This window comes from Methylobacterium sp. Leaf85, from assembly GCF_001422125.1.
In the GTDB taxonomy this organism is placed as follows: domain Bacteria; phylum Pseudomonadota; class Alphaproteobacteria; order Rhizobiales; family Beijerinckiaceae; genus Methylobacterium; species Methylobacterium bullatum.
Genome location: NZ_LMME01000003.1, coordinates 115344 through 173014, shown reverse-complemented (window position 1 = coordinate 173014; position 57671 = coordinate 115344). Strand labels below are relative to the sequence as shown.

Genomic DNA, 57671 nt, shown 5'->3' with positions numbered 1-57671 from the left:
ATCGGTCAAGTCGCCGTGGCGCGGTGCAATCGTGCGGATCGGATCGACGCCGCTTGTGCAGACATTGTTTTCAAACTGTATTATTAAAGATATCCTGTAGCCAGTCAGATTGCCTGCATTAGATCTATAGTCGTTGCAGGACTGAAAGTCATATAGCTGGTTTTCGTTTGCCAGGCTCATGCCAATATCGATGAGTTTTGCTGTCGATACGGCAGATGTCCCCATGATCTGTTGAATGGTGGACGATTCTAGGACGCTCGAGTGCATAAGGGCATGAACAAAGGCCTGTTGGTTTTTCGCGCTGTTCCTTGTCCCATCGGATTTCCGAGCAAGCGGAAAATGGCTGATGACATTACCGGGTAGATCAACATAGGGACCCCCTGTTGCTCCCGTATGGCCGGCAATGCCAACCTGGTGATGATAGAATGTGTCCACCCGGCCAATTTGTAGGATGAATTCGGCGACTTTGTTGGTCTGGGCGATCCAGGTGTAGGAAAGTGTCGCAAGCGCCTCGCCCATCACCGGCTCGTCGGTTGCCGCAGCTCCCGGAGCATTGCGGTTCTTCGTGAGCGCCTCGTGATGGTAGGCGACCATGTTGCTGCTGACCGGCCCCCAACCTGATGCGATCACGTAAGAGTCGCCACTTATCAGGGTCTGAATGAACTGTTGGTTCGCACCAGAGTTCACCCACGTGCTTCCATTCTCGCAGGTGGTACTGACGTAAGGGTGACAGATGGTGAGTGTAATAGTCCCCGTCGTGCCGATTGGAATCGCCGTACCGGCACCGCCAACCGCCGTGCCGTCGAGCCTCAGCTGAGGCGTTCCGGAGCCGTCAAAGAAGAGTGTCAGCCGCTTGCCGTAGATCACATCCGCCGACAGGATTTGATCGATGCCCGAGAACTGCACGCGGAGTGTCGGTCTATAGGTATTGTCGAGCACGAACGGAGTTGCCGTCGTGACTGGATATGGCAAACTGGACGGCAGCGCGGTTGCTGTTGTCGGCGGCAACGTCGCTCCGCCAATAACATCGGCCATATCGTAGATGTTATTTGCCTTCAGGTGGGCGAGCATCGCCTTGGCATATTTGGGGAGACTTGGCCCGGTTGCAGGGTTCTCAGCGAGGATCTGTGCACGATTGAGCGATGTAGTGATCTTCGCGGCACAGCTAACCCCGGTGCCAGTGCAGGCTGCATCAATGTATTCGGATCGATCGTAACCGAGGATCGCGCCGAGATTGGCAAGACCGCTTTTTATTGTATGCGTTTTGAAGCTCGGATCGATCTGGTAAGTCGTTCCGCCAGCGGTAAATCGAACCCAGACATGAGAGATCTGGATGGTGCTCCCACCGGTGCACACTGTGCCCCCAGCGCCCCCCGTGGCATCGGTACTGGTCGGTATTCCTCCGCCTACGAACCGGTCCGCCAGGGCACACGTCGATGTTGTATCAAGCCCGAGCCATGCACGGGCCTGTGCCGTCGTGATCTGGATTGTGCCTCGAACCAGCGTCGGAGCGTAACTTGGATTGGCTGCGGCGAGTAGCTCGACGGTAAGCTGAGCAATATCGATTGCGCTACCTTGGCCATCGATCAACGCGCCGGTCGAACCTTTCAGGACTCCCCAGATCGGAAGATAATCAATGTTATTAAGGACATGCTCGTATATGAGGAACGGGTCGTTTTTGAGACCTCGCGCCAGTTCAACCACGGAGACAGGTATCTGTGGTCCAGCCAGAGGCGATGGTGCGAGGGCTTGTTCTGCACCGGACTGCGGAACATTCGATGGAGATGGCCTGAGCGACGCCGGGAGACCGGAGTTGAGACTTGGATCTGGCCGCCGAGACTGAAGGACACGCTCGGCATCATCTGGCGAGATCGCCGGCAGCTCGATCTGCCTCCACCCAGGTGCGGGTGGCATATCCTGCGCCATTGCTGGAGTCAGCCAGGCGGTGGCGTGTAACGCCACCGCTGCCACTACCCCGATGAAACCACCCGTAGTCCGCTGCCTTGGACGCATGATCGCTCCCCGCTCGATGTCGGCAGTGTATGAGCTTGCCGCAGAATACCCTGTGGCAGGATCGAGGTCGTCTAAACTATTGATTAATCGGGATAACTTTGAAGCCGCCAATGGGTACGACAACCACGATTCGCTCGGGTGCACCCTTGTTCTCAGAGCCTGAAACTACGTAAGAGACTCGGTTGCCAACGGGATCGTAGCTGTAGGCTAGGACAAGGCCGCTATTCACCGACCCGCTGGACGATGACGCGGTGACACGGCCTAGGGCGTCATAAGCGTAGATCGTCGTTTCTGCAGCTGAAACGACACCCGTCATGCTGAGAAACATAACCAAGACAGCGAGCAATCTTCTCATTGCAAAGTCTTTCATGCCCTAAGGAAACGCCATCGAACTTATTTGCGCTTTTGTATAAATCCAAATTCGCTAATTATCAAAAGTATATATGCGAGCAACGTCTTCCGCTGTTCCAGCGACGGTACAGCTATTCGTGCCAAAGACGCGAACTTGAGTTCCCCGAGCCTGAGCTGTCAACAATCCCGCGTAAAACGTTTGCGCCCAACTCGTGGAAAGGTCGATCACACCCGCATATGACCCAGTTGCGCAAGCCGGCCGCGAGCCAGCGGGAGGAACACTAAGAGTAATCAGGACACGTCCCTGGTCAATGAAGAGCTGTGCCACCGTGCCGGTGGTATCGCCGGCGGCAAAACTCGGGGATGTCAACGCGATCACGAGAGCTGTGCCGGCCATCAAGCCACAGCGACCGATGTGCTTCATGAGCTGTCCCCTTCCGATAGAAGGCTGTGCGCCACTTGGGCGCAGCGCATAGTGCGCCACCTAAAGATGCGAATCACCTGCTTTATTCTTACAGTGATTCGTTTGATTTATCTACGCGTCAATTTTTATTTGTAAATCCGACCTGCATGGCGACCTTTGTATCGCATCGATTAAGATGACAAAGTCAGGTTTGAGGTAAGTCGTAAGAAATCGGACTGCGAGAGGTGCCTGAAATGCGTTTTCCCTAACTTGAGCTTGCAGGTATTGAAGAATATTTGCGGAGGCCTCCTACTGTGTAGCTTGATGATGTGCGCTGCTCTGGCCTGCATGATTGCGTGTGTGGCAGTGGGGTGATGCGATCTTCCCCGGTTTCACGGTTCTCCCGCAGTTTGCGTGGAAAGGTCACGGCGACGCGGTGTCGATGGGCTGATTCACGGCAGGGATGATCCTGTCTTCATCCCTGCCGGGCTGCGTCGTCGACCAAGTCATCGGCCGCTCCGGTCATCTCACCATCGTCGCCCATGTTCGCTGGGATCGTGGGCGCTGTCCCGACTGCGGCGCGCCAAGCTCTGCCGTTCATAGCCGATACGTCCGGCATCCCGCCGATCTTCCAAGCTTCGGCGAGGCGGTGATGCTGCGGCTTCAGGTTCGCCGCTTCTACTGCCATCATCCTGCCCCTGCCGACGGCGGACATTCGTCGAACCGCTGCCGTGGCTTCTCCCGCCACGCGCACGACGCACCTGTCGTCTCGCCCATGCACAGGCTCAAGTGGGCCTCGCGCTCGGTGGCGAGGCCGGCGCTCGCCTCGCCGGGCATCTGGCGATGGCCACAAGCCCTGATACCGTGATGCATCTCGTGCGAGGTCCCATAGACCTGTTGCCGGACCGATCCAGCACGACTGTTGCGGCGTGGCTACGTCGCCATCCTGGTATCGCGGTCATCACGCGTGACCGCTCGTCCGAATACGCGCGCAGCCACCATGGGCGCTCCCGTAGCACTCAAGGTGGCCGACCGCTGGCATCTTCTCCTCAATCTCCGCCAAGCTGTGGAGCGCTGGCTCGCTCACGTCCATGGACGCCTGAGATGTCTGCCGGACATCGCCATCGGAGACGGGCGGCAGCCCGGACAACGTCTGTGAGACTACCGCCGGAGCGAGTCCGAGAACGGCGTGAACCGTGACAGCCGCGCACGCCGTCTGGCCACCTACGAGGACGTGCGTCGGCGCTTTCAGCTCGTTGAGCCCCTGTTGGCGATCGTACGGGCGACGGGCCTCACACGCGGGATGGTGCGCAAGTATGCCCATGCCGAGACGTTTCCTGAGCGCGCAGTGCATAGCCACGGCTCCAGTCGCCTCGATCCCGATCTTGCGCATCTGGAGCAGCGTATGACTGAGGGGCGCGAGAACGCGATGGAGCTTTGGCGCGAACTCTGCGAGCGGGGCTTTGCCGGCTCGCACCGGCAGGTTCACTGCTTCGTCGCCAAGCGTCGCACGGAGCCGGCGCGGCGCACCGCCCACAAATGGCTGGCACGAAATGCAGCGCCGATCACTGACGCGATCTCTCTTCCATCTCCCAAGCAACTCGCCTGGTTCCTGACCCAGCCCATTGAGGACCTCGCGCCTCATGCAACCGCCGCCATCATTCGGATCGAGCAGGACCCGGAGGCGACCCGGCTCAGTGCACTGGCGCATCTCTTCGCCGCCCTGGTGCGACGTTGCTGTGTCGATGGCAGCCGACCCTCTGATCCCGCCGGCGAACTTGACCTCTGGCTCAACGCGGCGCGTCTCAGTGAAATTCCGGCCCTCAAGACGTTCGCATCCGGCCTGGTGCGCGCCACATTGACGACGTCGTGGAGCAATGGTCAGGTGGACCGTGTACGGACGCGCCGGCTTCCCCCTGCTCCGACGCCGCGTCCTCCTCGCTGCGTAATCCACGCAAACTGCGGGAGAACCGTGAAATCGGAGGAGGATCAGCATCGAGCGGTTCAGCGTCAGGTCGGCCACCAGTCGTTTGAGCTTGCTGTTCTCGTCCTCCAGCTGCTTGAGCCGTAGGATCTCAGGCACACCCATACCGACGAACAGCGTCTTCCAGCGGTAGAACGTCGGCTCAGAGACACCCATCTTGTGAAACGCTTGCGAGACATGGCATCCACCCTCCTTCAGGGTTCAGGATGCCCGAAAAACGTGCGCTCAGCGCGGACCAGTTTGCTGGGTCAGGGTCATACACTGTAATTGAATTTATTCCGTAGGTGAAGCGCACTATTCCGTATTCTATTGATTGATAAAATCCGATCCATGAAGATCTTTTGTCGCCAGCACTCCAATTTCTCGCGCAAAATTCCCGACCGCATCGTATGTTCTGGGGAGAGTAACCCCGTGCTTAAGTCTTAATCGACCCGATTCAAAATGTTCATAGACTATATACAATATCGGCAGCGGTCTGTTGTATCCATAATTTGTCAATCCAAATATACATGGCTGATAAAAACCAGGCATTTCCTCGGCTTGGCAGTCACCATCGCCATACCAAAGCCCCCAACTCGCATCCGGGTTATTGGATACGATGTAGTCGCCAACTAAGATTGCGACATCGTGGATAATGTTCAGCCCGTGATATTCCGCCTTCCAAACCGGCTCATATTCTGATAAAGCGTAAATAACGTCTCCACCATCTGGAAGAAGGTGCCCACCGTATCGGTGCACCCAACGATCAAGCTGAGTAAGTTCGCTTTGCTTAAGTCTTAAATGCACTGATCTATTAGACAAATATCGGATCAAAAGATCAACTCGAGCCGCCTTTACACTTTCGAAGTATTTGTAATTCGCATCGGCTTGTTTACGGCTGATAAAAATTTTGGAACTGCGAAATGGTGGCAAATATACAGGGTAATCGAGTAAGTTATCCCAGACCCGCCAGCGATCGATTGCTTTGAAAATAGTCCACATGACACACCCTGCCTTTTTAATGCACAACTTTGGCTTGAAGAATAATGTGCATATGTCATCTGAGACTTATCTGCTTATTGTGCTATCATAATAATAATTATTCCTGAATAACTGCATATTTATCCAATATATCATAGTAAGATACTCCACTACTCACATTTTCGTGATCCTGTTCGATTTGACTACCGCTTACGGCTCGTACAGGAGTCGTACCAATCAGGGTAGTTCACCCGCCAAAATTTAGTATGCGTAGGTGCTGGGATGGCTGTCCTCGCGACTAACGATGCAGGGCTTGCCAGTTTCATCACGGTTTTGCGGTTCCACGGCATTCCTGCGGATCCCAACCAGCTGTAGCATCGCGCGGGCGGCGTTCTTTTTGGGTGGGTGAGATTGTTCGTGGTGCACGCGAGCATGGCCTGAAGGCGAGGGTTCGCAAGACAGTCACTCGCCAACTGAACCGCGCCGGGTTTTCCGGAGGCTCCAACTCTTGCGAGGATGGAGCCATGACGAAGCGAACCCCGCCTTTTTCCCCTGAGGTCCGTGAACGCGCTGTGCGGATGGTGTTGGAGCACCAGGGCGAGCACGACTCTCAATACGGTGCGATCCGCTCGATCGCTGCGAAGATCGGCTGCTCGGGCGAGACGCTGCGGAATTGGGTACGCCAGGCCGAGCGCGACCAGGGCCAACGAGCGAGCCCGACGACGGACGAGCGCGAGCGGATCAAGGCGCTGGAGCGGGAGGTTCGCGAACTCCGGCAGGCCAACGAACCGAAGGACCGCGTAGCGAGATCCTGAGAAAAGCATCGGCGTATTTTGCCCAGGCGGAGCTCGACCGCCCGTTCAAGCGATGATCGCCTTCATCGACGATCACCGTGGGGCCTACGGGGTCGAGCCGATCTGCCGCCTGCTGCCGATCGCCCCGTCGACGTATCACGCCCATGCCGCGCGGCGGGTCGATCACGGAAGACTGCCGGCCCGAGCCTAGCGGGATGCGGTGCTGATGGCCGAGATCCGGCGCGTGTATGAGGCGAACTTCTGCGTCTACGGCGTGCGCAAGATCTGGCGGCAGCTCGCCCGTGAGGGGATCACGGCGGCTCGTTGCACCGTTGCACGGCTAATGCGAGCGATGGGTCTACAGGGCGTCGTGCGGGGCAAAACAGTCCGCACGACGATCCCTGATCCGGGGGCCCTCTGCCCGCTCGACCGGGTCAACCGGCAGTTCAAGGCCGCCCACCCGAACAGGCTGTGGGTCGCCGACTTCACCTACGTCGCGACTTGGAGCGGCTTCGTCTACGCGGCCTTCGTCGTCGACGTTTTTGCCCGTCGGATCGTGGGCTGGCGCGTATCGCGCTCGGCCCAGGCGGACTTCGTGCTCGATGCCCTGGAGCAGGCCCTGCACGAGCGCCGCCCCTTCGCCGGCGGCGGTCTCGTCTGCCATTCCGACCGCGGGTCGCAATACGTCAGCATCCGCTACACCGAGCGCCTCGCCGAGGCAGGTATCCCGCCAAAGTCCAACCGGCGCTGGAAGCCGTGCTTCTCGCCAGTCCTCTACAAGGGCCGCAATGCCATCGAGCGCATGTTCGGCCGCATCAAGGACTTCCGTCGCATCGCCACACGATACGACAGGCTTGCAACCCACTATCTCGCCGCCGTCTGCATCGCGGCAACCGTCAGCTATTGGTTATGAGTCCGGAGCCTACAGCGATTCATACCCCGCCCAATCTCGTTTGTTTTCGCGCTTACCGGGACGGAAGATGGTCTATTCGGATCTGCGCCACCCATCGGAGTTCACGCCGCTTGTCGCACCCCTGTGGCAGCGGGAGATTGCCGGCAAGCCGTTCCATCAGATCCATGCTGCCCGGTTCGAGTTGAGTGGCCAGACCTATCTGGTGAGTATCGCCTTTGCGGGCGAGATCTGCTCGATGGGAGCCAACACTCGCAATTCTGCCGCCGAGCTTTCGATCTGCCCGGCTCGCGTCGATTTCCTGCAGGATGGAAAGGTCATACGAACGACCCGCGAGTCGTAGTGTCAGTTTGAAATTTGACAGGATTAGCCCAGCCTTGGAACGGTTAGGGCCTCTTGGCATAGTGTCGCCATGCCAGACACAATCACATGCGACCGGTGCGGTGCTCTGTACGAAGTGACGTACACAAAAATCATCTTCCGCGACAAGGATACCGCTGAATGCGATGTTTGTGGGGATCAAATCGACTCATGGAATGGGTCACAGCTGCCACATCACAAGCTAGTGCATGGGGCTACCAAGCCTTGGCGTGAGGGCGAGGCAACTGAATGAACATCTAAGTCCATCCTTTGCTCGTCTCAGTGTATAGCTATGTAGTCCGCCGTAGATATTTGGCGGTCTCGATCAGACGTTGCTTTATCGCCCCAGTATCAAACAGAAACTCTTCCCCTCCAGGGCGGTACATTGCAAGCATCTCAACCGTTTGTTGCACATAATCGTCACTAGGAAAGCCATCGTCAAGGACTGTCTCGATGTAGTTTGCTGTTTCGATCGAGACGTCCATTCCCGAGACAAAGCGCTCAATCGCTTGTTCAATGGCATGATTCATAGTGACTTACTTCTCGGATTGATTGCAGCAATAAACCGCTGCCCAGTCGACTCGTCGACAATCACCCGTGGTCTTCCAGGCTTTGTTGCATTCTCGACTGTAAGGGTGTTTCCCTCAGGGTGGCAGCTCCTTTTGACCACTTTCGTGGCACCATCCAACACACTGTCGATCTTTCCTATATCACTATACTAATTCGGCCTGCGTCGCTGGTATCACAGAGAGCGAATCGCTCAACCCTTCTCTTTGGCGCGCGGGAACTAAGGATGTTCGATACGGTAATGGCCAGTATGTTTCTAATATCGCGCCTGGTACGAAGACACCAGCTCAGTTGTCGAGAGAGTTCCTCGGTCAGCCGTTCCAAGGCAGTCGCTTTACGCATTATGTCGAGATCGATGTGACAGGATTGGGCGCTGTGCAAGGGCGCTCGGGTGTCTATGTTATTCCTAACGAGAGGCCGCTTGATTTAACAGGCCGATTGCTAAGTAGCGGAATGGTTCCATTGAAATGAAATATGTCAAAACTAGATGGCTTCACTCTCTAAACGACACTCCAGTGTTACTTTACAGTGAGCTGAATCATGATCTATGGGAAGTTCGTAAAGTCGAAGTATATGCCGACGGTCGAATGGACTTCGCGCATCAAAGCGAGCGCTCTGGAAGCACGAGTCTCAGCATTGAACCGTTGCCGCCTTTGGAAGAAATAGCAGCTAATCCTGAATTCAAGCCTAGCACTATTTCTGCAGCGGAATTTGAGACTTTGTGGGAGCTGGCTAGAGCATAGCGGGTGCTTTGTGCGAGCCCCGGAGTGAGTGACCTGACTTGCGCCGGGGTATCGTCGAGATGAAGGCGGTCGGCTCTCTGGACATGGTCCTCGATCCAGGCAATAAGCGGTGACAGGTCGGTTGTGAAGGTCCCATCCCATTTTGCCAGTGTCGAGGCGTCGACCGGCACGCCTTCATGGTCAGAGGTACGCGTCCGATGATCGGCATGCTTGACGGCATCGTCCTGACCCATTGAGCTTAACGCCTCCAATAAACTTAGGCTTCAGTCAAGTGCACGATACTGACGCGCTCAGTCATCATAGGGCGTCGGCTGGGAAGACTATCTAAACTCCCAAGTACTGCGATATGCGCGCCTGCCGGGGTATGATCCAGTCCCAGGCTGCAGGCAATTGATTGAGGATGATGAAGATGCAGATTGAAGTTACTGCAGAGGAGCTACGCTACATAATTCGTTGCGGGGCGGCTTTGGCTCAGCTTTTACCGAATACCTCGCTGCCGACCTATTGTGGCTTCGATCGAGACCAAATCGTCGAGTTCTCGGCTCGCATGAGGAATGATCTGGAGAAAGAAGGCCTCGACATGTAGTTACCTCAAAGCCCGTGTCTAGCAGAGTTATTGTCGATCTGTGCTGGAGCAAATTAAGTTCGACTAGAATAAGGCCAAGAGTATATAATAATGCCGTGCCTAGAGTTCAAAAATAAGCTTGGGAGGAAAGCCAGAATCTGGCTCGACGACCTACCTGGCGATGCTCTTCTATCCAACGAGACGGCCCGCGAAACGCATATTTTCGAAGGAGGCTCCGCCATTGCTCAGTGGCGGCGTGTCGCGATCGAGGTCTTCCAGCCCTTTGGCGCTTCGTTCCATTACGGCTTGTTAGGCGGAGAGTATCAATCGACCGAGAGGGATGAATTTGAGGTCATCGTCCCGGTTAATACTCCCGACTCTAAGCGCATTTATGGGGACGCACTCGCTAGCTCGTTAGACTTAATAACGATCGGGGGCCTGCCGGAATATGCTGCTGCGATCTCTTCAGGCGTGGAGCAGGTAAACATAGATGCTCGTCCACGTGGGGTTCTTAACATAACTTGCATGGTGCACGGTGAAATCGGCTCGGCACCGAGAATATTCGGTTCGCTCGCGCTCGCGCTGATCATATCTCTTTGCCGCTCGGATCAACCTTCTTCGCTAGAGGAAGCGATGGCGCTCCTAACGGCCTAACGCGATGCGCAGTCAATCGAGCGGGCCAATTCTCGGGGATTAATTAGATGGCCGTGCATGCTCCAATCCGGACAATTCGATAAACATATGACGGCTTCGTTTATCACTACACTGCGTTCGACGGCTGCGTTGGATTGCTCGAAATTAGCAAATCTATCGTCTCGTCGCAGTCGATTTAGATCGCCGCAGGTGATGATGAGCAGCGCATCTACATGTTCGCGGCGCGCAAGCTCCTGAAGCAATTTCAAGCGGATGAGTTCTCCGAAGAAATTAGCTTGGCATCTTGAGGAATTTAAGCAAGGTAAGACCCAGCAAACTGGTCCGCGCTGAGCGCACGTTTTTCGGGCATCCTGAACCCTGAAGGAGGGTGGATGCCATGTCTCGCAAGCGTTTCACGAACGAASAGATCGCCTTCGCCCTACGGCAGRCGGAGAACGGCGCGACGGTGGGGCCATGTACAGGCAAACGACGTCCCGGACCTTATCGAAGGCGGGATCGGTCGACCGCTTGAAGGTCTGAGTCTTGTGGGCTGTAGCCCGAAAGCGCGCCAGACCCGCGAGACCATTCTCTGGTACATGCCGACCTGGCGGGCCATAGCGCGTGTCGACCAGTGCGTGGCGTTCTCCGACTGACTCTCCAGCGTGAGGGTGACCATCCCTTATATGGCCGTGTCCGCGACAGCACGCGACGCACCGGTGCGGGGCAGATCGACGAGACCATTAAGGCGCTGGGCAAGGAAGCGGGCACGCCATGTCGTGAAGCTAACCCTCCCCCGATTTCACGGACGCCCTTGATGCGCACCTTACGGGCGGCACACCCGTCGCCTTGCCAAGATCCCACGGAAGAAAGGTGCCGTCATCGACGGCATGGCGGATCTCCAGTTCGAGAAGCCGGTCCGGATCCCCCAACTTCGGTTCGAGGTCGATGAAGAGCGGGCGGCTCTGTACAGCCGGGCGGTTTCTCAGATGCTCGGCATCCGCCGCCGCCTGGACGTTGTAACCGACGTGCCCGCTGCCCTTGCCACTGGTCGCCATGGAGCGCGCGTCGGAATTGGTCAGCGAGACTTGGCCGTCGGGCCCAGCCTCGACCTGCTTGCCCATCGCCCGCAGAATCTGGATCTCCACGCACAGGCCCGCGATCTTCTCCGTGAGCCGTGTCGTACGCGCCTCGGCGACGTCGCTTTGTTCGCGGTCTGCCCGGTCCAACGCTTCGAGGTAACGACCGATGCATGAACCGAATGAATCACCCTCGGGCCCCACCATCGAGGGGGTTACTCGGATGCGCTCCTTGGTCCCCACCCGTCCCGATCATCCTGCAGCGTCGTTCCCGTCCAAAGAAGCAGCCAGATTTACGTATGCCTCGGGCAGGTAACCAAAGAACATTTACATCAATGCCCGATGTTGATCACGATAGAAAAAGATTGTGATTCGAAGGCTGCGTTCTGATAATAAACCGGCAAAACAACAAAAACGGACATAATTCTCCATAAGAGATTAGGGTATTTGAATCACATAATTGTGATTGGCCTTGTTACACAAGGCGATGCGACATAAACAAAATATAGAAAACTGATGAGGAGCTAAAATGCGCCAAGTTCTTTTCCTACTCTTAATGATGCAAATATCGATGTCGTCTATTGCTGTTGCGTCACCAGGTCAAGTTATTACTATCGCGAAAGTCGTAGCGGCCGGGCATACGTTAAAATTGGGAACAATGAGTTCTCTTGATCAAACTTGTAAATCACTAGGTGGTACGGCGGTAAATATCATTGATTCGCCGCATAATGGCGAAATATATGTTCAGCAAAATCGTGATTATCCTAGTTATCCGACCACGAACACCCGCTCGCGATGCAATCTGCAGAAAGTGCCAGTTACGCAGCTCTTCTATACGCCTAATCCAGGATTCAGGGGAGATGACACTGTTATAGTCGAGCTAATAACGCCGCTTGGCGATGTCTTGCGCGAAAGGTTTAATATTTCTGTCCGGTAACATAGCGACGGTAACATTCACTCTTTGGGATGCAGTTCATGCTGCGCGGCAAGATCTTTGGTCGGAGCTTTCGGTCGCTGTAGCGCTGCTCTGACCGCGTGCGTGGTCGTGGCGCAGTCGTGAATGACCAGTCCCATAACGTTTCCCGATGTACGGCAGCTTCAGCTAAACTTATGCCACCGCATCGCGGGAATGCACACCTAACCCGCGCAGCCCTGCCGAGTGCCAACGCCTAAGCGATGGTGTAGTAACGAGCCAAGGCGGTCGACATCGCCACGCGGATCGGCAACGAAACCTCACGGGCCACCGGCATTTCCGCCTAGCTGAAGGACGGCGGCACGCTGGAACGTGCCGCCGTGATCGCCCATGACGCCTCGATCCGCACCACGCAGCTCTATGACCGGCGCTCCGACGAGATGAACCGAGACGAGATCGAGCGCATCCTGATCTGAGCGGATTATAGGCGCTGTGATAGGTAACCGGCATCGTGGGGAAGCGTGACTGGACCACGAACATCGACGAGATTCCCACCGCGGTCGCGTAGGCCAACGAGTTATTGGCCCTTTCGTCGCGTCTATCGAGGGCATCTTCAGGCGGTCAATGCCGCCGACATTCCGGGGCTATGGATACCCCCTTTTTGCTCTGCCCTTCTGACAATAGGGCGAATTGCCGAACCACTTAAACTTTGTCGGCCACCACTTTCGCCCTATGATACGGACTGCGCCTAGACGAAGTATCTGCTCCAACTGACGCTCGTATTCATCGCGCTCAGTCATTCCGCCATGGGGCGACAGGAGGATAGAGCTATTATATGGAATAGACCGATGAACTCGAGTAAAAGCATCATGGCAAATTTATGTAATATATTTTACCGCGACAGCTCGGCTCATAAGAGTAAAGTTTTTGGTTTCTACCTGAAGACTTTATGCGTTCACTCGCTTATTTTTTGCGGGTCTTTTGTAGTCCCATTCTTTTATGCATTTCAAATTCCATGTCTATGTATTGTTATAGTAATTGTTGTGGCGCTATGTGTTTTTAGTGCAATAAAAACAGAACTTTTTTATCACTTAGCGATACCTGTGATAGTTTTTCTTGAGATTTTTTATTGGCTGGCGATGATTAATAGCATTATTACACTATTAGAAAGCGAGGATGATGGCATTAAGATTGTAATTATTGTTGTCGTCGTAGCTTTCGCTTTATGGAGATCTATCAGCTATCTACTTCTATTTTGCAAAGTCGAACTCGGCAGAAGAGATCTATAATAATGGATATCTATGTTTATTTCAAAGACATTGACAATACACATTCCATCGAATGTAAACTCAGCCGGAAACAACCAAAAGCGAAACACTGAAGACCATCATATCTCGCTCATCAAAATATCAAGTGAATTGATCTGACGGAAAAGTGATTCGAATGGCATGATAGATAAGTATCGATGGACATCCGCCAGAATAATGATCGCAACAGTGATATGCATCACCGCTTACGTCGGCTATCTTATTATAAATCTGTACGGTCTCCCTTCCGAATCGATCGAAGGAACAATAATCGCGACGTCTCGGTATACCGAAAGATCTGGCGGTCCCGGATGCTTGATTAAAATAAACACGAAACTTGGATATGCAGAAACTAGAGTTCATGATTTTTGTAATAGCTATTTAGAGAATGGCGACAAGGTCAAATTATTAATTAGCAAAGGCAGATTAGACGGAAGAATTATTATTCTATATGATTCCGTCCAGAGAGACATGTTTAATAGCCACTGGAATAAATAAATAAAATTACAATTTATCTGAGAAGAGCAGATCTATTTTAAAACTGTTCAATCAGAAGCTTGCTGAACGCAATGGAGCTATCGCATGAAATTTCAATTCGTTTACCCACATCTATGGGTCAGACATTTGCGGCTGCGGCGGGCATTAGCATCGTATCCACTTTACGATGTCCCGCATAAAAACAGCGAGCGGGATTTGCCGGAAGCTTCTGTTAGAGAGAACTTTGATTATTTTATGAGTTCTAAGAGCCAGAGGCTCAGTTACCTGACTGAATGGCTGTGGAAGCACTTCCGCGTGAAGATCACCTTTGATCCTCAAGGAATCGAAACCCTGAGCCATTGGATGGATAATTTCGCAGGCGGTCTGACTGCCGGAGAAATGAATGACCGATATGCATTTGAAACTTATAAACCGCTTTGGGTTGGGCAACTTGCTGGACACAACGCAATAATCGACATCGGGACGTTTATAGGAGAATACGTGATTGCGCGGCGGCCTGGGTATTATTGGGATATATATAGAGGGCATCTGGAAGAAGAAGCAACATTTTGTGGGCCTGGTTATTTGCGACCGACGATCTCTGGCCTGCCACGTGGCTGGAAAGCTGGCGTGATCACAAATACATTCAGGGCTGCGATGGATTATCGCAAGGCAAGTCTTATTGGTGCGACTAAAAGTGATAAAGTGCCAGGAAGAATCATAAGTATAATTAAGTCTGTCTTGTATATGGCAAGAGCTTCAGACGAGACCCTCCCCTTCATATTTGGAGATTCGAACAATGAGCCGCTATAATTATACCTCATCTGCAACGGTCGCTGGAGGGCTGGGTTCTTATTTTGTAGGAACAAATATAGTATATAATTATCCAGCTCAAGTATTCAATTATGCTTTTTATACAAGCCCCTATTCGCTAGCGGGCGGGCCGATTGAACAACTTCCGGATGCCCTGCGGCGAGCAGGAATATCGTTTAATGAAACGCCTTACCCAATAGCCCCCGGTTCAACAACCCCCACTCCGCGCACAATACGTGTTAATAATCAAAACGGAAACCTTGCCGTTATTGCTGAAGCTGCCCGGCAAAGCAATGCTCATGGGTCATCGATCACCAGAATGGAGATAAATCAGGGGAGTGGTTCAATTTTAAGAATGACCAGCACTCGTGGGAGGCCGCGGACGCTTGATCTTTACACAAAGCGAAAAGATTTTATTAAAGGCGCGATAGAGGAGTATACCGAAGTAAAATCCGGTGAAATGAAATTAGGGGGCACGACAGGTGGCACGACTGGAATTCAAGTGCCGTCTGACGCTGATAATTTCGCAATCCTAAAGAGCCAAGTACGCACACCGCGAGCAATAGGACAAGGTCTACGTCTGGGTGGCGCGGCTTTAGGTGCTGCGGGTATAACCATCGACGCGTTCTCGACCTACGGTCAGATTCAAGACCAAGTGGATAAGGATGATCAGTATGGGGCTGGGCTATCGGCTGCACAGTTTGTCGGACGATCTGGTGGAAGCGTGCTTATTGGTGCTATGGCGGGTGCAGTCACGTTTGGCGAGGGAGGCTTCTTAAGCGGCAGTGTTGCGCCGGGTGTCGGTAATCTAATAGGCGGTGCCATAGGCGTTGTCGCGGGCGGCGTGTTTGGTGGGATCTTTGGTGAGGCTGCCGTTGCGGGTGTATATAACGGAGTCGTATCAGCGATTGGTGGAAGCACTACGCAAGTTGATGCTAGCTCAGGGCTAACAAATACGGGCCCATCTAACGCTTTTGATTACGCTTCTCAAAGTACTAGCCAAACCTTTGCTCTGGGTATCAATCAAACCGGCGTAGCGACAGATAACACAGCCCTTGGCAACCCCACGGGGGCATCTGCGCCGATGCCTCAGCTTGAGGTCCCAGTCGACGGAAATAATGGAATGGCTAACACAGTGCCTTCCATCGATACGTCAGCTGCGGCAGGTTCCAATCAATTCGCTTATAGTGATCCAGATAATTCTTACATACTGCCTGACTCGACCTATGATTATTTCAATAATGCATACAACGGTAATGGATCTGGGTATTTTGGAAACGACTTCGGCGACGGCGGCTTCGGTGGCGGCGATCTCTTCGGTCCCATCGTTCTGGACCTGACGGGAAACGGTATTTCCGTCACTCCCTTGACCTCCTCGAATACGTTCTTCGATGTGGCGGGGGATGGATACCAGCACCAAACCGCCTGGGCGGGAGCGGGCAATGGTGTGCTGGTGATCGATGCGGATGGCGACGGCAAAATCACGCAGCAGAACGAGGTCGTTTTCACAGAGTGGGATCCCACCGCGACCACGGACATGCAGGCGCTCCGCGACATCTTCGATACGAACCATAACGGTCAGCTCGATGCGGGCGATGCCCAGTTTTCGTCCTTCAAGATCATGGTCACGAATGCCGATGGCACGACGTCCCTGAAGACGCTCGCCCAGGCCGGTGTTCGTTCGATCGACCTGACGTCCGATAAGACAAGCCAGGTGTTCACCGACGGCTCATCGGTTGACGGCGAAACGACCTTCACCAAAACGAACGGCACTACCGGTACTGCCGCCACAGTGACATTCGCCTATGACGCGACGGGGCATGCGGTAAAATCGACGACGACCCGGCCCGCGGATGGATCGACCGTGATCGACCGCAGGGCATTCAATGCCGATGGAAGCTTGGCATCGGAGACCGTATCGACCGTTTCTGCGGACGGGCTGAAGAGGACCCTTACCTTCGACACATCGGGTGACGGTGTCATCGACATCGTGCAGACCGACCTGACGGTGAACAACGCCGATGGGTCCCGAACCGAGACCCTCACCAACGCCAATGCGTCCGGCATTCTTCAGGACAAGGTGACGACGACAACGAGCGCCGACCGCAAGACGATCACGATCCTGCGCGATCCGGACGGGAACGGTGTGGTGGATCAGAAGGAGGTCGACGTAACGGCGTCAAGCGGAGCGAAAAGCCTGACCGTGACCGACTTGAACCCGGACGGTTCCACGGCCGACGCGGTGATCCACACCGTCTCCGCCGACGGCCAGACGGGAACGACCAACTCGGACGTCGATGGTGACGGGACGTACGATCTCACAACCGTGGACGTGACGACGACCGGAAGTGACGGATCACGTCGACAAGTCGTCACCGACATCAATGCAGACGCGTCGCTGAGGGATCGAACGATCACCACCACCAGCGCGGATTCGCTGACACAGACCATCAAGACCGATGCCGATGGCGACGGGGTGTACGAGACCACCCAATCATCGACCATCGTCCGTGCCTCCGCCGGGGCCACGACGACGACGGTATCGAGCAGGGGAGGAGGCGGTTCGCTGCTCTCATCCCTGGCAACCACGATGACCTCGGACGGCCTCAGCACAACGACCAGACAGGACATTGACGGAAGCGGCACTGCCGACGTCACACGGACCGATGCCACGGTCGTCGGGGCCGACGGGAGCCGCACCCAGACGATCACGGACACGAACCTCAAGGGTATCCTGCTCGACCGGACGACCATCGCGAAAAATACCGATGGGGTTACGAGAACGACAAGCACCGATGCCGACGGAGACGGGAATGTCGATAGCGTCGACCAAGTCGTGCTGAACGGCAGCGGCTCCGTCACCGAGACGGTCTCGAACTATACGCCAAACGGCGCGACCCTCTTGAACCGGGCCACGACGACCACGAGCGCGGACCGACTGACGAAAACGGTGAAGACCGATATCGATGGTGACGGGAAAACCGATGACGTGGCCGTTGTCCAGACGGTCGTCAACGCCGATGGTAGTTCGACCGTCACCACGAGCGACCGCAGCAGCTCGAACGCCCTTCTGAGCCAATCCATCGTCACCACAAGTGCGAACAAGCTCAGCACCACGACGCAGAGCGACATCAACGGGGATGGGACCTACGAGTTCACCTCGACCGCAACAACCGTAAATCATACGGCCGGTAACAGGGTCACGACGGAACTGACGAAGAGTGCCAACGGTGCGCTGCAGAGCAAAACCGTTACAGCGCTCAGCGCCGATCGTGACACCACCACGATCACGAGTGACGTGAATGGGGACGGTAAAACCGACACCGTGGAAACGATCGATCGACAGGCCGACGGTAGCACCATCGACACCACTAAGACCTTCAGCCCTGACGGCAGCGCGGTCGCGACCGCCATCAAGACAACCTCCGCTACCGGGCTGGCGACGACGATCCAAAACGACGTCAATGCGGACGGTACGAGCGATACGACGACAAGCGACATAACAGTGCTTCAGAACGATGGGAGCCGCGTCGATACCGTGTCGTCTCTCGGACAGAAAGGCGTCCTTCGCAGCAGAAATGTCATCACAACCAGTGCATCGGGCCTGTCGACCGTCACTCAATCCGATGCAGATGGCAATGGCATCGTCGATCTCGTGACGAACTCCGTGACCTCCCTGAACAAGGATGGAAGCCGTTCCACGACAGTGACACAAGCTGCGAATGGCACCACGTTGAACAGCACCGTTACGACAACGTCGGGAAATGGACTGTCGAAGACCGTTGTCGATGATTTTGATGGCGACGGTGTCGATGACTTGACCTCCGACGATGTCACAAATCTGAATTCGAGCGGAACGACCACGGAAACAGTCTCGGAGCGGAACAGTTCGGGGACGTTGATTGACCAAAAAACCGTGACGACCAGCGTAGACGGGAAGTCTATCACCACCCGTCGGGATATCGATGGCTCTGGTACGAATGACGACGTCGAGACGGTCGTGACGCAGGCGGATGGCACCCAAGTCGATACAGACAAATCCTACAGCACCTCAGGAGGTTTAATACAAGTCCTTACAAAAACTACGTCGGCAAATGGATTATCCTACACAGAGAATCTCGATATCGACGCCGACGGCAAATTGGATGAAACCCAAACCGATATCATCATCATCAACGCCGATGGCAGCAAAACCGAGACCTACACCGACACCAATATGAACTCGAAGATCCAACCGGACAGCCACGGAGATTTTAGCAAGATCATCACCCAAACCAGCGCCAACGGTTTATCGAAGGCGATTACGGTCACGGGATCAAATGAAGGAATCCCGATCGACCATGTCACAACCGATGTCGTCACCGTTTCGGCCGGCGGCGAAACGACGGAAACGAGGGTGCTAACATTCAATAGTGATGGCAATGGCCCCTATTTGCTTAACAAGATGGTGACGACGCAGTCCGCTGACGGACTTTCAAAATCGATGAAACTCGATGAATTTGGCCTGGGCATTTACAATATCACAGATGCAACCGTCATCAACGCGGATGGTAGCTCCACGGAAACGTACATTGAAAATTCCGAGACGGGCTCGCTGCAAGAAAAAGATGTTACAACGATCAGCGCGAATAAACTTAGTACGACAGTTCAACGCGATACCGACGGGGATGGTCATTTCGACCAATATAAGTCGACCTCCTTTACGACGGACGGAAGCCGTACTGATGTAATTTGGACGACCGATGCGGCTGGCCAGCTTCGAGATAAAACCAGGACGATAACGAGCGCAGACGGCCGATCACTGAATATCACCTTTGACTACGACGGCGACGGCGCAGTTGATGCCTCTCAGTCACAGGTATCGGTGATTAACAAGTCCGGGAGCACGACGCAAACACGAAGCGATTTCAACTCGAATGGTTCACTCCGAGATCAAATCGTCACAAATACGAGTGCGAACGGGTACAGCATCACGGGGACGATCGACGGGAACGGAGATGGGGTCGCCGACGAATCTTTCTCCAATAAAACCGTATTCAACGCCGATGGTTCAAGCGTGAATACCGTAAGATCTGCCTACTCAGACGGAACATTAAAAAGCAAAGCGATCACAACAGTATCGTCAAATGGACTCAGCATAAATATAAACAGGGATTTCAACGGAGACGGAAAGGTGGATGTGCTCGAGCAGGACGCAACTCTCGCCAGCGGCGTAAAAACGACAACCGTCACTTACTACGACTCTAACGCGAAGCTATCGGCTCGGGATATCAAGACCGTCAGCGCCGATGATCGCCAGACCTCCATCTTACACGACTTCAATGGAGACGGGGACGTAGATGCCATCGATCTCGAAGATCATATGGCGGATGGAAACGGATCTTACGATATTGCTGCTCAGGACGCTTATTCGACATTGTACGAAGGCAATCACACGATTGACGAAAACGGTGTGGATCATGTCAACTCACTCCCAGGCGACGGCGATGGGAATCCAATCTTGTATGTTAATACGCTAAAACAAGAAAGCAAAACTAACTCAATACTTGATGATATCTATGACGTTATCCTGGATCGTGATTTGACGAGTGCTGAACGGCAGTCGTTCTATCAGTATGGCAATTTTGTCAGGTTGGAAGACGCGGTCATCTCTGGCGTAGAATTCTACCAGAAATACGGAACGACCACGAACGCTGAATTCGTCGAGCAGATGTATCGCAACGCCTACGGCCGTTCGGCGGAGTTGTCGGAACTGAATGCATGGATCGATAAGGTTGGATTTAGCAAGGCCGGTCGGGTTAGTCTCGTGAATACATTAGCTAGTAGCGCAGAACATTTGACAATCGGGAACACGCACGCCGTCACCAACAATACGCAAAACTTCTCTGGTTCGCTCTCGATCGATCGCACGACGGATCGTGCCGTCGCTCAGAACATCGTCGACAGTCTTTATATTACCGGATTGGGCCGACATGCCGATAGCGACGGTTCCGCTTCCAATACGAATCTCTTGCTGAATGGGGGGCTGACAGACTATCAGATCGCGAATGCTTTGATCACCTCTCAGGAGTTTCAAGACCGTTACGGCACTCTGAACGATTCCCAATTTGTCGCCCAGATGTTTCAGAACGGTTTGAACCGTGCCCCCACGTCAGCGGAACTCTCGGCCTGGTCTCAATCGCTAACGGCCGGTTCAATCTCGCGAGCCGATTTCGTTTCGGACATCGCTGGTAGCCCTGACCACCTGGCAGCAACGGCGGTTACTCCACCTGCCTCCACGACCTTTTCGAGTACGACATCCACGGCAGACGACGCACACTCTGCGAGTGTCAACCGAATGATCCAGGCGATGTCGACCATGACGAGCAGCTCGAGTTCGTCATCCCATCTCGTGACGGCCGCTCAATCCGCCCATGAGCCGAGCTTGGCTGCTGCTCATCACTGATAGGCTTCAGAAGCGGCGGCTTTTCTGTCGGGCTGCCGCTTTTGTCCTGGATGTGAACTGTCAAGACGGCTAGGTCGGCCTTGAACAGCAAGAGAACCATGGACCATGGTCTCTCCAGTCTTCCAGAATATCTCGTTTGGAATTAATAGAAAATGGCAACGCCATGAAGGTCTTAATATGCGGCGGCTGATAAATTTTATTCGAGTTTCGGTCGGTTTGATCTCTTTTGCCGCCGCACAGCGATGTGACGCAGAGACCGTTAACGAATGGGCTCAAGCTACAGCTGAGCATATCCGCTGCCACCTCATGTATCCGCCAAATACACGTTTTTCTTCGCCTCTGAAGGTCATCGTGCGGTGCAACGTGTCGGCAGATGGAAGTGTCAGCGATATTAATATCGAGCAAAGTAAAGGAATTATTGCGTTCGATCAGGCTGTTATCGCGGCTGTTGAAACCGCTGACCCCATGCCAAATCCTCCCTTTGTCGGACCAAACGGGCTCATCGACGCGAAACTTCCGCTGGTCTTCAGCCCTCCGAGAGCGACTTTGGCTCGATCTGGACTGCCGCCGTCGACGTGTAGAACGTATGGTATGTGACCGAGCGGCAATCGGAGACACCTCACCGACGAAAGAATTATGCAGGCTAACCGTCAAACGTGGATGAACGTATTTTTAGAAGCAAGATGGTTGTGCTTATTGTTGCATCTACGTAGCCTTCCCTCAGGGATGTTGCGCCCGTATTGCGCTCTGATTGTGGTCCACCTAAGTGGTGGTTGCAGTAGCCGTCTGAGGGCAACAGGCCTCAATTTCGATTGACGACTTCCGTCGTACACGCTTGTCCCCTCAGGGCAAGCGTATGGTCCACTGACACACCCGGACGAATGCCGTCCATGGGCGAACAGAACGCAGCGGTTTTTGCCACCGGCTCGAACTGAACCCCAGTCGTGTCCCTTTGGTCTGATATCGTACCGGCACGGGCCAGGAGCGACGCCGTGCTGATGATCGAGATCCGGCGCGGGGCAAGGCACTCGCGGGTGAACTCATGGATGAGGTTCGACATCCGGTACTTGCGCCCGTTGTGCGTGCGATGTTCGACGAAGTCGTAGGACCAGACGTGCTCGGGACGCTTTTGCCGTAAGCGAAGGTAGGAGCTGTCGTTGAGCCAAAGGCGCGCCCGTTTAGGCCGGCGAGCCGGGACCTTGAGCCCCTCCCGTCCCCAGATCCGTCCGAGTCGCTTCACGTTTCCAGCCATGACGCCGGAGCAAGGCCGTGATCCGACGGTAGCCGTAGCGTCCGTACTGGAGAGCCAATACGACGACAGGGGCGGTCAGAGCAGCCTCGTCCTCGACCAGGACGGCAACCCTGCGCTGCGTCGAGGGATGCTGACCCAGGACACGGCAATGCGCAGACCCGCGAGGTCTAGCGGCTGCAGCGCCTCCTCAAGGCCGAGATGAAGTGGTTCGTGGCCGAGGTCGATGCCTCGCCCGGCCTGACCGATCGACTATCAGAGCGTCGAGGGCATCGGCCGGCGGCGCACCGCGCTGACCCTGCTGATCGACATGCCGGAGCTGGGGCAGCTGTCACGCGAGCAAGCCGCCTGCCTGGCAGGCCTCGCGCCGCTCGATCACGACTCCGGCACGCACAAGGGCCTACGCCGCATCGGTGGTGGACGCACCAGCGTGTAGCATGCCCTCTACACGGCAGCCCTGCCGGCCAGCTTCCGCTGAAACGTGGCGCTGTGCGAACTCTACCAGCGTCTGGTCGCCGCCGGAAAGCCGCACAAAAAGGCTCTGACCGCCTGCGCTCGTAAGCTGCTCATCTATGCCAACGCCGTCCTCCAGCGCGGGACCCCGTGGACTACGACAGAGCCACTTCTTAATGGTTGCTAAGCTTGTCGAAGGACGGCGCGACCTGCCCCGAAAAGGGCAAGGGGGCCGGCTTGGTCATGCCCCGTTGCGGCACGCCGGCCATGATGGAGCACCTCGCCGAGATCAGCCGAGCCGTTGATACGGGTCGCACGCCGTGCTGATCCTCGATGGCGCGGGCTGGCACATCGCTGGCGACCTCGTGGCCCCCGACAACATCACCTTGTTGCCGCTGCCGTCTCATGCTTGACGATGATGGCATGTCCTTCATAGCCTCTCGGGGTGAGGCTTCTGCGCAGACCATATAGGTAGATAGCTTATAATTAGATGTACTTTAACTGTTGAACATCATAATAAGAGAATTATTTGTCCAATTTAGAAATATGATACCTATCTAATCGTGCTAATACCTCCGAAATTTTCGCTCGGTTAATTGCATTTTAAGAACGAATCTCCTATTGGAACCAAGATAGAAGATTCCCTGCATATTGAAGGAGGTTTAGGAAAGCTCGCCCCCAAGGTCGGGCCGCCACAGGCGTCGGGCGGCTGGCGGTCCGTGCTTTCCATGCCCACGGACTTGGTCCCGATCGTCCGATCACGCAGGGCTTGATCGCCCCCAGCACAGCGCTGATCGCAGAGGCGGTCTGGGAGATTAGCATCGAGCGGGGGATGACGGGGATGCACCGTAGAGATCCCGCGTGCTCCAACCGAGTGCGACGGCTTCGTCCGACAGGCGCTTGAGGATATCGGTGTCCCTCAGGTGGGAAGCCTCTGAGGCCGGGGCCAGGCGAGGCGCAGGAGTATAGATCAAGGAAGCCTTTGCACCCCAGTTGCGGGTCGGCAGGCGTGATCGAGTGCGGGGTTAAGGCCGACATCCATTCCGACAGTGTAACGCGCCGGGGGGATTAGGGGATCGCGCGGCCAAGGCGCGAAGTCTTCAGGCCCGACCCGAATGGTTAGATGGTACGTCAGCGACGTGCCGTCTTTTGTAAACCGGTCAGATTCCGTGCGCTGGGGCGAGGAACCCGTCTGCCTTCCGATGCAGATGCTCTGCTTACCCGAAAGCCCGGTGTTCGACCAGAAAGACAGATATGTCCTAATGATGGGTATGAGATGACCAATCCAGCCACTTCTAACAAGCTGCTGACCTTGCAGAATTTCAGCATGATATTGCGCGCCAATCTGATCACTCTGGAGAAAATCAGGGGGACGGTCGAAGACGCTTTGGCAAGTGCCATCCAGGCAGAGGTCGCTGTCCGCAGGATGGGACTTCGCGAGGCGAACCAGCAGGTCGATAACAACTCGGATGCGCTGGCCGATGCCAGCCGCCTTCAACTGGAGAGCAACGAAGCGTTCCAACAGATTCGCGAGCAATTCGCTGAAATCTGTGCGTGCATCGAGATCTTGAAAGCGAGAATCATGACCCTGGATGCGGAGATACAATCGGCTCGAATGGATCGAGGCTCCTCTTAAAATGCGGGCTGCAACCATGCGCACGAAATTGTTCTTCTAGTTTCACCGGAAATGGACCATTCGATAGCTTTATGCTGCTAAAATATGCGGGTTGCTAAGGTAAGCCGTTGGTCCATCGTCGACTATGCTGCTTCCAAGGGAGCTGTTCGTCTATGCACAGGATCGGATGGGTCGTCGTGCGCAAGGCTGTCGCCATGCCACGGCGGGGATCGACATCTGGACTTGTGAAAATGCGGAGCTTCGAGCGGCGCTATGCGCAGAGTGCGGGCTCAAAAATCAGCTTGCCACGGTTTAGCGATCAATTTAATCCCAGTTGTGGAGGTTAACTGGAAGCAAGTATCATAAGTGCATAATAAGAAGAGGCATTTATAATAAGAATAGCTGCGATAATCAGCTATCTTAGTATATATTTTACGCCATATAACTTGACTTTAATTCAGTGATGATCGAGACGCCTAACGTTGGCATCAAGCTCGATGTGAATGACTGGATTGATCTATGAAACCTGAAATTAAGATTCGATTGGCGGCATTCGCGGCTATTTTTATCAGCATGAGTCTGCCGACTATTGCTCAGCCGAGCTCTGCGCCTCAGGATGGCATCGTATTCCGTAATACGATTACGGGGGAGGCTTTAGATACTAATGAAGGCAAACCCGGTGGGCGTGACACGCCTGCGGTGAAGGAGTTTTTCAAAACGGGAAAGAACCTTTATATTGATGATAAATCTTGCTTAAGAAATGGCGAGAGTTTATTCCTGACATCGTGCTCAGGTTGTCACGGGCATCTTGCTGAAGGTAAGGTTGGTCCGGGGCTAAATGATAATTATTGGACCTACCCTCTGAATACCGAAGATACAGGCCTTTTCTCGACAATCTTTGGCGGTGCCAATGGCATGATGGGCCCTCATTACGAGGATCTAAACCCGGATGAGATGCTTCAAGTCATTGCGTGGGTCCGGCATCTTTACACAGGGCCCGTAAAAGATGCAGCATGGCTAAATGAAAGTCAGAAGAAAAACTATACTCCATACAAAGAAGGTGAAGTTCAAGATAAAGACGCAAAGGGCCAATGCAAGCCTTTAGATAATTGATCATTATAACTTAGTGACATTATCTGTGTTGGCGTGTGGGTGGGCGGCCGCGGCTTTCCGAAATCGTCACTGTCGCGGATGCGAGTGGTGACGATGGAGATCTCCTGAAATGCGGTCGCCCGAACCGGCGAGTGCGCTCCCGTAGCATCCATCATCTCAGAAAACGTGTCGCAGGATGAAGAAGAGACGCCCGCCAGGGTTATGGCGGCCGGCAGCGTCAGGGCAACGGCCAGCGCCATGTTGCGAACGGTTGACATCTGCAGGCCCAAATCGTTGGCCGCCATGGTGCCGGCGGCGACCATCTCGGCGGAAGCGCCCTGCGCGTAGGTGAGATGGGTCTTGCCGATTCTCGCGACGACGGTGACGACGATGCGCTTCCAGCCAGCCATCGTGCCGAGGCCAACAGACAGTGCGACGCATACCTTGACCCAAGTTGGGATGTAACGTGTCCCATCGTTGAGGAGGCCTGTATGCGCGGCAGGCTATGACTTATAGGGCTGGCTCGGCGTCTTTGCTAGGGTTGGCCTGGCTGCCCTTGTACCCCTGTTGCTGGTGGCGGTGGAGGGGGATGCCCCGATCAAGTTAGCAATTCCTTGAGCCCCCGACGCGTTCAGAGTGCGCTTCGGTTTGCTGGTGGATTGGTCCCCTCATAAGGCGACGCTTGAGCGGCGGCGCAGTTTCCCGGCCATCGCAAGCGCGGGCCACCTCCCGTAAGTGCTGGCTTTCACGGATCAACGCTTTGGCGCGAGCCATACGATCAATGGTTGTCACGGCATATATCTCTCTATCAGGATCAACGCCCAAGACGCTCGCCCACGGGCGGGGAACCCTTGCCAGCCTTCTATGACAGGGATCTGTCACATCGAGAGATGGTTCCGACCGTCCTGACCTCTCCTAGAGCCGTGCCCGCTCAGGTTGGATCATAGGCATCGTATCCAGCAGCGGTGAGATAGTTGCTGCACTCCTGTGGCCGGAAGGCAGAGAAAGCCTCTCGAATGGCGATGGTAAGTGCGTTAGCGGTTAGTTTGGTTCGCGCTGCAACGGTCCGAAGGAGGGCTTTGGCTTTGACCAGGACCTGCCCGATAGGGTTCAAGTATGGACTGTAGAGCGGGAGGTAAAGCACCCGTGCGCCCACCGCCTCGATGGCCACGCACACCGGCGACCGTGTGGGCGTTCCAGATTGTCGCGGAAGACGGTGCCCACCGGCCTTGAGCACACCGTTCCCGCAGGCCCTGGAAGAGCACGGCCTGAGATGGGTCGTCGGGATCACTGGGCGCAACAAGGTCTACCCGGGCCGACGTGGCGATGATCGTTCCCGTCGCGGGGCGTGGATGACCGCGCCAGCATCCAGTGCCGGATCGGGTCTCGGTCTCGGCCGAGGTGATCCTGGCGGACATGACCGGCCGAGCGGTGACGTGGCGATACCAAGGGTCGGCTGCAGGCGTGCTTCTGTGCGTTGCGCGTCCGAATGGCCGATGGGCCGACGCAGCGGATCAGTGGAAAAGGCAATCAGCACCTGCCCGGTGACGAGGTGTGGCTTGTGCGCGAGGAGCGATGCTCGGGCGAGCGCGAGCTTTACCTCTCGAACCGGCCCGCCGATGCGACCCTCAAGCAACTGGCCGCCACGATCAAGGCGCGCTGGATCTGCGAGCAGGCGCATCAGCAGATGAAGGAGGATCTCGGCCTGGACCACTTCGAGGGCCGCTCGTGGACCGGGCTGCATCGACACGCGCTGATGACGATGATGGCCTACGCCTTCCTTCAGCACCGACGCCTCAGCGGCGGGTCGGAAGAAAACAATCGCTTGCCCATCGCCCCAGCCCTCGATGCCGGCGATTTGCCGAGGCATTCTGGATCATCTCAGCCAGCCGCCACCGCAGCGATGCCCACACTGTGATACCGTGCTCGATCGGTCACTGTGGAATCAGTCTGGCAAAGTAGTGTCAAGCCGCAAAGCGCGAGCACCTAGTGATTCACTCGCACCAGTAGCGCCGCGCATCGGAAGAGTCGCCCTTACTGAACGTCCGGAGTAGGATGCTCCAGAATGGCTGCCTTCTGCGGTGTTAACTGTAAATCGGTATTGTCGGCGACGCGCAGGGCGGTCGCTGATGGGGCAATCTGCTAAGGCGGCTGAATTTACAAATAAAGGGAAGGTGGTCTGCAGTGAGGCATCAGCGAAGGACGTTGCCGCCGCCATACTTGAGAAGAGTTTGGCTCAACGAAGAGGCAAATTGCGACCGCACGACATATCCTTACTGCCTGCCGCTCTTTAGAGATGGGAAATTTGAACTTGTGCTAGACCGCCCCATTGCCATCATTGCTGGAGAGAATGGTGTTGGTAAATCCACTCTTTTGGAAGGGATCGCGGTCCTGGCCGGCTTCAACGAGAGTGGTGGCGGTCAAGGATATCACGCCGTCGACAATTCCCAAGCGGTAGAGATCGGCGGTGGAGAACTTGCTCGATCCTTAAAAGCCAGTTGGCTTCCTAAAATTAGCCAAGGATGGTTCTTTCGAGCAGAAAGTTTCTTCTCTGTAGCTCGGTATCTTGATGAGATGGGTAGCCCATCCGCTAATTTCCTCTCTTATTCACACGGTGAAGGATTTATCCGATTTTTTGAAGAGCGCTGCGGGAGGCCTGGAATTTTCATCTTCGACGAGCCCGAGTCCGCACTGTCACCCAAACGACAGTTCGATTTTCTTAGACTGCTTTCGAGGATGGAGGCAGCAAATCAAAGCCAAATTTTGATTGTTACGCATTCACCCATCATCATGGGCTACCCAGGCGCTCAATTGATGCGGATGACACGATATGGATTGGACCCGGTTGAATTACAGAATACCGAACATTTTCAAATTCTGCGGGAGTTCGTGAGCGATCCTGACGGCATGATCAGGGCGATGATCAATGGATAAACCCTTTTAGAACGTGCCTGGCGTAAGCCGGATGGAGGCTTCGAAAGTATGCGCGTCACAAACGCGATCGCCCACTCGCACGACTCTGCCAAAAAGGTATGCCACCAAAGTGTGCGCCACTGGCAGGGAATGAGTCTGAGCATTCTGTAATCTCAGGTGCCTCAAAACAGAGGATGTTGACGCCGTCTTAAGCTACACGAAGGTCCATCAAGGCTCTTCAGGCGTGAGCGCCAAAATAGTATTAGGTGAAAAAGCTTTCTCTGCGGAAAAGGTACGTCATTTTTGATCAAAAACAGCAAGGGATGACATTTTTGATAACACAAGTATCAAATTTGGCAACTCTTGTACGTTATCAAAATGTTGTTTGACGATCCCATTGAGTTCAGTTGTGGAGAGCTCCGCCTCTCCAGATTCCCAAACCAATAAGTCTGCCTCAACCTCTCCTCGGCGCAAATTGATGCTGCAATAAGAATTAAGTAGAAACAGCGGCGAGCGCGCGAATCGACCGGATACTCCTCCTGCATTAAGTAAATCCTCGACGGAGCACCACCATACCTCAAGAAAGTCTAATACACCCACGCTCATGGATCTCCAATTATGCATGCTATAAAAGTCGCTGACGACATCTCATAGGAGCAAGTTCAAAAATTCGCGTAGTGACGTTGGGACCGGGTATGACAGACCAATCTGATCTGCCTGGCGGTCTAAATGAGGGTGTGAGAACATCAAGTTCCGCAATAACCGAGCCTGCCCGAGCACTCGGATAAGCGGCCTGTGTTTCGGTACGCACCTTTGGATCGAACTCACTTTTTGCATCAGGGGAGCTGACGGATCTTGGCTTCGGTCGTCGGAGATTCTGCCCTGCCTCGCAGCCTATCTACGGGGATGACGTGGAACCGCAAAACCGTCACAAGACTAGAAAGTCCAGCATCGTTCGTTGCCAATGCATCCATCCTGGCACCTTGAGCGCTGGGTACCGTTTGGCGAGTTGCCCGAATTTATACGACTCCTGCACGAATTTCGACCCGATGTCTAAATCGCATCCATCACAAAAACGTGTCTGGTGTCCGTTCGACAACTAGAATAGCCAATAGATAGATCGAAAAATGACATAAATCCGTAAAGCAAGATGACGAGCCATAGGACAGTAGCTCTATATTGCAGATAATTCATATCTATCTGGTTCTGAGCATGCAGAGAATGCGGTGACGCAGCGCACGTTGAAATCGGTACTAATTTTTGCAACATCATGCACAGTTTTGCTGTGCACTATCGTTATGCATTATCTTGGTCACGTCATCGTTTTCCCGGACTGCGTGTTGTCGATCCCAATTCATTACGTTTTTCCGATCGAATTTATAATGTTCCCAGCTATAAATTCGTCGAGCTGCGCGAAACAGATCGTCTTGTTTTCTGGCGTATCCGCAGTCGTCATCTCTATCCTCTGCGTCGCCAGGGTCTATGTCTCGACGGAAGATATCGACATATCTATTCGCCAGGATTATTTTGCGTATCAGCGAAGACATACGATTACGTTATGTCTTGGAGTTTATCTAAGATTTCAATCTCTATACTTTCTTATTGCGTTTGATTCTGTGGGGGGCAATGTCAGCTATGAGCGTTATAATACAGGACGGTTCCTGGCTTCAATAAGTCCAATCCTGTTGAGTTTAAGCAGCGTATTGATAGCGATTTGTATTGTTTGTAAAATATACGCTTATTTTTATAGAAATAAAATCAAGGCAACATAGAACGAAGTTCTGGCTGAATCTGCTGGTATAGGAGAAATGAAATGTCAGAAATCAATGAGTTTCAGGATTGATTAGGGTCGATTGGCTTCAGCTTTGTGTTAGCTGAACGAATGGATCGACCATTCATGACGGATCGCAGCAGGTAGATTCAATCATTGGCAGTGACACGCAATATGTCTTACGATTCTCAGAAAATAAATGTCATTATTTTAAGTTGTACGACGATTGTTGCGATTCTTTTTGCTGCGTATCTTACTTTGAACTTATACGGCACCCCTACAGAGCCGATTGAAGGAAGAATAGTCGGGATACTTAATTACACAGCACCATTTCGTGGCCCGCGATGTGTCCTTAAAATCAGCACGGAATTTGGTAAGACGGAGACTAAAATCTATGATTTCTGCAATAGTTATTTTGAGAATGGCGACAGGGTCAAGCTATTAATTCGCCGCGGCAGGATCGACGGATCAATATCCGTCATCAGCGGATCGGTACAAAGAGACATGTTTTATAAATAGGAATGTCAATAGAAAAGGAATACATCACCTAACATGGTGAAAAGTGCGTTGGCCTTTGAAAACGGCCTTGAGCGCGCTGCTTAAGCCACGCGGCAAGGGCGAACATGATGATAGGTGGCCTTCGGGCTGGGGAGCGCAATGCTGTTTTTTTTGGATAACGCTGGGAAAACAGCGAGGCGAACGCATTTGCGAGGTGTCCGTTGAAATATTAACGCCCGCGGGCCTTGCGGCTGCGAGCGTGCATCTCAGGGCAGTGGGATACCTTACCGGATCGCCCGCCCGGAGAATGGGATTTGCCACTAACGTCCTTCGAATCCAGGCTTTGTCCGTTCAATAACATTTTCAACATTGGAAGAGATTGTCGATTTGATATAATCGGGCAACACTATTACAATAATTGTAAAAAGGAATATAAATACAGTTAAAATATATCCAAATTTAGGGAAAATGTCTAAATTGCCCAACAAAAACGGCACCGAACTAACGGCCAAAGCCATCACAAGATTTTCGCTCAGGTAAAAAACACAAACAAAACAAAGAAGAGAAAAAACTATTGGCTTGCCGAACCGATTATAATCGAATTGCATAAGCGAAAACCTTCAATTTTGATCTAACTTTGCACGTCTAGTGCACTTGTGCCGACTAATGCACCATAGCGGTCTTCGCTAGTGCGCTATTAAAGCGACAAGCTATTAGATATGATGAGGGGCTTTTTCAGTGATTCAGTTCACTAGATGGCACTGTTGCCTCACATACATAAGATAGTTTTGACATGCAATAGTACGCGTCCGGTGATGGCCGCGCTCGACGGCATCGCGCACTCGGTCGAAGCCTGACCTGAATGCTGGCGTTATTTTTAGCGGGTGGAGGCGATGAGGGTCGAGGTACTGGAGGGGGCCGAACGATTGCGGCGCTGGTCGTTCGAGGGCAAGGTGCGGATCGTCGAAGCCTCATACGCGGTCGAAGTGTCGGTGTGTTCGGTGGCGCACTGGCACGGGATCGCGCAGCGTTTGTTGTTCACGTGGCGACGCCAGGCTCGGCAAGGCCGTATGGGCGTGGACGAGCAGGCCCCGGTCTTCGTGCCCGTCATGATCACCCCGGAGCCGTCGCCGGCAGTTCCGGCTTCGCAGTCGAGTGATCCTGGTGTTCAGGCCCCGCCCCGTCGAGCGCGGCGCAAGACCGGTGTCATGGAGATCGATCTCGGCAGAGGGGAAAACCCGGGGCCTGCTCGTACCCGCCCGGTTCAGCCAGGCGCTACCTCACCGCATCCCTCCTAAAAACCCAATCCACCAAACTTGGCGAAGGGCCACTTTTCAGGGGGAAGGCCACGGCCCGTGGTCGGCACTGTGACCGCCACATGATCGCGTTCCGATGAAAGACGAGCCTATATGCGACAGCGGACTTAACCCATGGGGCAGCACAGCCGTCATTCCGGCTTCATCTCGCGCCCGTCCCGCCGAGGACGACCCTCCGAACCCAGGTGCACCCGGCCACAATCTTTTACAGCGATTGGCCGCTGATGCTGTGCTCGTCCGCAAGGGCGGGCGCGCCGTTTAAAGATCGATCCACACGAGGCGTTTTTGCGCGCGCTGATCGAGGAGAACGACGACAGTGCTTTGGAAGTGATGCGCGCCTGACTTCGGGACGAGCAGCCTGTCCCGCTTCTTCAAACGACACGACATCACGCGTAAAAAACACCGACCCTGCAGCCGAGCAGAATCAAGAGGACGTGAAGGCGGCGCACCTTCCCTGGTTCAAGGGCCAGCCCGACCTCAATCCGGACAAGCTCGTGTTCCGGGCCGAGACGGCAACCAACACGAAAATTTCGCATTGCTACGGATGGCCTCCACGGCGCGAACGCTGCCGGGTGGCTGTGTCGTTCGGCCACCGAAAGGCCATCACGGTCACGGCCTGCCCGCCAGCGGTCTGGCGGCCATCTCGCTCCTCGACGGACCGATGAACGGAGCTCGTATCTGCGGCTACGTCGAAGAGACCTTGGTCCTAACTCTCAAGCATAACGGGGCCGCCGCATGCGGCCCCGGTCTCTGCCGTCATCGTGGTTGATCTATGCGGCTCGGACGCTCGCAAGAAAGCGGTGGACTTCAGCATTGAGGTGTTCGGATTGCCGTGAGAGTTCGGAGGCGGATGACAGGACCTGACTAGCCGCGACCCCTGTCTCTTCGGCAGCATTGGCCACGCCGCTGATCGTGCTCGTCACTTCGCCTGTGCCCGTGGCAGCTTGGGACACGTTTCGAACGATCTCCTGGGTGGCCGCACCTTGCTCCTCGACAGCTGCGGCGATGGTGGTTGCAACGGCATCGATCTCGCGAATCCGCGCGGTAATGCCGGTAATTGCGGAAACGGCTTGACCGGTCGCGTCTTGGATCTGTGCGATTTGGCTGGCGATATCTTGCGTGGCCCGCGCGGTCTGGCTCGCAAGTTCTTTCACCTCGGTCGCGACGACGGCGAAACCGCGCCCGGCTTCCCCAGCACGTGCCGCCTCGATGGTGGCGTTGAGCGCGAGCAGGTTGGTCTGAGCAGCGATATTCGAGATGAGACCGACAACATCGCCGACGCGAGCGGCTGCGTGGGACAGCGTCTGCACGAGTGCCGCTGTCTGATTGGCTTCCGATACCGCACCCTTGGCGAGGTTTGCGGATCCACTGACCTGGCGGCTGATCTCGAGCACGGAGACGCCGAGTTCTTCGGCCGCAGCAGCGACCGTGCTCACATTGGCGGCGGCTTCCTCAGCGGCAGCAGCTACGGTCGTTGATTGACTTGCCGTTTCCGTCGCCGTCGCCGTCATGGTTTGCGCTGTCGCTTGAAGTTCTGTGGCTGATGACGACAACACGCCGATGACGCCGCCCACAGCCTGCTCAAAATTATCGGCCATGTAGCGCATGCCGACTTTGCGCTGCTCTTCGGCTGAAGCACGCGCCAAGGCTGTTGCTTCCTCCAGGGCATGGGTGCGCAGGAGGTTTTCTTTGAAGACCTCAACGGCGGACGCCATCGCCCCAATTTCCTCGCGCCGATCTTGGAAGGGCACGTCCACACGAGTGTTGCCTTGCGCAAGCTCGCCCATCAGTCCGGTCATTGTCCTGATTGGCGCGGCGACCGCCCAATTGAGGAGGAGGAGGCCGAGACCAGCGACGCCGCACATGGCGACGAGACCGATGATGACGGCTTGGCGCGAGCTGCTCGCCGCTAAACCGGCGGTTTGCGTACGTTCCTCCAAGAGAGCACGCTCGATCTGTACAATCTCAGAAGCTTTGGTGCGCAAAGCGTCCATCAGCGCTTTTCCAGCACCAGATACTTCGAGCTCGCGCGCCTGCAGGCGGGTCTGTTCGTTGCGCATCAGCGCGATCTCGCGCTCGGCAATGGTACTGCGCCACTCTTGCCCCCGCTCATCTAGCTCAGCCAGGCGCTGCAGTTGCGCCGGGTTGTCGACAACGAGACTGCGAACCTGTGTCAGCGCATTGGAGTAAGCACGCCCACCCTGCCTGTAAGGCTCCAGGAATTTATCGTCCCCCGCCAGCAAAAATCCGCGCAAACCAGTTTCCTGATTGACCATAGAAGTTAGAATGCCTTCAACCTGTTCAAGCACTTGATAAGTGTGATCCCGCCACTTGTTCGCGTTTTCAATCGTGGCGAGGCTTCTCCAACTTATTATTGAGGCGATACTGACCGCGCCGATGAGCGCCGCAAAAACGATTGCAAGCTTTGTTACGAGACGAAGATGGAGAAAGGCACGCATTTATCTGACCCTGCTGGACTAAAAAATGCCATGTCGCGATACGGTTCGTATCTCATGGGAGTCCATCTTGCATTTGTTAAATTTATAGCCGTAAATTTTTAGTGTATGTTTGATAAAAACACGATATTCCGGAACTATAGGTCTTATTTTGCAGGATATGTAGAGTTAGATAGCGCGGCGGTGGACGTTAGCCTTACCGACACGCAACAGGTCACGGCGAGTGTTCCTCATCGCGCGAAAGCGGACGACGAATGAGCCCCATACGCAACCCACGGTGCCATAAACACAGCCTGTATGAAGAACGTCAAATCCAGAAATTATAACGCTCATCAAGTGGAGCTATTAAATGGTTGTCGAGGTGCAATTATTTAAGGTCCAATGAATACTAGATTTGATACTGGTGCAGAGAAAAAGTTTTCAGTGTCGGGGTGTTTGCTAAATGAACCCCTTTCCATATAGAAAAAACATTACGCCGCCGCCGATGATGATCATTCCGAAAAACCGGATGATCGGCCAGAAGACACGCACCAGGATCACGAGGATTCCAATTTGGCCGATGATGCTGATGAGGCCTTGTCCGATTTCCTGCATGTCCGTACCGAACGTGCTTGGCTTGCTGACGACGGCATCACCGCGCGTCCCTGACCGGAGGAATCCGACAAGGATGACCGTCAGCATAACGCTCATAATGATGACGAAGTCGCCATGCTGCTGCCAAAAGGTTTCAGGCTCAGCGTCCTGTCGGCTGGGATCGTTCGGCTGCATGGCACTAACCCTCCTCAATACGGCTCTGGAACGTGTTCTCTTCGCTGTCCAACAGATCGCATTGTGCACCGGCTGGCCGAAATCGCCCGACTTGTATTCGCAAGACAGCTAAGTTGTGTGATTCATCGGTGTCTAAATAATAGTCGAGCAATTGATATGTGATTCCGACCCCGGATCTTAAGTAAAAACTTCGCAAAGACATGCTCGACGAATCGCCTTTACAAGTCCCTCAATATCTCTGCCGTATCCGGCGGATCAACGGACGATGCGTCCTTTCCAAGGGACGCTCCGTCCTTCTTGGTTCCAAGGAGCATCGCGGCATGCCGCAGGCCGCCGGGGCTGCAACTGACACGCATTCCAGCGACACGGTCGGATCCGCGAAAGATCGGAAGGACAGAATTATTGTGTTGCGAATCGCTCGATAAACAGCGATTCGTGAAACAGAATTTCCGATACTGTATAAATAACTGATTCGATTTCAGAATTAGGCTTGATCATCGGACTGGCGCTGCCTACCTGCCGGAATATTGCTGGCTCGGCCGGAGGCGAAATGCGCCTTGGGCAGGGCATGCAACACAATCGGAAACAGCGTTTCAGCACGCCAGCGGCCCTGCGCCCGTGGCCGGCTCCAGGATTCGTCGTGATGGTTCGAGCGATGCCGACCGCGCCTCCCTCGCTCTACACCGGCGGAGGACGACGGAAATACCTCACGGCGCAGGAGCGAGAGCGCTTCGTCGCTGCGGCCGCATCCAGCGCTCCCGAGGTCGAAACGCTCTGCCTGATGCTGGTCTGGACGGGGTGCCGGATCTCGGAGGCCTTAACCCTGTCCATGGCCGATCTCGATGTCGAGGGCGGCATGGTCTCGGTGCATTGCCTGAAGAAGCGCCGCCTCGGGATCGTGCGCGAGGTTCCGGTGCCCCTCGCATTCCTGGCCCAGGTCCGGCGGGTCCACGCCGACAGACTGCCGGAGGACCGGCTCTGGCCGATCGCACGCTGCACCGCCTGGCGGCAGGTGAAGGACGTGATGATCGCCGCACGGGTCGGAGCGACTGCCGCCTCGCCCAAGGGCCTGCGTCACGGTTTCGGCGTCCACGCCCTGCGCTCGGGCGTGCCCCTCAACCTCCTGCAGCGCTGGCTCGGCCACGCGGACATCGCGACGACCGCCATTTACGCCGATGCGATGGGCCCCGAGGAACGCGCGATCGCCGCCCGGATGTGGACGCCAGCGATCTGAATGGATCGCCGAGAGAACGAAACGCGGTTCTTGCCCGACCACACCAAAGGCGACGTCCCTCCTCGAGCCGCGCGACCGCCGCGCGATGATCATCGATCACAGGTTCGATCACATCGCCGATGACGAGGCGCGCCGCCGTGCCTGGCTCGATAGCCTTTCCTCATTCTTCGTCACGCACATCGAACCGGACGCGGTCGTGCCTGCGAGCGCGTTCCACCGCTATCACCACATGAACCATCTGGTGTTCGGAGAGATCGAAGCCTCGCCGCAGACCATCGAACGAACGCCGGTTCTGGTCGCAGCCCAGAACATCGATCACGTCGTGCTGCGCCTCTACACCTCCGGCCGCACCAACATCTCGACCGGCGGCGATGCGAGCGAGATCGCCCAGGAATCGTTCGTCCTCTTCGACTTGTCGCAGCCGATCCGATCGGAGACCAAGGGAATGACGGGCCTCAATCTCGCAGTCCCGCGCCGCCTCATCGAGGGCGGAGGGGATCTCTCGGCCTGGCACGGTCAGATCCTCCCCTCCGCGAGCAGTCCGATCACGAAGCTGCTCGCTGACCATTTCCGCAATATCAGCGCCTGCCTGAAGACGGCGACGACCGCGCAGATGAATCACATCGTTCCGGCGACCACCGCGCTGTGCAACGCGCTGTTCCTGTCTGAGACCGACAGCGCCTACAACGGCCCGGCGATCACCGGCATCGCCATCCGTCAGTTCATCGACAAGAACCTGTCGAAGGTCGATGCGGGGATGCTGATGGCCCGGTTCGGCCTGTCGCGGAGCCCGCTTTACAAGCTGTTCGAGGCCGAGGGAGGCGTTTACGCCTACATTCGTAACCGGCGGCTCGCCCATGCGATGCAAGTGCTCTCGAGCACCCAAGGCAGCCGGCGGCCAACGATCGCCCAACTTGCCTTCAGCACCGGCTTCGAGAACGAGCGGGTCTTCAGCCGGGCGTTTCGACGAAAGTACGGAGTGAATCCAAGGGATGTGGACGGGACGGCAGCGGCTGCTGCGAGCCACGAGCAAACTTCGCAACTGCTGTACTGGATGAAGGATCTGTAGTCGTCCGTTCCGCAAAGAGAAGTCAATGATCGCGAGGTCATTGCATAGAGCGTCTGCAAAAATCTATTCAGAACCGCCGTTGACGTTAAGTCGGCTTATTCAGCAGCCTCACTGAAAAGCGTTGAGAGCAACTCCAAGGCGAAAACTTTGTTGGACTTCGCCCCATTCCTGTCTGTCTCTCTTACCCTTCCGTTTGGGAGTGGGTGCAACCGGACGCTCCTCGTCACCGCGCTCCTTGAGCGCGAAGTCGTAAAGATCGCCGGTCTGGCCAGGGTTCGCGTCGTACCCGTCAGAAAGAGAAAGGGTCGAGGCGCGCACGATCTCTCGTGGTGGTTTCAAGATGCTTTTCACGAACGGCAGCAATCAGATCCTTTGGCTTGATGCCTGGTGAAGCGATGTGACGGAGCGTGTGGGCGATCTCTGCGAGAGAAGGCATCATGCCTCATTCGATGTGAGCGAAGCCCTGTCGGTCGACTTCTCTAACGTATGCTACTACGAACATTGCGTGACGGTCTGCCTCTTGGGACATGTCGCGGCTCAATCAGCATCGGAGCCGGCGATCTCTCGTGTGGAGCTCCGGCTCCCCGAGACCGGAACACATCCTCATGGCCCGCTCATCGGTTTGACGGCGGGCCCTTTTTACGTTTCCCCAGACCGTCAGTGAGCCGATGCTGCCGAGCGTGTGGGCTCGCGGCGAGCTTCCATGATCTCGCGGATCAGATCGCGCATCTGTTCCTCGACGAGGTCGGAGAGGATGTCGTCTCCGTCTTTATCGATCACCGATACCAGGCGGATGGCGGGGAACTCCCCTTCGAACACGACCAGCGCTTCCGCTTGCGCGTAGGGGTCGTGGGGATCGAGGCAAAAATGGCTTGCCATTTCGCTGTCTGGCGCTCCTGCGATGGCCGGGTTCCATACACCCGGTTCGTGACGGCCAAAAGAACCTTCCTCACGTGAGCCGGTTTGACAATTGCGTGCCATGGGCTGCGGTCCTGGTAGCCCTCTTTCGGACGGCCGCAGCGCGAACCGCCGACGACCTGACCATCGCTATTCAGGCTGCCTTGGAGACCCGACGAATGACGCTAGAATCCCAACGCCGCTGCATACGACGCCTAACGATCCAAACTGAACGGAAATGGCTCTAAAGGGGCCGAATTAGACATTTGGTACCGACCGCGAGGGCATGCTTCCAACCCAGATACGACCCTCGGCACTATTCCAATCTGTCCGAGAACCAGACATCCCGACAAACGGCTACGGCAGTGTCGTCTGGCGCTCGATCCTCAATCAGCCACGCCGTGCTGATGGAGCGTGCCCGTAATGGGGTCGGCGTCTTGACGCAACATGCTGGGTCCGATGCGCCGACGCAGGGTATGAACCACGCCGATCCTAAAAGCTGAACCGTGAATCTCTCCTTGGCGCGCGTCATCATTAACGCGACCCCTAGATGCAGCGATGGCCGCCAGGGAAAGACGATGCGCCCGCCGGGCCGCAAGGCCTTCAACCAAGAACCGGGCGGTGAGACCACGCCTGCGTTGACGTAGATCAAGTCGCAGCCCGGCAGGGGCAGTTCCGTTGCATCGCCTTGCACGACGTTCACGCCCTCGAATGGCGCGAGGTTGTCGGAGGCTCGACGAGCCAGAAGCGGTTCGATCTCGAAGGCATGCACGTGGCCGTTGGGCAGAGCCAACATCGACAAGATCGCGGTATAATACCCGGTACCCGCCCCGATGTGGACGATGGTCTCTCCGCTCTTCGGGGCAACAGCGCCGATCCACAGGGCGTGCAGGAACGGTTCGCCATTGTTGATGCCCTTGGGAGCATCAAGGGCAACGAGGCTGTTCTGATAGAGAAAAACAGGATTAGCGCTCGGCGTCTCGATGTAGCGCTCGTTGAGCCTGATTTTCCAGGGGCCGGCACCAAGGAACGCCTCTCGCGGGACGCTTTCAAACACGCGTTCGAGCCGGTGGTCATCGGAGCCGCTGGCGACAGCCATCAGCCTCGCATAGAATGCACGCATCTCAGTGACGTTAATAGTCTGGTCCATGCGGCCTTCAACCTCTGCTTGCTCGCAAGCTTGCACGAAAGCTGACTGTCAGAAAACTGCCCAACCCGATCTTTCCCGATGTGCGCTGGCCTCAGCTAAACTGATGCCACCACACCGCGGGACTGCACACCTAAGGCCGCTCTATGACTCCGAACGACAGGTTTCTCCTCAATCCCCCCCCCGGTGGAGATCCACAATTATTTATTACTGGGATTCTCTCGGTTTTTCGATCGAGCATTGAGTAGAGCATCGTAGCTCAACAAGATTCCCACATCGCCCCTATCGTTTCGCAGAAACTCGATACCAGCTGTCTTCAGCGCTTCTACGATGCGTGCAACCGTCACGTCTTTAAGGCGCGCAACGCCGTTTTCATAATTCATGAGAGTACGCCGGTTAATACCAGTATGCCTTGATAGCTCTTCTTGGCTTAGTCCAATCATCGCGCGGGCCGCACGAACTTGTTCCGGCTCAATCATAAAATTGACAACAATCTGATCGATTCACATTCAATATAAAAATACACAATAAGTGACAAAAGAAGCTTGAGGTACGATTATAGGAACATGCAGCCAACAAGAGGAGGTTTGCATGTCCGCTTTTATCGACCTCGACTTTTGCGCCTCGGCGCTTGAGCATAGCGATCACTTCCGTGTTCTGCGACGATTAATACCTAAGCAAATTTACGGGTCTCATGATGATGCCGAAGTCCGAAGAGGATTGATCGTCGATGTCGAGACGACGGGCCTGGACCCCGCTTCCAGCGAGGTCATTGAACTGGGCATGGTCCCGTTCACCTACACCGATGACGGGCGCATCCTGTCAGCAGATCCTCCCTTCTCGAGCTTTCAAGATTCGTTTGGCCCCATAACGCCGGAGATCACACGGTTGACCGGCATCACCCGGGCCATGGTCTCTGGGTGCATGATTGATCTCGACGCCGTCAAGCGCATTGTCGAGCCGGTCGACCTCGTCATCGCGCACAATGCCGCTTTCGATCGCCAGTTCGCCGAGGATCTCTGCGCAGATTTTGCGAAAAAACGATGGGCCTGCTCGCTGGCTGACGTGCCTTGGCGGGACGAGGGTTTTGCGGGCGGCAAGCTCTCATACATCGCGCATGATTTCGGTCTGTTCTTTGACGCCCACCGAGCGGCCGAGGATTGCCAAGCGACCCTGGAGATCCTCTCGCGCCCCCTGCCCCGCTCAGGCCTGACCGGCTTCACTCATCTGCTTCGTCGGAGCGAAACCCCCGTGTTCCGGGTTTGGGCGTCAAACGCGCCGTACGAACGAAAGGCGCAACTCAAGGCGCGCCAGTACAGGTGGTCTGACGGCTCATCTGGCCAGCGGCGGTCTTGGTACCGAGACCTCCCGGAGGAAGAAGTAGGACTCGAGTTCGAATTTTTGCGGCGGCAGATCTACGAATATGACGCGGACATCTACGTCACGCCGATATCCGCATTCGATCGATTTTCGGCACGCGTTTGATCGCAAATTGGCCGCGCAAAGTTTTCTCGCAATTGGCTTCTGCAGCGATTCATAGTTAGCGATTCATGAATTGCAGCCAAAATCGCAGGTGCCAAAACGAAAATATCGGGAAATGCCGAGTCGGACCAAGAGGTTGACTCAATTGGGAATTTCTCGTGCCACCGTTTCGGTTGACCCGGTGCGGAACATCGCAGGAACGATGACGTGCTATTCTTCGAGGGGAAAGTGCGCCTAAGATTAGATCGAAGCGCGACGGCAGAGGGCCTCGCCGCGTCAAAGGAGTCCAAAATGGCGAACACAGTGTAGGTTCGAATCCCCAGGGAGCGTCCGAGTAGGACCGGACACTCCCCTTGGAGATTCGTTGAAAATCGACGCCTCCGGAAAGAGAGCAATCGTCGATTATCCATCCAGTCGGATGCTGTGTCCGCTGATTGCGATGAATCGCATTCGGCCGACACTGGCTGAAGAGTCGCATGTCAATGCATGCGGCGCAAGAGCCCGTACCGGGATGTCAGAGGTTCGATAGGCCTCGCACCGGACACAGCATCCTCTCCGTCACGTGAGCACCCAGTCGCCCATCCGACTCTGCGCCTAAGCGCGGATCCCTGGCGGCTGTCTACCTCCACCTTCCGACGCTGCCGACCGGTAGCGCGATCCCTGACGCACGAGGATTTCCAGTGAGTTCGCACGCTTCTCTCTCAAAGACACCAAACGGGGCCGGCCCGATCGTCTCATCACCTCATCCCGCCGCGCCGTCGCCTATCTATCCGATGAACCGACCTTCGGTTTTTCCGCCGAGGCCATCGCGATCGAGCCGGGATCTCGATCAGGCGATCGGGGGCCGGTGCCGCGGCAGCCTCGTAGGGCCCGATGGACGCATACGTGCCTTCGATTCGGACAGTGAGGCACGCACGACGGAATGGTTCCTTGCCCGCCCGGATGTCCGTGATGTCATCGAACAACCGCCTGCTATCACCTATCGCGACACGGATGGGAAAACCCGAAGCTACACGTTCGATCAGCTGGTCGAGTACACCGACGGGGAGCGAGTTCTGGTCGAGGTGAAGGCCCCTGCCCGCGCCGCTAGCCCAAACTTCCAGAAAAAGATCCGCCACCTCGCCGCGCAGATCCCCCCAGACGTGGCGGCACGCGTCATCGTCGTCACGCGCCGCGATCTCGATCGCGTTGCCACCGACAATGCCCGCCTGATTAACAGCGCCCGTAAGGATCGCGTGCAGCCGCTCGATGCCTCCGTCGAGACCTATGTCGCCGAGCGCTCCAACGTCATGACCATTGCCGAGATCGTGCGAGACCTTGGCGACGGACGGGCTTTTCGATCCATCGTCCGCCTGATCGGTCGCGGGATCCTCACACCGGTTTCCGGGGCTTCGATCACGCCGGCGCTCCAGGTCCGCTACACCGGCACCGAGGAGGCGCGCTGATGGCTTTCTCCTTTAATCCCGTCATGCAGATCGGCCGGTCGGACAGGATCGTAATCGGTTCGATCGCGCATAGCGTCCACTCCAAGCTGGACCGGGGTTACCTGTTTGTCCGCGAGGACAACCCGGCTCACAAGATCGCGTACACCTATGCGGACCTTTGGGAGGCGGCACGCGAAAACCGGCTCAAGGTGGAACGCGGCGCGTTCTCGCAATCCGCCGCACGCGCGCAGCTGCAGGCCGGGGTCGATGCCCTTGCCGATCTCGACGCCGAAGAACAAGCCAAGCTCCTGCATCGCGAATTGTGGTGCCAGAGTTTCCAAACACTCTATGAGCAGGACCGGAAATCCTACCCCAAGACGCGGACCGGTTTCGCCAAAGCCATCAAGGCCCTGAAGTCCCAGATCCAAGACTTGCTCGTTCAGGGAGCCCTGTCATCGGCTCCTGGGCCAAAGAACGCGGTCACCGCGAAGTCTAAATCGAAGTCGGTCCGGGCCGGTGTCAAAGTCGAAACAGCCCTGCCGCCGACGCCGAGCACGCTGGAACGTTGGGAGAGGCGGTATGAGGCCGGCGGCCGGCATATCCTCGCTTTGCGGGACGGCTACCGCCATTGCGGCGGCTCTTCCATGCAGATACCCCCGCGCGTTCGTGTCTTGCTGCATGAGTGCGCCGACCTCTATGCGGACGAGCGACGCTGGAGCAAGGAGGATTGCTACCAAGAATTAACTGTCAGGATCGGCCAAGAGAACCTCGCGCGTGTCGAGCAGGGGCTGAGCCCATTCAAGATCCCCTGCAAGAACACGATGATTGCCGCTATCAATCGTCTCGATCCCTACGAGACCTTCGCCGCGCGGACCGATCGCTCACGCGCGCAAAAGGCGTACTTCGTCAACTCGGGGGGCCTTGAGGCCGAATATCCCGGAGCACGCTGGGAGGTCGATGAATTCACACTCCCGTTGATGAGCCTTGTCAAGAAAAGCGGCTTGTGGGCCGACCTGACGCCTGTCGAGCAGGAAGCGATCAAAAGCATTGGCCGCGTGTGCGTCGCCGTCGTCCTCGATGTCGCCCCACGTGTCGTCATGGGACTGTCGCTCTCCCGCGTTGCCTGCGCCGAGAACGTCCTCAATGCGTTGTCCATGGCCACCCGTGACAAGACTCCGTTCGCTCGAGCGTTCGGCGTGCAGGCAGCGGCCGACATGCACAGCGGTGTCGACGAGGTCGCGACCGATGGCGGCAGCTCGATGGTCAACGGCACGGTTCGTGCCGCCATCCACGGGCTCGGAGCCCGCCATCTCATCGGGCCCAAGGGGGTTCCGCAGATGCGCGGTCACATCGAGCGTTTCTTTGGCACCCTGCATACCGGGCTGCTGTCCAACTTCAGCGGACGGACCTTCCACAATTCAGTGGCGAAAGGCGACTACCCGGCCGAGGAACGTGCCGTCTTCGACGACGATCAGGTTTTCCAACTGATTTTTCGTTACATTTTCGACCTCTATCACGTTCGCCCGCACGCGGGCCTCGGCGGGCAAATGCCGATCGCGCGCTGGAGAGACTTGATGGCCACCCGAGGTGCGCCTCCGGCACCCGACGCGGACCAGCGCCGCGTCTTGTTCGGGATCCCGCTCGAGCGACCGATCGGCTCGCACGGATTGCGCATCCTCGGCAGCGACTATCAGCATGCAGCACTGCAGGACTATCGCAGACGGACGCAGTGGCTACACGACGATGGCCGTAAGGCACGGCGCAAGGACGTGGTGCGGACGGTCGAGGTTCGCCTCGATCCGTTCGATCTCGGAGCCGTCAGCGTCCGCATCGGCGACATGTGGATCACCGTGCCCGCCCTCGATCCCTCGCTCGTCGGTATTCCCCTCACGGTCCAGGTGCAGACACTGACGTGGCTGCGCGAGCGTTTCGGTCGCGAAGCCGCTGTCTACGCGGATGTCGTCGACGCCGCCCGGCGCGACATTATGGCTGAGAGTGCCAGCGCGATCGCACTTTCCGCCTTCGGCGTGACCCGTCCTTCCGCCGCAGCGATCCAGAACGCGGAAATGAGCCTCGGCATCACCCTCCGGGCGCGGAGCGAAGACGCGGTCGAGTCAGTCTCGGCCGCAGGACGTGAGCCGAGCACTCTCAATATCGAGACAGGGACCAGCCTCACTCCCGGCACGCCACCCGTCGGCCCTTCGCCGGAGCCGAAACTGATTACGCCGCGCTCCAGCCTGAGAAAGCGGCCATGATGCATCTTCGAGCTCATCTGATCGCGACGCCGACCCATGATCGGGTCCGCCTCGAAATCCTGTTCTGCTTCGCGCAAGCCCTCTTTGCGCGGAATGCGATCGAACGCGCACAGCATGTCTGGTCCCAGTACCTCACGCTCTGGGCCGAAATCCACGGTCGGCCGATGCCGGCTGCGGCTGCTACGCTCACGCCGGTCAACGACCTCGGCGCGGTCGGCCTGTTCATCACCGGTGGCTCCGGAGCGGGTAAGACGTTTTCGGTCCGAACCGCGATCCGAACCGCCTCTGACCTCTTCCCGGACTACCGCGTGCCCGGATCGTCCTGTCCGATCGTCTCCATCGACGTGCCTCCGGGATGCACGTTTCGAACGCTTGGCGTCCAAGTTTGCGACGCCTTCGGCTATCCGATCCGAAACCGGGCCACCGATCATGATGTCTGGGCTCGGGCCTACGATCTCCTGAATGCCCATGACACCGTCCTCATCCACTTCGATGAGGCGGCCCGTATCCGCAGAAGCAAATCCGACAACGAGATCGTTTGGATCCGCGATAAGCTGACGGCGCTGACCGATCATGGTCAGACCCCGTTCGGCATCATCCTATCCGGCCTGCCCGAGGGCTTGAGCTTGCTCGAACGCGATCCGCAAATCCGCCGCCGGTTCCGGGCGCTGGTCTCGGTGCCGGAGCTCAGCCAAAGCGATATCGAGGTCGAACTGCCCGGCATCATCAGGCTCTATGCGGAGCTTGCCGAAATCGCCGTCGACGTCCCGTTTCAGAGCGACTTCGTCTACCGGCATGCGCATGTCTGCGGTCGCATGCTTGGCATCGCGATCGACCTCATTATCGAGGCCATCGGCATCGCCGTGATGTCGACCGACGGAACTTTGCGCATCGCCCATTTCGCTGAGGTCGTCCAACGCGCCTCGGGCTGGCCGAGCGACCGCAATCCCTATCTCTGTGCCGATTGGCAACACATCGACTGCAGCAAGTTCCTCGACAGGGACACGCCTCAGCCGCCGCCACCGCGGAAGCGGTGACCGACGATGTTGTCGCTCTTCCCCACCTTCCGACGCCCCCTCCCCCTGGGACGTTACGAGACCGCTGCCAGCCTTCTCGCACGTCACGCAGCCCAGCTCGGTATCCCCGGGGCGGCCGCAATGTGTGCCAATCTCGAGGTTCCGTGGTCGTGCATCCTGTCCGGTGACGCACAAGTGCTGGCCGATCTTGCAAAAGCTGCCAACGTCTCCGGCAAGGATCTCGCCAGATGGTCTCCCATCCGAACGCCCGGTGGTGCTTCGGTAGGATATGAGATCTTACCCAAAAAGATCTTGTCTCAGCGGCAAACGCGGATTTGCCCGTTGTGCCTGCGGAACGATGTCGAGACATTTCCGGGACGTCCCGACCTTGCAGTCTTTGGGCGGGCTCACTGGCACATCGCCTGTCTGCCCGTCTGTGAAAGCCATGGCGTCGTGCTCGTCGAGCCAGATACCGGCCAAACCGGTCAGACGCGGACCGACTTCACTCGCTGGATCCGACCGATTTTACCAGATCTCGAAATGTGGATTCGCCACGCAGTACCTTGCCCCGTGTCAGACTACGATGCCTACCTCTTCGCTCGGTTGCGCGGCGACGCGCGGTCCATCCCGCTACTGGGCGGACTGCCGCTGCCGATGGTTGCCCAGGCCTGTGAGGTGCTCGGGCGGGACCTGTTTTCAGCGCAGGAGAGCCGCCCGGCAATCGACACCATTCCGGCCCTGCAAGCTGCACGGCGAAAAGGTTTTAGTATTCTCGCCGCCGGTCCCAGCGAGCTCTGGAACTATTTCGATCACCGCCTCAATGGAGCCGGCCTCGTGAATCTGTCCGGTATCAACCTGACAGCCTTATACGGCGGTCTCTACCAGTGGCTGCGCAGGCAAACCGACCTGTGCCTCGATCCCCTCCGGGACCTCGTCGCGGACCACGCTTCCGCCAAACTCCCGCTCCCCGCTGGTGCCAGTGTCTGTAGCCGGATCCTTCCTGTTCGACGCCGCCATACCATTCGGACGGCGGCGGCAGATTTCCACTCGCGCCCTGCGATGATGCGTACCTGGCTTATTGCTGAGAAAGTCCTACCTGCCTCGCCGTCGCGGCCCGCTGAAACCGCCATGATTCCAGAAACACCCGCAGCGACCGCCTTCCTCGAAACCGCACGCGATGCCGTTACCCACCGACAAGCAAGCCGCATCCTCAAGATCAACTCCGACCGTCTCGACGAACTGATTTCTGGGCAGATAGTCCGGCCAATCTTCTCGACGATCACTGACCCAACCCAAAACGCCTACGCTCGCACCGAACTCACAACTCTCCTGGACCAAATCATTTCAGGATCTTCAACCCGTTTTACCTCCAGCACCCCCGACATCACTTACGCTCGCGCCACTAAAGTCGCCCGCCAAGCCCGTTGCACGTTTCCCGACGTCGTCCGCCTGATGATCACGGACCAAACCGTACGAGCTTTTCGCAACCCCAACGAAGCAGGCATCCACGCCATCTACGTCTCGGTCGAGGACGTAAAGAACGCCATTCACATGGCACCCCTGCCCGGTCTCACACCGTGGCGATTCGCGCAAACGTTGAACATTACACAACGTGATTTTCAGCAGATGGAAGGCCTTAGTCTGGTCTGGACCAAACTCGTTCGGCATCCGGCGTTGAACGGCCCGATCGCCATCGTCCCGAACGCTTGCATCAAAGCCTTCCAGCGCCGGTACATCTCCCTCCAAGCGCTGGCGGCTCGAAGTCGTCGGCACTGGATCGTGGAGCGAAAACGCCTCAATGCCTACGGCTTCGAGCCCGTATACGACGGACCTACTCAACGGTCCCGCTTCTACGAACTCAGTCCCAAGCTTAAGCACTTGCTGAAGCAGCCATCTCTCTGATCGCGCTGGCCCATCCGATCGATCGGAGTAGGTGGAGCGCGGCAACCCAACAACGGAAATCTGATTGCAAAAAGCCGCCCAATTCTCGGGCGGCTTTTTTGTGCTGCGCTTCATTGCATCGAGGCGAAATGAAACCGCGCAGCCGGGAATCGACCAAGCTCCTTGGGAACTCATATGAATGCGGACAGTGATTCGTCCGAGTTGGAGCGGAGGATGAGCAAGGGACTGAAAGCCGCCCTACGCAATCTTTGATGGCTAGAATCCCCGGACTTAGTGGGTTTTCTACAAGCAGCAATAATCGATAGCTCTGCGATATCAGTGGTTTATCCGCGATGTTGGGGCAAACTTAAGTGGGTAGGACAGCGTGTCGTGAGCACTCGCGTTTGGGGATGTCGACCAACGGCTCTCGTCAAACGAGACATGCGTGGACCGACAGGCCGTTCAGGCCAAAGCGGCTCCGGCCCGGCCGGTTCGTGCCGGCCCGTGGACCCTCGAACGTCGTCCGGCTCTCTCGCCCGATGCCCCTCGCTCGCGTATAACGAACAGCGAACGGCTCGGAGACCGATCTTGTACAAAGTTAAGGCAAACGATCACGCCGGACGCGCGCTGGTTTTCGCGTGCGGCACCGCTGATCAGGCTCTGGAGAAAACCTGGGAGCTGGCAGGCCGGGGCTTCAAGGATATCTGCGTGGCCGATCCGAAAGGCCGCGAAATGAAAGCGGCCGCCTTCGAACGCGCCATGGATCTCGATGTCGACTGGAGCTGAGGACGCGAGGGTATCCCAAGCTTTCGCAACGTCATCGATTGCCGTCGATTGCGTGGAGGCGCAGGCCTGATCGATCTGTCGAATACAGATATCGAGCGGCGTCATGCACGCCTCATTGCGCGACCGACAATCAGCCGCGATTTGTCGGAAAAGACTGAGCATGACGACATAGCGAGTCGTTCGATTTGAGTGCCGGCTATGGTGTCGGGCCATCGATCCTGTGGGCGTGAATCTGGGCATCCGCCTCCCCGGCCATTTGGATCGAGCGCCCCTTGGCTGGTAAGTGAAGCCGTTCATTCGAAAAGGGTCACGGCGATTTCCGAAGATGCATGGTCGACCGTGCTGGGGCTGGTGGCGGTCCTGGTGCTGGTGTTCGCGAACGGGTTCTTCGTTGCCGCTGAATTTGCCCTCGTCTCCGTGCGCCGCTCGCGGGTCGCGGAACTCGTCACCGAACGTCGCGCGCATGCGAGCGCCCTGCAGCGGGCGACCGACCGGCTCGATGCCCATCTCGCCGCGACGCAGTTCGGCATCACCTTGTCGTCCCTCGCGTTGGGCTGGGTCGGCGAACCCGCCCTCGCTCACCTCGTCGAGCCTGCGCTGACATGGCTGCCGATCGGGCTCAGCTCGGTGGCCTCGCACACCGTCGCGGTCGTCGTCGCGTTTTCCATCATCACGTCCCTGCACATCGTGCTCGGCGAGCTCGCCCCGAAGAGCCTCGCCCTCCAGCGCAGCGAGCGCACGGCGCTGGCCGTGGTCCGCCCCCTCAGCCTGTTCCTCCTCGTCTTCCGCCCTGCGATCCTCTTCCTCAACGCCCTCGGCAACGGGGTACTGCGCCTCTGCGGCCTCCAGCCGGGACATGGCGAGGGCTCCCTTCACTCGACGGCCGAACTCAACCTGCTGATCCAGGCGAGCCAGGAAGCGGGCCTCATCCGGGAGGTTCAGCAGGAGGCCGTCGAGCGCATCTTCGCCATCGGGGAGCGAAAGGTGCGGGACATCATGACCCCACGCCACGAGGTGTTCTGGGTCGATCTCGACGACCCGCGAGACGTGGTTCTCAAGGCGATCCGCGAATGCGACCACGCTCAGGTGGTCATCAGTCGCGGAGAGGTCGACGAACTCGTCGGCATCGTGCGCAAGCAGGACCTGCTCGACCAGGTCCTCGACGGCAAGGAGATCGACCTCGCCGTGGCCACGCAGCCGCCCATCGTCGTGCACGAGAGCATGACCATCCTGGCCGTCCTCGAGACCTTCCAGAGCCAGCCCATGCGCATGGCCGTGGTGGTGGACGAATACGGGACGTTGGAGGGCATCGTCACGCAGACGGACCTCCTGGAAGCGATTGCGGGCGACATCCCGGAGGTGGGCGAGGAGCCCGACGTCGTCGAACGCGCAGACGGATCGCTCCTCATCGACGGCATGATGCCGGCCCGGCAGGCCTTCGAACGCCTCGCCTTCTCCGAGACGCCCGACAGCGACGACTTCACCACCCTGGCCGGCTACGTCATCTTCCAGCTCGGACGGATCCCCGGCGTCGGCGATGCCTTCGATGCGGGAGGATGGCGCTTCGAGGTGGTCGACATGGACGGGCGTCGCATCGACAAGGTGCTCGCCAGCCGGAGGCACTGACCACGCGACGGCCTCCGACGTGACCCCCGGCTTCATCCAGCCGGATGAAAAGCCGGGCCGCTCATCCGTTAGGTCGCCAGTCCGAGGGCGGTGCGAGCCTCGGCCGGGCTGGCGACCCGCCTGCCATGGCGGATCACCGTGTCCACGGCGCGGCCGACGAGTTCGGCGTTGCTGGCCGCCAGGCGGTCCTTCGTGATGCGGATGTTGTCCTCCAGGCCGGTACGCACCGCGTCGGCCCCGCGCGCCAGGGCCCATTCCATCACGACCGCCTGATTGCGGCCGATCCCGGCCGCCGTCCAGGTCGCCTCGGGCAGGATGCGCCGCATCTCGCCGAGCAGGATGTCGAGCAGGCGCTCGTCCGCCGGCATGGCGTTCTGCACGCCCATGACGAACTGCACATGCGGGCGCGCGTCCATGAGGCCCGCCTCCACGAGGCGCCTGGCGCCATGCAGGTGCGAGAGGTCGAAGATCTCGATCTCCGGCCGGACGCCGTATGCCTGCATCTGGCTGGCGAGGGCGGTCACGAGGCTCGCGGGGTTCTCGTAGACGATGGTGGGGAAGTTCACCGAGCCGGTGGACAGCGACGCCATGTCGGGCCGATGCTTCAGCGACAGGCCGCGCCCGGCCGGGTCGCGCCCGCGTCCTCCGGTGGAGAACTGCACGATCATCCCGGGGCAGTGCCTGCGCAGGCCCTCCTGCACGGCGGCGAACTTGTCCGGGTCGGAAGACGGGCTCTCGTCGTCGTTGCGGACGTGGATATGGGCGAGCGTCGCGCCGGCCTCGAAGGCCCGATGCGTGGATTCGATCTGCTCGGCGATCGTCACCGGAACGGCCGGGTTGTCTTTCTTGCGCGGCACCGAACCGGTGATCGCCACGGCGACGACGACGGGGTTGCGACTCATGGTTCTGTCCTCCCGCGGCAGGTCGAAGAACGCGGTTCCGGCCCTGCCGAACAGCGCGATGTCGACCATGTATACAAGGGCGCGATGGGGTCGTCTCGATGTCGCGGTGGGCGACCGGCCGGTTCCGGCAGGGGTATCGGCCCTGCATCGGCCATCGGATCGCTCTCGATCGGCGTGTCGCCGGGGAGGGAAAGCCGCGTCCCTGAACCGGTTTCGCAAACGTCGTCACCGGCTCTGCATCCTGAAACCGGCGACACACGAACGACCCGAGCAAAGTCGATCGCCGACTTGTCGATGCGAACCCGCGTCGGCGTCAGGCGATGCCCGGAGTTTCGTCGTCCTCGTCGATGAGGCTCAGCGTGCGCAGGATCGCGAGGGCGACCATCTCGGCATCCACCTCGCCCTCGGCCGTGGCCGGCAGGATCGCCACGGTGCTGACCTCTTGTCCGGCGAGACGCCCGACGACGACCTTGTAGACCTCCCCGCCGGGCGCGTCGTCGTCGCGCACGAGGCAGACGCGGTGATCGCGGGCCTCCCCGTAGACGCGCTGCGTCGTCACCTCGACACGGTCGTCGTCCCTGACGGGCTCGGGCCGACGCGGCTGACCGAAGGTCGGACGGATGATGTTGCTCATGTCGACCCTCCCGGCCGCATTCATTCAGACGTCGAGATTGGCGACGCTGAGGGCGTTTTCCTGGATGAACTCGCGGCGCGGCTCCACCACGTCGCCCATCAGCTTCACAAACAGGTCGTCGGCATCCTGGGTGTCCTTGATCCGAACCTGGAGGAGCGAGCGGACCTCGCTGTCGAGGGTCGTCTCCCAGAGCTGCTGCGGGTTCATCTCGCCGAGACCCTTGTAGCGCTGGAGCTGCAGGCCCTTGCGCCCGAAGGCCATCACCGCCTCGAACAGGCCGACCGGCCCGTGTAGCACGGTCTCCTCGCCCTTGCGGGCATAGGTCACCGGCTCGCCGTAGATCTCGCGCAGGGCCTCGGCCCGGTCGGACAGGCGGCGCGCCTCCTGCGAGGCGATGAGCGAGGCGTCGAGGGTCACCACCTGGCGCACCCCGCGCAGGGTCCGGCTGAGGACGTAGCCGCCTTCGCTGACGGAGCCTTCCCAGCCCTGCTCGATATCGTCGGCGATGACGTCCATGCGCCGGGCGATCTCGGCGGCGCGCTTCGTCGCCTCGTCGGGGTTCTCGTCCACGTTGGTGCGGAAGGCCCCGGCGATCATCGCCTGTTCCACCGTGGCGCGGTCGTAGCGGGTGTGCAGCGCCTGCATCAGGCCGCGGAACTGGCGCGCCTCCTCCACAAGGACCTTCAATTGCGGCCCGCCGAACTCGGCGCCGGAGGCGAGGCGCAGCACGGCCCCGTCGACGCCGGCATCGATGAGGTAATCCTCCAGCGCCCGCTCGTCCTTGAGGTAGATCGCGGTCTTGCCCTTGGCGGCCTTATAGAGCGGCGGCTGGGCGATGTAGACGTAGCCGCGCTCGATCAGCTCCGGCATCTGCCGGAAGAAGAAGGTCAGCAGCAGGGTGCGGATGTGGGAGCCGTCCACGTCCGCATCGGTCATGATGATGATGCGGTGATAGCGCAGCTTGTCCGGGTTGAAGCCCTCGCGGTCGGTGGAGGAGCGGCCGATGCCGGCGCCGAGCGCCGTGATGAGCGTGCCGATCTCGGCCGAGGAGAGCATCCGGTCCGCCCGCACGCGCTCGACGTTCAGGATCTTGCCGCGCAGGGGGAGCACGGCCTGGAAGTGGCGGTCGCGGCCCTGCTTGGCCGAGCCGCCGGCGGAATCGCCCTCCACCAGGAGGATCTCGCATTTCGACGGGTCGCGCTCCTGGCAATCGGCGAGCTTGCCGGGCAGGGAGGCGATGTCGAGCACGCCCTTGCGGGTCACGGTCTCGCGGGCCTTGCGCGCCGCCTCGCGGGCGGAGGCCGCGAGGATGACCTTGCCCATCACGGATTTCGCCTGGGCCGGGTTCTCCTCGAGCCAGTTGGAGAGGCCCTCGTTGAGGACGTTCTCCACGGCCGGGCGGACTTCCGACGAGACCAGCTTGTCCTTGGTCTGGGACGAGAATTTCGGGTCGGGCACCTGCACCGAGATCACGGCGGTGAGGCCCTCGCGGCAATCCTCGCCGGTGAGGGTGATCTTCTCGCGCTTGGTGATGCCGGTGGATTCGGCATAGCCGGTGATCTGCCGGGTCATGGCGGCGCGGAAGCCCGCCATGTGGGTGCCGCCGTCACGCTGCGGGATGTTGTTGGTGAAGGGCAGCACGGTCTCGTTGAACGAGTCGTTCCACCACAACGCCACCTCGACGCGGATGTTGTCGCGCTCGGCCCGCACGAAGACCGGCTTCGTCATGCCCTCGATCGGTTTGCGCGAGCGGTCGAGATAGCGCACGAAAGCCTCGATCCCGCCCTCGTAGAACAGCTCCTCGCGCTTGTGCTCGGCATGGCGCGCGTCGGTGAGGACGATGCGCACGCCGGAATTGAGGAAGGCGAGTTCGCGCAGGCGCTTCTCCAGCGTCGCGTAGTCGAATTCGATCATCGTGAACGTGTCGGTGGAGGGCAGGAACGACACTTCCGTGCCGCGCCGTCCGTTGCCGTCGCCCACGACCACCAGCGGGGAGACCGCGTCGCCGTGGCGGAACTCCATCGCGTGCTCCTTGCCGTTGCGCCAGATGCGCAGGCGGAGCCATTGCGACAGGGCGTTGACCACGGAGACGCCGACGCCGTGCAGGCCGCCGGAGACCTTGTAGGAATTCTGGTCGAACTTACCGCCGGCATGAAGCTGGGTCATGATGACCTCGGCGGCCGAGACCCCCTCCTCCTTGTGGATGTCGGTGGGGATGCCGCGGCCGTTGTCGGACACCGTCACCGAGCCGTCGGCATTGAGGGTGCAGGTGACGACGTCGGCATGGCCCGCCAGCGCCTCGTCGATGGCGTTGTCCACCACCTCGTAGACCATGTGATGCAGGCCCGACCCGTCGTCGGTGTCGCCGATATACATGCCGGGCCGCTTGCGCACGGCATCCAGGCCCTTGAGCACGCGGATCGATTCCGCGCCATAGGCCGTGGCCGCCAGGTTGCGGGAGGTGTCGTCGTCGGTCATGTCGGACATCAAGTTCCCCAGGCAGGCGGGTCTTTGCTTGATTTTCGTGCCCCGGCTCGGTCCCCGGGTACGCCTGCGATTCGTTCAGTGGGCTATATATAAGCGGTGCGTCTTGAAAATGCACCGCATGAGCACACGCGGTCCCCGTGTCTTCCCGCCCACTCGGAGGCTTGCCGCCAAGCTTGAGATCGCCCCAATCTCACTCTGCGTCGAGGGTCGCGCCGACCCTTTCGAAAACATACCGTGCAGGGTATGAAGAGTGGGCTGGCAGGTCGAGCTTCACCATGAATTCCGGCGCGAGTTCGATGAGCTGCAGGAGGCGGTTCAGGACGAGTTGCTGGCCATGATCGAGCTTCTGAAGGTCGCGGGCCCTGGATTGAGACGGCCCGGGGCGGATACGCTCAATGGTTCGAAGCATGCCAACATGAAAGAGCTTCGCTTCGAGGCGACGATGGTGTCTGGCGGGTGGCCTTCGCCTTCGATCCTGTTCGAACGGGCATTCTCCTCGTCGCCGATGACAAGTCCGGTGTTTCGGGGAAACGTTTCTATACCGCGTTGATCAAGCGGGCCGATGCCCGTTTCGACCAGCATCTGAAGGCCTTGCGCAAGGATGGGAGCTCCCGGTGACAGATGACCATCCCTCTGTTTCGGCGGACGACATCCTCGCGACGCTCACGCCGGAGCGACAGGCACGGATCAGAGCGCGCGGCGCCGAACTGATCGCCGAGGAGTTCGCGTTGAGGGACCTGCGACGTGCCGAGGAGATCACCCAGGCAACAGTCGCCGAACGGCTAGGGGGCCGCCAGGTCTATGTCTCGCGCCTCGAGAAGCGCGCGGACATGAAGCTATCGACCTTGCGTGCCTATGTGCGGGCGATCGGCGGCGATCTCCAACTCCTGGTGACGTTTCCGGAAGGCCGCGCCGTCCGTCTGAAAGACATCGGCGCGGCCGTTCCTCGTGCCCGCAGAAATCCGGCCCGGAAGACCAAGACCGCCGAATGACATCACCGACCGGTCTTCGGTCTCACTCCTGCAGGAACGGATTGGTCATCCGCTCCTCGCCCAGCGTGCTCGTCGGGCCGTGGCCTGGGATGAAGGCGATGTCGTCGCCCAGAGGCAGGACCTTCTCCTTGATGGCGCGGATGAGCTGGTCGTGGTTGCCTCCCGGCAGGTCGGTCCGGCCCACCGAGCCCTTGAACACCACGTCGCCCACCAGGGCGAAGCGCGCGTCGCGGCTGACGAAGACGACGCTGCCGGGCGAGTGGCCGGGCGCGTGCAGGATGTCGAAGGCGAGATCGCCCACGCTCACCGCGTCGCCCTCGGCGAGCCAGCGGTCGGGCGTCACCGCGCGAGCCCCGTCGATGCCGTAATTCGCCCCCGTCTCGGGAAGGCTGTCGAGGAGGTAGCGGTCGGCCTCGTGCGGGCCCTCGATGGGGACGCCGAGCCGCTCGCGCAGTTCGTCCGCGCCGCCGGCATGGTCGATGTGGCCATGGGTGAGCAGGATCTTCTCTATGGTGATGCCCTGGTCGCGGATCGCGGCCTCGATCCGGTCGAGGTCGCCGCCGGGATCGACGACGGCGCCGATCTTGGTCTCGTCGGACCAGATCAGGGTGCAGTTCTGCTGGAAGGGCGTCACCGGGATGATGCCGGCGCGGGGCGTACCTGCCATCGGGACCGTCTCTCCGTCGATTGGGCGCGAGGATCGCGCGGGAGCCGCCTGTCTAAGCGGGTTCGCGTTGCCAAGCCAACGCTTCCGCTCCTTCGGGCTTCTGACGCGTCGCGGGTTCCGGCTCGTCGAGCCGTCCGCGGTGCCGCGTGCCGACGATTGCCGCTGCGCCGCCAAAATTCGGCCTCGCCGGCTTCCTAGACGTGGCCTATCTGGACACCGGCACCGTCCAGGACAGGCCCGCCGGCCTGAGACGACGACACGGCCATCCTCACGCCAGCCGGGGCAGTCCCTTGAGCACATGCTGAAAACCGCCTTCGTCGCCGCTCGCGACAGGCAGCGCCTGAGCGAGATCGCCGCCGTCCTGATCGGCTACGGCGTCACCAAGGTGGTGGAGCGCCTCGGCCTCGGCCATCTGGCGCGGTTCGCCAAGCGCCGCCGGCCCCAGGTGGACGTGGCGCGCCTGTCCCAGCCGCAGCGCGTGCGCCGGGCGATCGAGGCTTTGGGGCCGACCTTCATCAAGCTCGGCCAGATCCTGGCGAGCCGGCCGGACCTGCTGACGCCGGAATGGACCGAGGAACTGGAGAAGCTCCACAGCCAGGTCCGGCCCATCGCCTGGGACAAGATCCGGCCGCAGCTGGAGGCCGATCTCGGCGCGCCGCCCTCCGAGATCTTCGCCGAGTTCGACACCGTTCCCCTGGCCGCGGCCTCCATCGCCCAGGTCTACCGGGCGCGGCTGATGTCCGGCGAGGAGGTGGTGGTGAAGGTCCTGCGTCCGGGCCTGCGCAAGATCATCGAGGCGGATCTGCGCCTCCTGGCGCATGCGACCCGGATCGTGGTTCAGGAATGGCCGGAATTCGGACGTTACCAGCCCCACGAGCAGATGCGCCATCTCGCCAGCGGCCTCTACGGCGAGCTCGACCTCATCAACGAGGCGCGCAACTGCGAGACCATCGCGGCGATCTTCGCCGACCGGGACGACATCGTCATCCCCAAGATCCACTGGGAGTTCACCTCCGAGCGCGTCCTCGTCCAGGAATTCATCCACGGCATCCCGCCCAACGACCATGCCCGCCTGGACGCGGCCGGGGTCGACAAGGTCAAGGTCGCCCAGAAGGGCACCGACGCCTTCCTCAACATGGCGCTGATCGAGGGCGTGTTCCACGCCGACCCGCATCCCGGCAACATGCTGGTGATGCCCGGCGACCGCATCGGCTTCATCGATTTCGGCATCATCGGCCGCCTCTCCGAGCGCCGCCGTACGCAGCTCCTGATGCTCATCGGCGCGATGCTGAAGGAGGATTCCGACGGGCTGATGGCCGTGCTTCTGGACTGGACCGGATCGAGCAACCCCGATCTCACCAAGCTCGAATCCTCGTCGCAGGCCTTCATCAACCGCCATGCCGGCTCGGTGCTGAATTTCGGCGACCTGCTCACCGACTTCATGACCATGGCCCGCGAGAACGACCTCGCCATGCCCACCGACCTCGCCATCCTGTTCAAGGGCCTGGTGACGGCGGATGGGGTGATGCGCCATCTCGATCCGAAATTCGACCTCTTCACCGCCGCCGGCCCCACGGTGAAGAGCAAGCTCGCCTCGCAATTCTCGATCAAGGGCATCACCCGCAAGGTCGAGGCGGTGGGCGCCGGGTTGTTCGGCGCGGCCTCCGAACTGCCGACCCTGATCCATCTGATGCTGGTGCGCCTGAAGCAGGGCCGCGTCACCGTCG

Annotated in this window: 38 protein-coding genes, 14 pseudogenes and 1 other annotated feature (2 of these 53 cut by a window edge); of the genes and pseudogenes, 31 read left to right on the top strand and 21 right to left on the bottom strand. The window is 57.9% G+C overall.

Features of this window, described 5'->3' with window-relative positions; translation table 11 throughout:
- Positions 1-1704: the beginning of an RHS repeat-associated core domain-containing protein gene (locus ASF08_RS04090; protein WP_162238937.1), read on the bottom strand. Its footprint begins 4389 nt before the window's first position; only the first 1704 of its 6093 coding nucleotides appear in the window; it begins with the start codon at positions 1702-1704; the stop codon falls past the left edge of the window.
- Positions 1705-3230: 1526 nt separating this feature from the next.
- Between ASF08_RS04090 and ASF08_RS23745 the strand changes: the two are divergent.
- A pseudogene (locus tag ASF08_RS23745) lies at positions 3231-4716 on the top strand (transposase family protein).
- 41 nt (positions 4717-4757) lie between these two features.
- On the opposite strand, the pseudogene ASF08_RS04080 reads toward ASF08_RS23745, so the two are convergent.
- A pseudogene (locus tag ASF08_RS04080) lies at positions 4758-4949 on the bottom strand (transposase); the annotation flags it as partial.
- Positions 4950-5057: 108 nt separating this feature from the next.
- Entirely contained in the window at positions 5058-5732 is a 675-nt protein-coding gene (locus tag ASF08_RS24495) for a hypothetical protein (RefSeq protein ID WP_156629449.1), read from the bottom strand.
- Between the two features lie 503 nt (positions 5733-6235).
- Between ASF08_RS24495 and ASF08_RS25265 the strand changes: the two are divergent.
- From ASF08_RS25265 to ASF08_RS04065, 3 genes and pseudogenes are all read left to right on the top strand, one after another.
- Positions 6236-7238: pseudogene (locus ASF08_RS25265) on the top strand (IS3 family transposase); the annotation flags it as partial.
- Positions 6537-6653, top strand: a sequence feature (AL1L pseudoknot). It overlaps the preceding pseudogene by 117 nt.
- A pseudogene (locus ASF08_RS25260) lies at positions 7218-7418 on the top strand (transposase); the annotation flags it as partial. The pseudogenes ASF08_RS25265 and ASF08_RS25260, both read left to right, overlap by 21 nt.
- A gap of 67 nt (positions 7419-7485) precedes the next feature.
- A complete protein-coding gene (locus ASF08_RS04065; protein WP_056141662.1) occupies positions 7486-7758 on the top strand; it encodes a hypothetical protein in 273 nt (90 codons plus the stop codon).
- A gap of 307 nt (positions 7759-8065) precedes the next feature.
- Here the strand turns inward: ASF08_RS04065 and ASF08_RS04060 are convergent, their stop codons facing one another.
- Complete coding sequence (locus ASF08_RS04060; RefSeq protein ID WP_056141658.1) at positions 8066-8305, bottom strand: hypothetical protein; 240 nt, start codon at positions 8303-8305, stop codon at positions 8066-8068.
- 187 nt (positions 8306-8492) lie between these two features.
- Here ASF08_RS04060 and ASF08_RS26155 point away from each other — a divergent pair.
- A pseudogene (locus ASF08_RS26155) lies at positions 8493-8813 on the top strand (HYD1 signature containing ADP-ribosyltransferase family protein); the annotation flags it as partial.
- A pseudogene (locus ASF08_RS26150) lies at positions 8810-9016 on the top strand (DUF6881 domain-containing protein); the annotation flags it as partial. The pseudogenes ASF08_RS26155 and ASF08_RS26150, both read left to right, overlap by 4 nt.
- Here ASF08_RS26150 and ASF08_RS23725 read toward each other — a convergent pair.
- On the bottom strand, positions 8944-9318 hold the full coding sequence (locus ASF08_RS23725) for an IS66 family transposase (RefSeq protein ID WP_082473051.1): 375 nt from the start codon (positions 9316-9318) through the stop codon (positions 8944-8946). The pseudogene ASF08_RS26150 and the gene ASF08_RS23725 sit on opposite strands and share 73 nt — an antisense overlap.
- A 176-nt stretch (positions 9319-9494) precedes the next feature.
- Here ASF08_RS23725 and ASF08_RS04055 point away from each other — a divergent pair, with 176 nt between their 5' ends.
- Positions 9495-9671: a hypothetical protein gene (locus tag ASF08_RS04055; protein ID WP_156629445.1), complete on the top strand. Its 177-nt coding sequence runs from the start codon at positions 9495-9497 to the stop codon at positions 9669-9671.
- A 1070-nt stretch (positions 9672-10741) separates the two neighbouring features.
- On the opposite strand, the pseudogene ASF08_RS23720 reads toward ASF08_RS04055, so the two are convergent.
- Both ASF08_RS23720 and ASF08_RS25610 read right to left on the bottom strand, forming a co-directional pair.
- Positions 10742-11073, bottom strand: a pseudogene (locus ASF08_RS23720) (IS630 family transposase); the annotation flags it as partial.
- A 196-nt stretch (positions 11074-11269) separates the two neighbouring features.
- Positions 11270-11530, bottom strand: a pseudogene (locus ASF08_RS25610) (IS5/IS1182 family transposase); the annotation flags it as partial.
- Positions 11531-11888: 358 nt separating this feature from the next.
- On the opposite strand from ASF08_RS25610, the gene ASF08_RS24475 reads away from it, so the two are divergent.
- The 4 genes from ASF08_RS24475 to ASF08_RS23705 all read left to right on the top strand — a co-directional run bounded on the left by ASF08_RS24475 (position 11889) and on the right by ASF08_RS23705 (position 21911).
- Complete coding sequence (locus tag ASF08_RS24475) at positions 11889-12296, top strand: hypothetical protein (protein ID WP_156629444.1); 408 nt, start codon at positions 11889-11891, stop codon at positions 12294-12296.
- A 1865-nt stretch (positions 12297-14161) separates the two neighbouring features.
- Positions 14162-14869: a hypothetical protein gene (locus ASF08_RS24465; RefSeq protein WP_156629443.1), complete on the top strand. Its 708-nt coding sequence runs from the start codon at positions 14162-14164 to the stop codon at positions 14867-14869.
- Entirely contained in the window at positions 14856-21314 is a 6459-nt protein-coding gene (locus ASF08_RS04040) for a DUF4214 domain-containing protein (protein ID WP_082473050.1), read from the top strand. Before ASF08_RS24465 ends, ASF08_RS04040 begins: the two co-directional genes overlap by 14 nt.
- Before the next feature lie 105 nt (positions 21315-21419).
- A complete protein-coding gene (locus ASF08_RS23705; protein ID WP_082473049.1) occupies positions 21420-21911 on the top strand; it encodes an energy transducer TonB family protein in 492 nt (163 codons plus the stop codon).
- A 415-nt stretch (positions 21912-22326) separates the two neighbouring features.
- On the opposite strand, the pseudogene ASF08_RS04035 reads toward ASF08_RS23705, so the two are convergent.
- Positions 22327-22714, bottom strand: a pseudogene (locus tag ASF08_RS04035) (IS3 family transposase); the annotation flags it as partial.
- A gap of 96 nt (positions 22715-22810) precedes the next feature.
- Here ASF08_RS04035 and ASF08_RS23700 point away from each other — a divergent pair.
- From ASF08_RS23700 to moxG, 4 genes and pseudogenes are all read left to right on the top strand, one after another.
- Positions 22811-22999 carry a transposase gene (locus ASF08_RS23700; RefSeq protein ID WP_082473048.1) on the top strand — a complete coding sequence of 63 codons (189 nt, stop codon included), beginning with the start codon at positions 22811-22813 and terminating at the stop codon, positions 22997-22999.
- A gap of 203 nt (positions 23000-23202) precedes the next feature.
- Positions 23203-23426: pseudogene (locus tag ASF08_RS25250) on the top strand (IS630 family transposase); the annotation flags it as partial.
- 866 nt (positions 23427-24292) lie between these two features.
- Positions 24293-24652 (top strand): hypothetical protein, encoded by a 360-nt coding sequence (locus ASF08_RS04025; protein WP_056141645.1) that lies wholly within the window; start codon positions 24293-24295, stop codon positions 24650-24652.
- 552 nt (positions 24653-25204) lie between these two features.
- Complete coding sequence (gene moxG / locus ASF08_RS23690; protein WP_443136799.1) at positions 25205-25744, top strand: cytochrome c(L), periplasmic; 540 nt, start codon at positions 25205-25207, stop codon at positions 25742-25744.
- A 185-nt stretch (positions 25745-25929) separates the two neighbouring features.
- Here the strand turns inward: moxG and ASF08_RS23685 are convergent.
- Both ASF08_RS23685 and ASF08_RS23680 read right to left on the bottom strand, forming a co-directional pair.
- Positions 25930-26220 (bottom strand): annotated as a pseudogene (locus ASF08_RS23685) (inorganic phosphate transporter); the annotation flags it as partial.
- A 434-nt stretch (positions 26221-26654) separates the two neighbouring features.
- Positions 26655-26916: pseudogene (locus ASF08_RS23680) on the bottom strand (IS630 family transposase); the annotation flags it as partial.
- A gap of 36 nt (positions 26917-26952) precedes the next feature.
- Here ASF08_RS23680 and ASF08_RS25605 point away from each other — a divergent pair.
- A pseudogene (locus tag ASF08_RS25605) lies at positions 26953-27641 on the top strand (transposase); the annotation flags it as partial.
- Between the two features lie 287 nt (positions 27642-27928).
- A complete protein-coding gene (locus ASF08_RS23675; protein ID WP_082473045.1) occupies positions 27929-28657 on the top strand; it encodes an AAA family ATPase in 729 nt (242 codons plus the stop codon).
- 276 nt (positions 28658-28933) lie between these two features.
- Here ASF08_RS23675 and ASF08_RS24460 read toward each other — a convergent pair whose 3' ends face one another.
- A complete protein-coding gene (locus ASF08_RS24460) occupies positions 28934-29242 on the bottom strand; it encodes a hypothetical protein (protein ID WP_156629441.1) in 309 nt (102 codons plus the stop codon).
- A gap of 2556 nt (positions 29243-31798) precedes the next feature.
- Here ASF08_RS24460 and tnpA point away from each other — a divergent pair.
- Together tnpA and ASF08_RS23670 are read left to right on the top strand one after the other, a co-directional pair.
- On the top strand, positions 31799-32203 hold the full coding sequence (gene tnpA, locus ASF08_RS04010) for an IS66-like element accessory protein TnpA (protein WP_156629440.1): 405 nt from the start codon (positions 31799-31801) through the stop codon (positions 32201-32203).
- A 364-nt stretch (positions 32204-32567) separates the two neighbouring features.
- Positions 32568-32936 (top strand): annotated as a pseudogene (locus ASF08_RS23670) (IS630 family transposase); the annotation flags it as partial.
- 55 nt (positions 32937-32991) lie between these two features.
- Here the strand turns inward: ASF08_RS23670 and ASF08_RS04005 are convergent.
- The gene (locus ASF08_RS04005; RefSeq protein ID WP_056141635.1) at positions 32992-34680 is read right to left on the bottom strand and encodes a methyl-accepting chemotaxis protein; all 1689 of its coding nucleotides are present in this window, start codon (positions 34678-34680) and stop codon (positions 32992-32994) included.
- A 435-nt stretch (positions 34681-35115) separates the two neighbouring features.
- Positions 35116-35445, bottom strand: a complete 330-nt coding sequence (locus ASF08_RS04000; protein WP_056141631.1) for a hypothetical protein — start codon at positions 35443-35445, stop codon at positions 35116-35118.
- Positions 35446-36100: 655 nt separating this feature from the next.
- Here ASF08_RS04000 and ASF08_RS03995 point away from each other — a divergent pair.
- Entirely contained in the window at positions 36101-36679 is a 579-nt protein-coding gene (locus ASF08_RS03995) for a tyrosine-type recombinase/integrase (RefSeq protein WP_244474445.1), read from the top strand.
- Between the two features lie 85 nt (positions 36680-36764).
- On the top strand, positions 36765-37748 hold the full coding sequence (locus tag ASF08_RS03990; protein ID WP_056141624.1) for an AraC family transcriptional regulator: 984 nt from the start codon (positions 36765-36767) through the stop codon (positions 37746-37748).
- Positions 37749-37856: 108 nt separating this feature from the next.
- Here ASF08_RS03990 and ASF08_RS24455 read toward each other — a convergent pair whose 3' ends face one another.
- The 4 genes from ASF08_RS24455 to ASF08_RS26145 all read right to left on the bottom strand — a co-directional run bounded on the left by ASF08_RS24455 (position 37857) and on the right by ASF08_RS26145 (position 40271).
- Positions 37857-38111, bottom strand: a complete 255-nt coding sequence (locus ASF08_RS24455) for a hypothetical protein (RefSeq protein ID WP_156629439.1) — start codon at positions 38109-38111, stop codon at positions 37857-37859.
- A gap of 294 nt (positions 38112-38405) precedes the next feature.
- The gene (locus tag ASF08_RS03985; RefSeq protein WP_338011737.1) at positions 38406-38729 is read right to left on the bottom strand and encodes a hypothetical protein; all 324 of its coding nucleotides are present in this window, start codon (positions 38727-38729) and stop codon (positions 38406-38408) included.
- A gap of 232 nt (positions 38730-38961) precedes the next feature.
- Positions 38962-39795: a protein-L-isoaspartate O-methyltransferase family protein gene (locus ASF08_RS03980; RefSeq protein WP_056141619.1), complete on the bottom strand. Its 834-nt coding sequence runs from the start codon at positions 39793-39795 to the stop codon at positions 38962-38964.
- Positions 39796-39992: 197 nt separating this feature from the next.
- Positions 39993-40271, bottom strand: coding sequence for a helix-turn-helix domain-containing protein (locus tag ASF08_RS26145; protein WP_082473042.1), 279 nt, complete (start codon positions 40269-40271; stop codon positions 39993-39995).
- A gap of 112 nt (positions 40272-40383) precedes the next feature.
- On the opposite strand from ASF08_RS26145, the gene ASF08_RS03975 reads away from it, so the two are divergent.
- The 7 genes from ASF08_RS03975 to ASF08_RS03945 all read left to right on the top strand — a co-directional run bounded on the left by ASF08_RS03975 (position 40384) and on the right by ASF08_RS03945 (position 50262).
- Positions 40384-41277 carry a 3'-5' exonuclease gene (locus ASF08_RS03975; protein WP_056141616.1) on the top strand — a complete coding sequence of 298 codons (894 nt, stop codon included), beginning with the start codon at positions 40384-40386 and terminating at the stop codon, positions 41275-41277.
- 677 nt (positions 41278-41954) lie between these two features.
- Entirely contained in the window at positions 41955-42719 is a 765-nt protein-coding gene (locus tag ASF08_RS03970; RefSeq protein WP_156629438.1) for a TnsA endonuclease N-terminal domain-containing protein, read from the top strand.
- Entirely contained in the window at positions 42719-44953 is a 2235-nt protein-coding gene (locus tag ASF08_RS03965; RefSeq protein WP_056141608.1) for a DDE-type integrase/transposase/recombinase, read from the top strand. Before ASF08_RS03970 ends, ASF08_RS03965 begins: the two co-directional genes overlap by 1 nt.
- Positions 44950-45990, top strand: a complete 1041-nt coding sequence (locus ASF08_RS03960) for an ATP-binding protein (protein ID WP_056141605.1) — start codon at positions 44950-44952, stop codon at positions 45988-45990. The genes ASF08_RS03965 and ASF08_RS03960 overlap by 4 nt, the downstream gene beginning before the upstream one ends.
- A gap of 6 nt (positions 45991-45996) precedes the next feature.
- A complete protein-coding gene (locus tag ASF08_RS03955) occupies positions 45997-47871 on the top strand; it encodes a TniQ family protein (protein WP_082473041.1) in 1875 nt (624 codons plus the stop codon).
- A 567-nt stretch (positions 47872-48438) separates the two neighbouring features.
- Positions 48439-48636: a hypothetical protein gene (locus ASF08_RS03950; protein ID WP_018043142.1), complete on the top strand. Its 198-nt coding sequence runs from the start codon at positions 48439-48441 to the stop codon at positions 48634-48636.
- 369 nt (positions 48637-49005) lie between these two features.
- Complete coding sequence (locus tag ASF08_RS03945) at positions 49006-50262, top strand: hemolysin family protein (protein ID WP_056141729.1); 1257 nt, start codon at positions 49006-49008, stop codon at positions 50260-50262.
- Between the two features lie 68 nt (positions 50263-50330).
- On the opposite strand, the gene ASF08_RS03940 is transcribed toward ASF08_RS03945, so the two are convergent.
- The 3 genes from ASF08_RS03940 to gyrB form a co-directional block, all read right to left on the bottom strand.
- Complete coding sequence (locus ASF08_RS03940) at positions 50331-51164, bottom strand: 3-keto-5-aminohexanoate cleavage protein (RefSeq protein ID WP_056141726.1); 834 nt, start codon at positions 51162-51164, stop codon at positions 50331-50333.
- A gap of 313 nt (positions 51165-51477) precedes the next feature.
- Entirely contained in the window at positions 51478-51798 is a 321-nt protein-coding gene (locus ASF08_RS03935) for a hypothetical protein (RefSeq protein WP_244474444.1), read from the bottom strand.
- Positions 51799-51822: 24 nt separating this feature from the next.
- The gene (gyrB, locus tag ASF08_RS03930) at positions 51823-54276 is read right to left on the bottom strand and encodes a DNA topoisomerase (ATP-hydrolyzing) subunit B (RefSeq protein WP_026175818.1); all 2454 of its coding nucleotides are present in this window, start codon (positions 54274-54276) and stop codon (positions 51823-51825) included.
- A 259-nt stretch (positions 54277-54535) separates the two neighbouring features.
- On the opposite strand from gyrB, the gene ASF08_RS26095 reads away from it, so the two are divergent.
- A complete protein-coding gene (locus ASF08_RS26095) occupies positions 54536-54835 on the top strand; it encodes a type II toxin-antitoxin system RelE/ParE family toxin (RefSeq protein WP_338011736.1) in 300 nt (99 codons plus the stop codon).
- Between the two features lie 64 nt (positions 54836-54899).
- Positions 54900-55277 carry a helix-turn-helix domain-containing protein gene (locus tag ASF08_RS03920; protein WP_056141594.1) on the top strand — a complete coding sequence of 126 codons (378 nt, stop codon included), beginning with the start codon at positions 54900-54902 and terminating at the stop codon, positions 55275-55277.
- Between the two features lie 22 nt (positions 55278-55299).
- Here ASF08_RS03920 and ASF08_RS03915 read toward each other — a convergent pair whose 3' ends face one another.
- Positions 55300-55944, bottom strand: coding sequence for an MBL fold metallo-hydrolase (locus ASF08_RS03915; RefSeq protein WP_018043135.1), 645 nt, complete (start codon positions 55942-55944; stop codon positions 55300-55302).
- 298 nt (positions 55945-56242) lie between these two features.
- Between ASF08_RS03915 and ASF08_RS03910 the strand changes: the two genes are divergently transcribed.
- Positions 56243-57671, top strand: the 5' portion of a protein-coding gene (locus ASF08_RS03910; RefSeq protein WP_018043134.1) for an ABC1 kinase family protein. Its footprint extends 206 nt past the window's final position; 1429 of the gene's 1635 nt are visible here — the first part of the coding sequence; it begins with the start codon at positions 56243-56245; its stop codon lies off the right edge, out of view.

What these genes read in the sequence shown, in the direction of transcription:
- ASF08_RS24495 (WP_156629449.1), bottom strand. Translation starts at nt 5,732, where the DNA reads ATGTGGACTATTTTCAAAGCAATCGATCGCTGGCGGGTCTGGGATAAC.
- ASF08_RS04065 (WP_056141662.1), top strand. Translation starts at nt 7,486, where the DNA reads ATGGTCTATTCGGATCTGCGCCACCCATCGGAGTTCACGCCGCTTGTC.
- ASF08_RS04060 (WP_056141658.1), bottom strand. Translation starts at nt 8,305, where the DNA reads ATGAATCATGCCATTGAACAAGCGATTGAGCGCTTTGTCTCGGGAATG.
- ASF08_RS23725 (WP_082473051.1), bottom strand. Translation starts at nt 9,318, where the DNA reads ATGGGTCAGGACGATGCCGTCAAGCATGCCGATCATCGGACGCGTACC.
- ASF08_RS04055 (WP_156629445.1), top strand. Translation starts at nt 9,495, where the DNA reads ATGCAGATTGAAGTTACTGCAGAGGAGCTACGCTACATAATTCGTTGC.
- ASF08_RS24475 (WP_156629444.1), top strand. Translation starts at nt 11,889, where the DNA reads ATGCGCCAAGTTCTTTTCCTACTCTTAATGATGCAAATATCGATGTCG.
- ASF08_RS24465 (WP_156629443.1), top strand. Translation starts at nt 14,162, where the DNA reads ATGAAATTTCAATTCGTTTACCCACATCTATGGGTCAGACATTTGCGG.
- ASF08_RS04040 (WP_082473050.1), top strand. Translation starts at nt 14,856, where the DNA reads ATGAGCCGCTATAATTATACCTCATCTGCAACGGTCGCTGGAGGGCTG.
- ASF08_RS23705 (WP_082473049.1), top strand. Translation starts at nt 21,420, where the DNA reads ATGGTCTCTCCAGTCTTCCAGAATATCTCGTTTGGAATTAATAGAAAA.
- ASF08_RS04025 (WP_056141645.1), top strand. Translation starts at nt 24,293, where the DNA reads ATGACCAATCCAGCCACTTCTAACAAGCTGCTGACCTTGCAGAATTTC.
- moxG (WP_443136799.1), top strand. Translation starts at nt 25,205, where the DNA reads ATGAGTCTGCCGACTATTGCTCAGCCGAGCTCTGCGCCTCAGGATGGC.
- ASF08_RS24460 (WP_156629441.1), bottom strand. Translation starts at nt 29,242, where the DNA reads ATGAGCGTGGGTGTATTAGACTTTCTTGAGGTATGGTGGTGCTCCGTC.
- tnpA (WP_156629440.1), top strand. Translation starts at nt 31,799, where the DNA reads ATGAGGGTCGAGGTACTGGAGGGGGCCGAACGATTGCGGCGCTGGTCG.
- ASF08_RS04005 (WP_056141635.1), bottom strand. Translation starts at nt 34,680, where the DNA reads ATGCGTGCCTTTCTCCATCTTCGTCTCGTAACAAAGCTTGCAATCGTT.
- ASF08_RS04000 (WP_056141631.1), bottom strand. Translation starts at nt 35,445, where the DNA reads ATGCAGCCGAACGATCCCAGCCGACAGGACGCTGAGCCTGAAACCTTT.
- ASF08_RS03995 (WP_244474445.1), top strand. Translation starts at nt 36,101, where the DNA reads ATGCCGACCGCGCCTCCCTCGCTCTACACCGGCGGAGGACGACGGAAA.
- ASF08_RS03990 (WP_056141624.1), top strand. Translation starts at nt 36,765, where the DNA reads ATGATCATCGATCACAGGTTCGATCACATCGCCGATGACGAGGCGCGC.
- ASF08_RS03985 (WP_338011737.1), bottom strand. Translation starts at nt 38,729, where the DNA reads ATGGCACGCAATTGTCAAACCGGCTCACGTGAGGAAGGTTCTTTTGGC.
- ASF08_RS03980 (WP_056141619.1), bottom strand. Translation starts at nt 39,795, where the DNA reads ATGGACCAGACTATTAACGTCACTGAGATGCGTGCATTCTATGCGAGG.
- ASF08_RS26145 (WP_082473042.1), bottom strand. Translation starts at nt 40,271, where the DNA reads ATGATTGAGCCGGAACAAGTTCGTGCGGCCCGCGCGATGATTGGACTA.
- ASF08_RS03975 (WP_056141616.1), top strand. Translation starts at nt 40,384, where the DNA reads ATGTCCGCTTTTATCGACCTCGACTTTTGCGCCTCGGCGCTTGAGCAT.
- ASF08_RS03965 (WP_056141608.1), top strand. Translation starts at nt 42,719, where the DNA reads ATGGCTTTCTCCTTTAATCCCGTCATGCAGATCGGCCGGTCGGACAGG.
- ASF08_RS03960 (WP_056141605.1), top strand. Translation starts at nt 44,950, where the DNA reads ATGATGCATCTTCGAGCTCATCTGATCGCGACGCCGACCCATGATCGG.
- ASF08_RS03955 (WP_082473041.1), top strand. Translation starts at nt 45,997, where the DNA reads ATGTTGTCGCTCTTCCCCACCTTCCGACGCCCCCTCCCCCTGGGACGT.
- ASF08_RS03940 (WP_056141726.1), bottom strand. Translation starts at nt 51,164, where the DNA reads ATGAGTCGCAACCCCGTCGTCGTCGCCGTGGCGATCACCGGTTCGGTG.
- ASF08_RS03935 (WP_244474444.1), bottom strand. Translation starts at nt 51,798, where the DNA reads ATGAGCAACATCATCCGTCCGACCTTCGGTCAGCCGCGTCGGCCCGAG.
- gyrB (WP_026175818.1), bottom strand. Translation starts at nt 54,276, where the DNA reads ATGACCGACGACGACACCTCCCGCAACCTGGCGGCCACGGCCTATGGC.
- ASF08_RS03915 (WP_018043135.1), bottom strand. Translation starts at nt 55,944, where the DNA reads ATGGCAGGTACGCCCCGCGCCGGCATCATCCCGGTGACGCCCTTCCAG.